This window comes from Halomonas sp. WWR20 (genome assembly GCF_054602495.1).
The window spans coordinates 1-57671 of sequence record NZ_JBTRHR010000006.1 but is presented as its reverse complement, the minus strand read 5'-3'; the positions used below and the strand labels follow the sequence as shown (position 1 = coordinate 57671).

Below are 57671 nucleotides of genomic sequence, written 5' to 3'. Positions count from 1 at the left end.
GCTTTCGACGGGGTCATAGGTGACCACCTTGTCGCGTAGGGCGTCACGCTCGCGCATCAGCAGGTCAAGCAGGACCTGATGACTGTCGATGGGGCCGTAACGCTCGAGCAACTCGCGCCGGTAGACGATCACGATGGGTTCGAAGGTGAAACCGAACAGCTCGTGACGCCAGCGTGCCCAGGCGGGCCACGCTCGGGCCGTTTCCGAGGCTAGTGCCGCCGCATGGCCCTGATTGGCGAGCTGATACTGCCAAGGCATGGCCGACGAGAGAATCACGTCGGCCTCCGGTGTGGTGGGCGACGCCAGAAAGGCCTGGTAGATCTCCAGGGTCGTCAGGTTGCGGTAGGTCAGTTCGATCGCGGGATAGCGTGCCTGAAAGCCCTCCAGCAGAGGGGCCGCCAGGGCCGGGTCCAGCGCACCGTGTATTACCAGCGGAGAGGCTTGCGACTCGACATCGGGCGTGACGGCGGGATAGTGCACGAGCGTGTCGGCACGCGCCGACAGCGGTACGCCGAGCAGGGCAAACGCAAGCAGCGCCAGGCCAAGCCGGAATAGGGCCGGACAGGACAGGACGGGGCGTCGCGTGTCGCGTGCTGCGATCATGCGGTGCTCTGCGCTGAAGCTGGCGGAAACTGCAGACTGACACGCAGGCCGCGCTCCCTAGGCCCTGCCGTGAGACTCAAGCGGGCCTGGTGAGTCCGGGCGATACCGTCGACGATTGCCAAGCCCAGCCCCGATCCCTGGCTGCCCTCGACACCTCGGTGGAAGGGGCGCAGCATCAGCAGGCGTTGTGGGGCGGGAATGCCCGGGCCGTCATCCTCGACCTCGAGGCGCGCCGGAGACGCGGTGACGCGCACCGTAATCTGTTGCGCACCATAGCGGCGGGCATTGTCGATGAGGTTGACCAGAGCCTCCTCAAGTTGCCAGTCGATGCCGTCGATCGGGACGGCGATGTCAGGAAGTTCCAGCCCCAAGTCGAGGCCGTCGCGATGACAGGCCCCCAGGGCGTTGCGGACTGCGTCACGAGCGGTGACGCAAAGATCCAGGGGCCGCTTGTCGGGTGTCGCCTCGGGATTGTTGAGGCGAGTCAGCGAGAGCAGCTGAACCGCCAGGCGTGCCGTACGTGCCGAGGTTTGCTGCATGACGACCAGTGCATCATGCCAGGCGGCAGGTTCCTGTTGACGCAATGCCAGCTCGGCCCGTGCGGAGAGCCCGGCCAACGGGGTACGCAACTGGTGCGAGGCATCGCCGATGAAGCGATCCTGATTGGCGCGGACCCGGCGCATACGTGCCAGCAGTTCATTCAGCGTCTCGCGCAGCTCGGCCAGTTCGCGCGGCAGAGGAATGTCCAGCGGAGCCAGGGTGCGTGGGTCGCGTTCGCGAATGGCACGTCGTAGCCGGGTCAGCGGCGAGAGCGCGATGCGCAAGAATATCAGCACCATGCCGACGGCCAGCAGAGCCATCAGCACAAGACGGATCACGCTGCCGCGAAACAGTGCGGCAGTCAGTTGCTCGCGCCCTTCGCGGGTGTGCGCGACGCGGACTTCAAAACGGTCGCGCTGGCTCCAGCCATCCAGATGCGCCTGGCGAACCCCCAGGCGCAAGGTATTGCCGCGCCACTCGGTATCGCGAAAGCCTATCTCGTCGTTGGGCGCCATCGCCACCTCCGGTAGGGGAGTATTGCCGGAAATGAAGGTACCTTCGGCATCGTAGAGGGCATAGAAGATACGTTCCTGGGCATCGGTGGAGAGCATCTCCAGCGCTGCGGGCGGCAAGTCCATCCATAAACGGTTCTCCTGCCACTTGACCTGTTCGGCGATGGACAGCGAGGCGGCTTCGAGCAATCGATCGAAGGCCCGGTCGGCGGCATCGCGTGCCGAGAGAAAGGCCTGGACCAGTATCACGGTGCCCAGCGCCAGCAGCGGCGCCAGCAGCCAGACCATAAGCCGCCGATAAAGGCTCTGGTGGGCAGTGGATATCGTATCCGTACCGCTCACGTCGTCTCCAGCAGGTAACCCAACCCGCGCACGGTGCGCAGTACCAACCCGGAATCGGTCAGGCGCCGGCGCAGACGATGAACGTAGACTTCGATAGCGTTGTCGCCCAGCGCTTCGCCGCCAAAGGCTTCCTCGGCCAGGCGGCTCTTGTCGACCGGGTCGCCAGCGTGGCGCATCAAGCACGCCAGCAGACGCTGCTCGCGGGGCGGCAGGGTCATGGCCGTGCCGCTCAGATAAAAGCGCTGCACCACGCTGTCGAAGCTGAGCGCGCCGACCTGCAGCCGGTCGCCGCGTGTCTGCTGATGACGGCGCAGCAGGGCCCGGACCCGCGCTTCGAACTCATCGAGGGCGAAGGGTTTGGCCAGATAATCGTCGGCGCCCAGATCCAGACCGCGTACGCGATCTTCGATGGTGCCGCGTGCGGTCAGGATCAGTACCGGCGTGCCGCGATCGACGCCGCGCAGGGCCTCGAGAATTTCCAGCCCGCCACGCCCCGGCAGGTTGAGGTCGAGCAACACCAGGTCGGCGCCATGGCCGGCATGGGCGAGCCGTGCGTAAGCAGCATCGCCGTCCTGGATGACGTCGACGTGATGTCCGTCAAGGCGCAGCGTGTCACGCAGGGTGTCGGCAAGCAGGGCGTCGTCTTCTACCAGCAGTAACCGCATGGTCATGTCCTGTCAGCAAGCGCAGCGGCAGGCAGTGGGCTGTTGCTGTCATGGTGGCCGCCTTGCAGGGTGGTAAGGGCATCGCGCAGCGCCTGGTGGGCGACTTGAGGGTCGAGCCGACCGGCGGGTCCCGATAGCGCCAACCACAAATGCCGTTCGCGGTGCGTCAAGGGCTGGCAGAGCATGTAACCGCCGGGTAGCGAGAGGGCGGGGGGAGTGTCGGAATCGCGTACTGGCCAGTGGGCGCCGGGAAGCAATTCATGGCGTAGGGTATTTACCGGATGCGCGGCCAGACGGCATTCCACCTGATGGCCGGTGACCGCCAGCAACGAGGCGGTTTCTCCGGTGGTCATGGCCAGATTGTCCAGCACCGGCTGGATCCAGGCCTCGAGCTGGCGTGAAGGGGAGTGCCTGCGTGCCAGGCGGGCTGGCGTCGAGCCTAAATTGTAACGGCCCTGGGCCGTACGCTGGACATAGCCAAAGCGCTCCAGCGAGCCGATCAGCCGCAGCAGGGTGCTTTTGTAGAAATGCGTGGCTTCGGCCAGTTCGGCCAACGACAGGCTCTCTCGCTCGGTGTCGAAGGCTTCCAGGATGGTCAGGGCACGTTCAACGGCTTCAACACGGTCTTGGGCCATGGGCTGCTCTCATCAGGGCGTGCGAAATATTGGTGTTCGACTTTAGTGGTAATGCGGTGATTTTACATTGACGCAACCACTGCGCCCCCATACTTTCTGCCTAAAGGAATGTCGTTCTGCCTTACAGAATAGTAAGGTAGCGTCAGCTTCCTGACAACCCTTTGTTTCGTACGCTTGGAGATAACGACAATGTTATTGAGAACGCCACTCAAGCTTCTCGCCGCCGCAACCCTGACCCTGAGCGCGAGCCTGGCCATGGCTTATCAGCCGACGGGGAAGGTGGAGTGTATCGCGCCTTCGGACCCGGGCGGCGGTTGGGATTTCACGTGCCGTAGCGTGGGCAATGTCTTGCAGGAACTGGAGCTGGTGCCGGGTAACGTGCAGACCCTCAATATGGCCGGTGCCGGCGGCGGTGTGGCTTTCGCCCATACCGTCAGCAAGCGTGCCGGTGACGAAAAACTGCTGGTGGCGGCGTCTACCGCGACCACTACGCGCCTGGCGCAGGGGCAGTTTCCCGGCATGAACGCCGACATGGTCAACTGGATCGGTGCGGTGGGCGCAGATTATGGCGTAATCGCGGTCTCCGCCGATTCCGAATACCAGACGCTCACTGATCTGATGGACGCGCTGAAGAAAGATCCGCGCTCGGTCAAGTTTGCCGGTGGCAGCGCCAATGGCGGCTGGGACCATCTCAAGGTGCTGATCACCGCCGATGCGGCCGGTGTCGAGAACCTGCCGCGTATTCCTTACCTGTCCTACAACAACGGCGGCGAAGCCATGACTCAAGTGGTCGGCGGCCACGTCGACGCCTTTACCGGTGATATCTCCGAAGTCCAGGGGTTCCTGGAATCCGGCGATCTACGTGTGCTGGCGGTATTGGCCGAGGAGCGCCTGGAAGGCAAGTTCGCCGACATTCCCACCGCCCAGGAGCAGGGCATCGATTCCGTGGGCCCCAATTGGCGCGGGTTCTACATGCCGGCGGATATTTCCGATGAAGCCAAGCAGTACTGGGTCGATGCCATCGATGAACTCTATGCCAGCGAAGAATGGAAGTCGGTCATGCAGAAGAATGGCCTGATGCCTTTCCATCCGGGGGCGGGCAAGTTCGAAAGCTTCGTCAAAGGTCAGATTGATGACATCGAATCGCTCTCCAAGGAAATCGGATTGATCAAATGAGACTTAACGACCGCATCTTCGGTCTGTTGATGTTCGTCCTGGCCGTCGCGTACGGCTGGGGCGCCACTCAGTTTCCGGAGCCCTTCGGTGGCACCGAGGCCGTCGGCCCCGATACGTTCCCCAAGCTGCTCGCGGTCGTGCTGGCCCTGTCGAGTGTCTATCTGATCGTACGCCCCGACCCCAGCAATGCTTGGCCGGCGGGACGCACCGCGCTGGAGATGGTGATTGCCATCGCCGTGCTGATCGCCTACACCCTGCTGCTCGAGCCATTGGGGTTCATCGTCGCGACTACGTTGGCTGTCGGGACACTGTGCTGGCGTATGGGAGCGCGACCGATGCCGGCCTATCTGACCGGCTTGATCGGCGGCATCGTGGTGTTTCTGTTGTTCAATTTCGCGCTTGAGCTGCCTCTGCCGCTGGGCCTGCTGGACTTCTTGGAGGCGAGCTGATGGAAACACTTAATTATCTGATCGACGGGTTCGGCGTCGCGCTGGCCCCTCACAACCTGATGTTTGCCCTGATGGGGGCCTTTCTCGGCACCCTGATCGGTGCATTGCCCGGACTGGGTCCAGCCAACGGCGTTGCGATACTGATTCCGCTGGCCTTCACCCTGGGCTTGCAGCCCGAGACGGCGCTGATCATGCTGACCTCCGTCTATGCCGGGGCCATGTATGGCGGACGTATTTCGTCGATTCTGCTCAATATCCCAGGTGACGAACCGGCGATGATGACCTGCCTCGACGGCTATCCCATGGCGCAGCAGGGCAAGGCCGCCGAAGCACTGGCGATCTCCGCCGTGGCTTCCTTTATTGGCAGCTTGATCGCCACTGTCGGTCTGATCCTGCTGGCCCCCGTGCTGGCACGTTTTGCACTGACCTTCGGGCCGGCGGAATATTTCGCGCTGTTCATCCTGGCATTCGCGACTCTGGGGGGAATCACCGGCAAGAACCCGATCAAGACGATTCTTGCCGCAGCGATCGGTTTGATGATCGCCACCATGGGCATCGACCTCTCCACCGGCACCCAGCGTTATACGTTTAACGTGCTGGAACTCTACGAAGGCGTAGATTTCATCATCGCCATCGTGGGTCTGTTCGCCATCTCCGAGCTGCTGTTCTTCATTGAGGAGCGCGCCGGAGCCGGTCGTGAAATGATCAAGGTCAACAAGCTAAAGCTGTCATGGAGGGATATTCTCCATGTGCTGCCTACCACGCTGCGGGGTGGCGTGCTGGGCTTCATCTCCGGTGTGCTGCCAGGGGCGGGTGCCTCGCTGGGCAGTTTCATCAGCTATACGCTGGAAAAGAAGATTCTGGGCAAGAAGGGGCGTTTCGGCGAAGGTGATCCGCGGGGAGTCGCGGCGCCTGAGGCCGGCAACAACGGTGCCGCTTCCGGGGCCCTGGTGCCGATGCTGACGCTGGGCGTGCCGGGCAGTGGCACCACGGCCGTGCTGTTGGCGATGCTGATCTCGTTGAACATCACGCCGGGACCGTTGATGTTCACCCAGAATGCCGACATCGTATGGGGCGTGATCGCCGCGCTGCTGATCGGTAACTTCCTGCTGCTGCTGCTCAATATTCCGTTGGTCGGGGTATTCGTCAAGCTGCTGTCGGTACCGCCGATGTATCTGCTGCCGGTGGTGACGATGGTCGCATTCGTGGGTATCTACTCGATTAGTCACTCCACCTTCGATCTCTACTTCATGGTCGCCTTCGGGGTCGGCGGCTACGTCCTGCGTAAGTTGGAGATTCCACTGGTGCCGGTGATCCTGGGGCTGCTGCTGGGCCCCGAGATGGAGAAGAACCTGCGCCATGCGATGCAAATCTCCGATGGCGACTGGTCGGTTCTGTGGAGCAGTGGTTTGGCAATCGGCTTGTGGGCCGTGGCGATACTCGGTCTGGTACTGCCGATCATCGTCGGACCGATTCTGCGCCGGCGCATGCAGGCCGCTGCTGGGGAACAGACTGACTGAGCCCCACGCGTTGGCGACGCAAAGAAATGGCTCCGGGAGACAGCTCTGAACTGACCCAATAGTGGAACGGTTCATTCAGCCGGCGCTCAAGGCCTGAGTCCTGTACCGCACGGGGCTCAGGCCTTTTGGTTTCATCCTGATGCGTTCGGGGTTGCAGTAATGAATGTACTGTGGCGAGCCGCAGCGTATCGCGCTCGACCAGTCGCTGCGGGGGATGCTGGTGACCTGACACTGCCGCCATGGTTCTGGTTGCTTGAGGACGCTGAGCGGGTTGCCGCCCTGTGGTCCCGGCGAGCGGCTTATGGTTGTTGCTGGTCCTGCCAGTGGCGGAGACTACTGGGACGTTGGCTGGTAGCCGCGAGACGGCCGGAGGCGACGCCGACCGTTAGCGAACGTTTTCGATATGGGAATCCGACAGGCCCTAGTAGCCTGGGTCGGCTTGCAACGCCGTTTGCAGCCTGTCCGCCCCCCAGCTGTGCTGAATCATGTCCATCACCGTCTGTATCTCTTCCCTTGAGACATCAGCCGGCTCGCCGGGCTCCAGCGGGTCGTAGTGGAAAATATACAATCGCGACACGAACTGTTCGAAGGGCAGGGAGGCTTCGCCGAAGCGTTCGCCATTGCCTGCGGTGCCCACCACGACACCGTTACCCCAGTCCTGGCCGCTGTCGTTGTTGGGGTTGTAGAAATACATACGCATGACCTGGTGGGGATCGAGAGACACGCGTAGCAAGGTAATCGCATGCCAGCCGACGAAGCGGGCCGCGCTATCGGTTACCGCAATCCCTGCTGGCTGAGGGTGTATGACCGGCTGGTTGCCGTTGTAATAGGGATGGTAGCTGGCATAGAAGTAGCGCAGGAAGTCTTCCGTCTGAGTCAGCAAACCGGTAGCGACGTCGACGACGATGCGAAATCCGCGGCCTGCCCACCAGCCATGGAACTCGGGGTTGACCCAGCGGTGCGGGTCTTCGCCACGATCGGCGCAGCGACGGCCCATTTCGGCATAGATGCGATCCAGATGGGGTACCACCAGCAACGATACCGGATCGAGATCCAGGCTGGTTTCGGTAACCAGCCCTGCCGCCGCCTCTTGCGAAGAGATCGGTTGTCCCTCGAAGTGAATCACGACTTCATCATCGCGAGCCGCCCAGGCGACGATCTGCAGTAGATAATCGGGGTCATTGTAGGCCCACATCGACAGGGCGCGGGCAGACTGGCAGGTAGGGTTGTTGCCTTGGCCCACGCCCAGCGGCAGCCCCAGCATGCATAGGACTCCTTCGAGCAGGCGTGCCTTGGGCGGAGGACTGTCACCGTATCCCAGGCGCAGTCGAGCATCCGCCTGGGAAGACAAAACCAACGATAACTGACGCCACAACGCCGGAGCGACAGGGGGCTGATAGAGGATGCCCCGCTCCAGCATCAGTGACAATCCGAAGACCGCTTGAGCAGTTTCGGAATAGACCGCTTCCTGAATCAGGGTGCGGACCAGTTGCTGATAGCACAGCAGGCAGTCCCGTCCGGTGTTGCTCAGCCCGAGCGCCTCGCCTAGCAGGTGCTCGCCGTGATCCAGCAGATGACGCAGTAGAATCGGATGATAGGGGGAAACGAGCCCCGTATCGTGCATGGCGCGAGCGAAACCTTTCGCTTCATGCTGCAGCGCGGCGCTATCCATCATGCCGATCCGCTCCCAATACACGTCGATTCCGGGGTCTTCGCGGCTGGCGTGGGTCGGGCCGTACAGGCTGCTGATCAGGCGGTCCGCACCCTGGCCGCTAGTGCCCAACTCGACATCCGGCCTGGCCCGGCAGATGGCGATCTGGGTAATCATCTGCTTGATCGAGGCGACCTGGATGGGGCGTTGTTCGAGAATGCGCCAGACTTCATCGATCAACCGATCGATGATCTTGTCGAAGCCGATACCCTCGGCCAGATATTGATACAACGCACGAATCAGTAAAGCCAGGTTGCCCTGCTGGACACGTTCGGCCTCACTGGGCGGGGTAAACAGCAATTCAAGATTGAGCGCCAGCACCTGGGTCAGGAAATGCTGCGCCTGTTCCTGAGGAATGCTGGGGTGTTGATAGGCGCCGCGCGCAATGGCCAGCATGCGCAGCTCACTGAGACACTCGAGAAGAATTGTGTTGGGTTCGCCGCTGCGCAGCGTGCCAGGCACCATCGCGGGCAACAGGATCTCGGGATGGGCCCAGTCCGAGCCGTTGAACACGCCAGCCGCTTCCAGCGCGGAGACCCGCTGCTCTATGGCAGCGAAGCCTCCTTCTATCATCAGGGCGCGGCGCGTCATGTCCAATACCGCTCCGAGGCGCAGATGCTTGGCGAAGTCTCGCGTCTGCGCCATGTCGGCAGTGGCCTGGTCGAGTTTTGCCAGCAGCTTATCCAGTTGGTCTGGGGGGCTGGCGCTAGGGGCATCGTAACTAGTCAAGCAGGCTCCTTCACCCTTGGGGCAGGCGATCAGACATAGAAGTCTAATTCTTCCTGATGTTTCAGTAGGTCCCGCATGCGATGCGGATCATCACCAAAGAAATACACCAGCCCCCAGTGGGTGCCAAAGGCCGTGCGCTTGGTGACGGTCTCCTCAAGCGGTGATGTCAACTCGTGACTTTCGAAGTACTCGTGCTGTTCGGTTTCCGGCGGAATCTCCAAACGGCTGACGACGCGACGTCGCGGATAGACGCCAAAGCAACCTGCGTAGCCCTTGGCATCCACCACTTCACGCGGGAAGAAAGCTTGGATCTCTTCCTCGGTGGTCTTGGGGTCGAACGCCAGGACCAGGCCCTGATAGGCATTGAAACCGTAGGCGCGCTCGAGCAGTTCGAACACCTTGAATCCCGGCGGGCGATAGGCGACCTCACCAAAGTACATTTCGCCGTCGCTGGTGACGAAGTATTCGGGATGAATGAAGCCGAACTGAATGTCGAACGTCTTGATCAGTTTCTCGATCTGGCGCGTAATGGATTCGCGATAGCTTTCCAGTTCCGGAGTGGCCGGGACGAATACCGAATAGCCCAGGGTGACGTATTCCGAGATGTTGAGAAAACGTATCTTGCCGTCATGGACCCAGGCTTCGACGGCAAATTCCCAGCCGTCCAGGTGGCTCTCCATCAGGACGGGAAATTCCTCTTCGGGAATCGTGTCGATCTCGTCAGGTGTACGAATGACCCGGTGACCCAGGCAGCCGGCCTTGTCGAAGGCCTTGAGGTGGATGGGGTCGTTGGGGTCACCGTCGAGCTTGAGCAAGGTCTGGTTGACGCGCTTGAGAAAGCGCACCACATCGCCCTTGTCATGGGCTTCCTCGAAAATACCCACACGAATGCCACCCAACTGGGCGCGACGTTTCATCAGCGCCTTGTCACGAAACAGGATCGACTGGCCATACAGGCGAGGATTGTCCATTAACACCGAATTGATCGCGCCCGCCCACTCTACGGTTTCCTCGAACAGGGGGATGGCGACGTCGACACCTTCGTTTTTCAGTGTCTCGGCAATTTCCATCGAACGGTCGTTCAAGCGCTCGAAGTTCCAGGGGATATAGGGGATGCCGTGTTCCTTGCAGTACTCTTCTGCCCATTCAGGCGCAACGACCACATATCGCCGATCAAAGCGGTCAATCGCCTCGATGGCGCTCAGGCTCCAGCCGAGAATGGCGACGTAGCCTTTACTATTGTCCTTGGTCATGGTGCATCTCCGTGTTAATTCTGGCCACTTCCGGCGCGGGAGCGGCCAGCAGTGTGGCGAAGCAGTAGTGAACACTGACGCCTTGAAGTTATTATCGTTTGATTTCCAGTCTAGCAGCCTTAGCCGCGCTTAAGGCAAATCCTCGCGGCATTGCTTCGTTAACATCAAGATACAAAAAGGTTTTTGGTATGATCACGTCAGCTCATGCCTGAAAAATGCCTTGGTTGAGCAGAGACTACAGCAATCTTCAGCGAGACTGGGTCTGCAGTGGCGGGTAAGGCCCTTGCCGTCATCCGCATGCACTGATATATTGCGCCCTCGCTCGATAAGCCTTGTCGCTTAGGAGCCGATTTGCTGTCTCGAACAGCAATGCTGTGGTGGCCCTGTCGGTCCTCCCGCAACGCTAAACCGCGAACCCCGCCAGGCCCGGAAGGGAGCAACGGTAGTGGTGGCTGCGTGTGCCGGGATGTGGCTGGCGGGGCCGCCTCCATTTCAGCACGTCTGCTTCATGCTATTCCCCCGTGAACCTGCATGAATCCTCTCGAAGCTTGTGTCATTGAAAGCGTTACAGCGGTCACGTCCTGCTTCGCCTGAGTCGCTCTTCTAGCGCACTTGATGCCTTCATCTCCGCAAGCTGTAAACGACTTCGAACTAGCTTGGAATAAACGCTTCCAGGCTGGCCGGAATCCTCCCGTTCGGCGAGCACGAACACGAAGCCCAGCCTGAGCGGCAGTTCTTCTATTGCATGTCTTTATTGCCGAGCCTAGCCGACATGGCCGGCGATACTGGCCCTGGCCGTCGTGGCGGCAGGCGTATCCGACCTCTATGTGCCGGCCCCGTGGCGTGTAAAGAAGCCCAAGTGGCGCACCTGCATGGGCGGGCCGGTCGATTGCCGTGCTGAAGGCAGCCCGTGCGTGATGTGTTGTTAGGACAGGCTCTGTATCGGTCGTGGCTAAGGTTGCGTTTCTCGAAACACGCTGTAGCGAGAAACTCAACGGATAGTGTGAAAGAATTTAAATAATAAGGTTTCTCATTTGAGCCTGGGCGGTGAAAAAAGCGCACCTACCTTCGATCAGCGTGATCAATCGGGAAAAGCTAGACGGGGGCACTCGATGTGCTTGGCCAGAACCCCTGGCTACAGAGCGCCAGCGGGGCTGGCCGGCTTTTCCGTATCTGTTGGGTTTTTTCTATACTTAGGAGTTTTGCCATGCCAAATGCTTTGGCTTCTGGCCGCCCCGCGCTGGGAATACTGGCCGGGTTGGGGCTGAGTGTCCTGATGATAGGGCAGGCCAATGCCCGTACCCTGAGTACCGCCTACGGGGAGGTTGAGGTTACCGATCGGCCCGAGCGGGTCGTGACGCTTTATGAGGGTGCGCTAGACACCGCACTCGCGGCGGGCGTAATGCCATTGGCGGCAGTAACGACCCGAGGCGGGGAGGGAGTGGCGAGTTACCTGCAAGACTGGGTCGACGGTATCGCTATCGTGGGAACTTCTCGTGAGACCAATATCGAAGCGGTGGTGGCCCAGCGACCGGATGTCATTCTGGCTTCATCCCTTTTGCCCGAAGAACAGTACCAGTTGCTGTCACGCATCGCGCCGACCCTGGTGCCCGATAGTGAGGCTTATCAGCCCGACACGTGGAAAGAGGAAGCTCGTTTTTTCGGCCAGGCTTTGGGGCGCGAGGCGCAGGTTGAAGAGGTGATCGGCCAGGTTGAGCAGCGCGCCTTGGCATTGAGTGAGCGTCATCCACAACAGAGCGCCAGCCTGGTGCGCTGGATGCCGCAAGGGGCACTGGTGATGTCGCCGATGGTCTTTGCCAACACTCTGCTGACCGCCAGCGGCTTCACGGTCAACGATGGCGGTATCGTCAAGAAGGGCCGTCCGCACAGCGATCCGCTGAGTCTGGAGAACCTGTCGCGCATCGATAGCGATTGGCTGTTCCTGGCGACACTCAACGAAGAAGGCCGCGATGCCTTGGAAGACGCTAAAAGTTCGCCTGCCTTCGCCCGCCTCGAGGTCGTCGAGCAGGAGCGGGTCGTACCGGTAAACGGCCAACTCTGGACCAGTGCCAGCGGACCGCTGGCTGCCCAGGCGATTCTCGACGATGTCGAAGCGGCCATCGAGCGTTGACGCGACGAGTTGGGCAACCGGCACAAGCGGAGTAGAAGGTGATGAGCATTTCAGGCCGGTTCCCGATATTGCGGGGTCAAGCGCAGGGAGGGGGCGGCCGGAGAGCCATGCTCTGGCTGCTGCTGTTCATATGCCTGGTGTTGATGTGCGTGCTCAGTCTGCTGTTCGGCGCCGGTGAAGTCGGTCCGCTCCAGTCGTTTCGTGCTCTACTTGGGCTGCTCGCGGGGGAGCCCGGCAACGATGAGGCGCGCTTCGTGATCGAATCGCTGCGCGGGCCACGTACCTTGATAGGAGTGATGGTGGGCCTGGCGCTGGGAGTTTCTGGCGCTCTGCTACAGTCAGTTGCTCGCAACCCGCTGGCCGAGCCCGGCTTGCTTGGGGTCAGTGCCGGTAGTGCCTTCGCGGTGGCCGTAGCGCTGGTGCTGGGAGCGAGCACGGCGACACTGCGGGTACCGGTGGCCCAGGTGGGTGCCTTGGGTGGCTGCTTGGTTGTGTTATGGGCGTCTCGTTTGGGCGGGGTCGGCAACGACCCGGTGCGTCTGGTCCTGGCCGGTGCGGTGCTTTCGGGTCTGCTTGCGGCGTTGAGTTCGTTGTTGCTGCTGTTCGACCAACGAGCTGCCGACGAGATCCGCTTCTGGATCATTGGGAGTCTGGCCGGGAGGCGCCTCGAGGATCTGTGGGCGGTTCTGCCCAGTCTGGCCCTGGCGGCGATCATTACCCTCCTGATCGGCCGCCCGCTGGCCGCCCTTGCCCTGGGCGAGCGCGTTGCCGTGGGGTTGGGGCACCACCCGCGGCTAGTCCGGCTGTTGACTATTGCCATAGTGGCACTGCTGGTAGGGGCTGCCACGGCAATTGCTGGGCCTATCGCCTTCGTGGGGTTGGTGGTCCCTTTTGCTGCACGCGCGCTGGCGGGGCCCGACATCCGCCGTACCCTGTGGTTCTGCCTGCCACTCGGGCCACTGGTTGTGATCGCCGCTGACATCGTGTCGCGCCTGGTAGCGCAGCCTTCCGAGCTGCCGTTGGGCGTGTTGACGGCGCTGATCGGTGCTCCCGTGTTGATTGCGGTCGTGCGCAGTCAACGCCTGCCGACATTATGATGTGACCTGCCATGAAATCGTCTTCCCGAACCTGTGCATTGGACCCAGCCGGCTCCGGACGTGCACCTTGCCTGGCCAAGGCCGCGTATGTTCCGCCTCCGGTGGGTACTTGGCGACTGGCACTGATCGTCTTCGGCAGGGATAGGGCCGTGCTGGTGGATCGCCGCGCACTGGTCGCCAATGGGCTGTTGTCTGGCATGCTGAGCCTGGCCCTGCTGGCCACCCTGTGTCTGGGCAGTGTGCCGATATCCCCTCTCGAGGCCATACGGGCACTGATGGGGCAGGGGGATGTCATGGCAGCCTTCGTCGTCCGGGAGTTGCGTCTGCCACGTGCACTGGCGGGGGTGTTGACGGGGGCCGCGTTCGCTCTAGCCGGGTGCTTGATGCAGACCCTGGCGCGTAATCGGCTGGCGACACCGGGCATCATCGGCATCGATAACGGAGCCACGGCCTTTGCGGTCGCCTCGGTTGTGGGTGTCGGGGTGATCGTTGCGCCGCCGGCGATGGCTTTGGCAGGGGCCGCGACAGCCGCCGCCATCACCTTCGGCCTGGCCGGCGGGGCCGGCACGCGGGGGTATCGCTTCATCGTCGCCGGGATTGGCGTCGGGGCCGTGTTCGGGGCGCTGACCCAGTTGATGCTCTCCCGCGTCGCCATCGATACCGCCAACGCGGCATACCCTTGGACGGTCGGCAGTCTCAATGCACGCCCCGGCGGGGCCGTGCTGGTGCTGGCCATCGGCCTGATTTTGGGTATGATGGCGGCGCAAATGCTGGCGCGGTCGCTGGCGGTGCTGCGGTTCTCCGATTCAGTCGCGCAGGGGCTGGGTATCCGGGTGCGCGCCGGCCGCCATCTGGCCTTGGCCCTGTCGGTGGTACTGACGGCACTGGCGGTGGCAGTCGCAGGCCCGGTCGGACTGGTGGCGCTGATCGGCCCCGAGATCGCCCGTCATCTGTCATCGAAGCGTGGCGTTCCGCTGTTCGGATCGGCGCTGGCCGGGGCGCTGGTCATGGTGCTCGCGGATCTGGGGGGACGTTTGATCCTGGCGCCGGTCGAAGTGCCGGTGGGTATCATTACCGCCGTGGTCGGCAGTCCATTCTTGTTGTGGATACTGCTTCGCCAGGCGAAGCGTCTGCCGTGAGTCGAGGCGCGAGGGGAGGGAGCATTCGATGCACCACGAATCATTAAGTGCGCAGGGACTGGGTCTGTCCTACGGGCGTACGCCCGTGATCGAAGCGCTCGATATTAGGCTACCGGTAGGACAGGTAACGGCTATCGTGGGGCCGAACGGTTGCGGCAAGTCGACGCTATTGGCCGGTCTCGCACGGTTGCATACCCCCAATGCCGGTGCGGTACTGCTGGGCGGGAGCGACATTCAGCGCTTGCCGTCGCGTGAATTGGCGCGTCGTCTGGCCTTGCTGCCTCAGGAGACGCATGCGCCCGAGGGGCTGACCGTGGCTGAATTGATTCGCTTCGGGCGTCAGCCTCATCAGGGGTGGTTGCGACAGTGGTCTGCGGAGGACCGGCGCGTAGTGGATGAAGCCATCGCCGCGGCCGACCTCGAGGGGTTCGCGGAGCGTCCGCTGGAGGCCATGTCGGGGGGACAGCGCCAGCGCGCCTGGATCGCCATGGCGATTGCCCAGCAGACGCCGCTGCTGCTGCTCGACGAGCCCACTTCCTCTCTCGATCTCGGTCACCAGATTGAGGTCTTCGAATTGATCCGCACGTTGGCTGACACCGGCAAGACCATCGTCATGGTGGTCCACGATCTGGTCAGCGCCTGTCGTTATGCTGACCATCTGGTGGCCATGCATGCTGGCAAAATCGTTGCTGAGGGCGCCCCCCGTCAAGTCGTGACGGCCGAGCTGGTTCGTCGGCTCTATGGTGTCAACTGCACGCTGCTGGCCGACCCTGCGACCGGCAGCCCGATCCTGGCCAACATGCGGCGCACCGCAGATCCCTTGTCTGGCAGCGCGACCTAGCATGTCAGATGTAAGTGTGCCGGGCCGGTTGCGCTGAGGCTCGGCACACGCATTCAGCTTGTCGAGGCAGAGGGTGTCAGTGTCGTCTGCGGTAGCCTTAGGCTAACCGCTTGCGCCTTGTCGCCAGTCTTTCCTTTGCGGCGTGAAGACGAACCGCTAGAATGAGACCACTCCCTTTTATTGCACTGTTGCTGTCGAAGAACGCCGCGCGTGTCTCTGTGTGGCATGTCTGGCAGCTGTCCAGCCGTGAGGAATCCTGCATCGCATGAGCTATCAGGTACTGGCCCGTAAATGGCGTCCGCGCACCTTCCATGAGCTCGTGGGTCAGGAGCATGTCAGCCGCGCATTGATCAACGCGCTCGATCAGGAACGTCTCCACCACGCCTATCTGTTTACCGGCACCCGCGGGGTCGGCAAGACCACGCTGGCGCGAATCTTGGCCAAGTGCCTGAACTGCGAAACCGGTGTGACCTCGACGCCTTGTGGCGTGTGCGAGACTTGTCGTGAAATCGATGAGGGGCGCTTCGTCGATCTCATCGAAGTCGACGCGGCGTCACGTACCAAGGTCGAGGATACGCGTGAGCTGCTTGACAACGTGCAGTACGCGCCGACCCAGGGTCGCTATAAGGTGTACCTCATCGATGAGGTGCATATGTTGTCCACGCACAGTTTCAATGCGTTGCTCAAGACTCTCGAGGAGCCGCCTCCCCACGTCAAGTTCCTGCTGGCGACCACCGATCCTCAGAAACTCCCGGTCACGGTGTTGTCGCGCTGTCTGCAGTTCACGCTCAAGAACATGCCACCCGAACGAGTGGTGGAGCATCTGACCCGGGTGCTCGAGGCGGAAGGCGTCGCCTTCGATGACGCAGCGCTGTGGCTGCTGGGCAAGGCGGCGGACGGTTCGATGCGCGATGCCTTGAGCTTGACCGATCAGGCCATTGCCTTCGGCCAGGGGAGCGTACAGCGTGGCGATGTTGCCGCCATGCTGGGGACCCTCGATCAGCGTCATCTGTTGGCGTTAGCCGAAGCGCTGGCCGAGGTCGATGCCGCTCGGGTGCTGGCGGAAACTGCCAGCCTGGCCGAGCAGGGCCCTGACTTCGGGGGCGTGCTCGATGACTTGGCGGGAGTCTTCCACCGCCTGGCCATCGCCCAGATGGTGCCGCAGGCACTGGACAACGGGCATGGGGATCGAGACGCGCTGGTGGCGCTGGCCTCGCGTTTCACCGCCGAGGATGTGCAGCTCTATTATCAGATCGCTCTGCAGGGGCGGGCGGATATGGAAAGCGCGCCGGATATGCGGACTGCGCTGGAAATGACACTATTGCGCATGCTGGCCTTCCGGCCCCAGGGGGTGCCAAGGCCGCCGCAGACGCCGTTGCCGATGCGCGGTAGCGGTCAGCCCGAGACGCGGCAAGAGGCTTTTGTATCGAGCGTGGCGTCGCCACCTGCGCCGGACGAGCCTCGCGTATCCGCCTCCGCACCAGACGTGGCCCCTTCTTCAAGCGGCGATGACATGGCGTCTCGCGACGATTCGCCACAACAGACTGCCGCCGAGGGCATCGCTTCGGAAGGTGATGTGGGGCGCTCCAGCGACGATCACGAGGCCGCCATCGGCGTAGTCCAAGCCGAGCAGAATGCTGCCGAAGCCTATATGGCCTGGGCGGAGCCCGAAGGGAGCGCGCCCCCGCCTTGGGCCACCGATGATGCATCCGCTGCTGCGCCACGCGTAAATGACGAGAAGACGCCTCGCCAGGCGCCATCGGTGACGGAGCCGGCCACAGTGGCGGCGAGTGGCGCGGTTGTGGAGAGTAATGTTGTGCCTGCAGGCGCCGGCGCTGCGGATAGCTCCGGCGCTGCAGACAACCCCGATGTGGCGGAGGCTGCCACCGTCGCTTCGGTGACGGCAAACGAAGACGCCTCATCCGCCGATAGCGCAACCTCCGAGGGCGCGTTTGAACACGCAAGCTGGCTGGCATTGTTTCCGCGTCTGGCCTTGGGCGGGCTGACCCGCAACCTCGCCGCTCACTGTGTCGTCGAGCGCGACGATGGCGACACGCTGACGCTGCTTCTGGACCCGAGCCAGGCAGCAATGAATGCCGAAGTGCATGTTGAACGTGTGCGCAAGGCGCTGCAGGAGGCGGGGATTACCCGGCGGCTGCTGATCGAGCCCGGCGAGCTGCCGGCCGGGGTGGAGACGCCCAAGTCGAAAAGTGACCGCGAATCGCACGAACGTCATCTCCAGGCGGTTGAAGCGCTGCGCAGTGACCCTCATATTCAGGAACTTGAAGTACAGTTCGGGGCGCGCCTGCTGGAGCAGAGCGTGACGTCCCCGAAGACGGAATCCGCTTCCTGAGACGCCAAGCCGTCTCGCCAAGACGATAAAGACGATAGAGGTGACATCATGTTCAAGGGTGGAATGGGTAACCTGATGAAGCAGGCTCAGGAAATGCAGGAAAAGATGCAGCGCATACAGGAAGAAGTGGCGCGTCAGGAAGTGACTGGCGAGGCTGGCGCCGGCATGATCAAGGTCACCATGAATGGCCGCCATGATGTCAGCCGTGTCGAAGTCGATCCCTCGGTCATGGAAGAGGACAAGGAGCTGCTCGAGGACCTGCTGGCGGCAGCCGTCAATGATGCGGTGCGCAAGGTGGAAGTCACCTCCAAGGCCAAGATGGAAGAAGCGACGGCCGGCCTTAATCTGCCGCCTGGTTTCAAGATGCCGTTCTGATGAGCTTTTCACCCCTTGTCGATCAACTGATGGATGCGTTGCGTGTGTTGCCGGGCGTGGGGCCGAAGACGGCGCAGCGTATGGCGTTCCATCTGCTCGAGCGTGACCGCAACGGGGGCCGACAACTGGTGGGTACCCTGGGGCAGGCGCTCGAAGAAGTCGGTTATTGTCGTAGTTGCCGTACCCTGACCGAGGAGCCGATCTGCACATTGTGCGCCGACGCCCGGCGGGATGAGCGGCAGCTATGCGTGGTGGAATCGCCCGCCGACATGCTGGCTATCGAGCAGGCCGGGGGCTACCGCGGACAGTACTTTGTACTGCATGGTCATTTGTCGCCACTGGACGGTATCGGGCCCGACGATATCGGGCTCGAAGAACTCGATGCCCGGCTGCAGCAGAGCGTGATCGAAGAAGTCATTCTGGCCACCAACCCCACCGTCGAAGGCGAGGCGACGGCACATTACATCGCCGAGCAGCTGCGTGATTCCGAGATTCGCCTGTCGCGTTTGGCGTATGGCGTTCCCATGGGCGGAGAGCTTGAATACGTCGATGGCGGTACGCTGAGCCGCGCATTCAACGGACGTCTTCCTTTCCAGCGTGATGCGCTCGGCTGATCGCTGACGATACCGACTTTTACCTCATCTTGGCGAGACCGGCCTGGCGATATCCGCTGGCCGTAGTCGTCTCGCTTGGCTGAAGGTGTTCGATAATCAAGAATACAAGGAGAGTTCGTCCGTGCGAGTTGTCCTGTCTCTGACGTACCACAAGGAAATTCGATGTCACTGAATTGCGAGATCCACTGGGTGGACACGGTCGAGGCGCTGGATGCGGCCTGTCAGGTGCTGGAATCGGCCGAATGCCTGGCGCTGGATACCGAATTCATCCGTGAGTCCACCTTCTTTCCGATTCCGGCGCTGATCCAGTTGAGTGCCGGGGACGAGGTCTATCTGGTCGACCCTCAGGCATTGTCCGCGTCTCCGGCACTGCGACATCTGCTGGGCCCCGAAGGGCCGACGAAGTTGTTGCATGCCTGCAGTGAGGATCTCGAAGTTCTGGCTAACTGGGCGGGGATCACGGTGCAGCCATTGATCGATACCCAGGTCGCCCAGGCGCTGCTCGGCGAGGATGCCTCCATGGGCTATCAGCGCCTGGTCGAGACCTGGACCGGCGATCAGTTGCCCAAGGACGAGACGCGATCCGACTGGTTGATACGTCCGCTGAGCGAGGCACAGATGCGTTATGCGGCATTGGATGTCGCCTATTTGCCGCGCATTTGGGGGGCGCAGCGCGAGGCGCTTGAAGCCCAGCAGCGGTTGGGCTGGCTGGAAACGGAGTGCGCCGCACTGATCGAAGGCGCGCGCCGCGACGATAGCGCCGACAGCGAATGGTATCGACGCCATCGCCAGTTGTGGCGTTTGACGCCGCGTCAGGTGGCGGCCTATCAGCGGCTGACCGTGTGGCGGGAAGGTGAGGTGCGCCGGCGCAACCTGCCGCGTGGTTGGCTGGTCAGTGACAATCTGCTCTTCGCCATTGCCACGGCATTGCCCAAGAACCGCTATGAACTGGCGGCGGTGGAGGGCATCAAACCGCCGCTGGTCAAGCGTGAGGGCGATAATCTGCTGGAGCAGGTCAAGAGCGCGCTGCATCTTGACGAGGCGGCACTGCCCGAACCTTTACCTTCGCCCATGGCGGCACCTTTCAAGCGCCGTTTCAAGGCCCTGAAGCAGGTGGTCAATGGCGAGGCGAAGCGCCTGGGGTTGGTGCCTGAAATGCTGGCGAAGCGTCGCGATCTGGAAGCATTGGTGATCGCGGACATGAATGATATGCCTTTGCCGCTGCCTGCCGGCTGGCGTGGAAAACTATTGGCCGAACGCTTCGAACATGCGCTGGCTGAGGTGGAATGAACGATGCGTAAATTATTGTGTGAAATTTTCAAGAGTTCGCTCAAGGACGAGATGTACCTGTACGTCGATAAGACGCGGGGAATGGGCGACGTACCACCGGCGCTGCTGGAGCGTTTCGGCAAGCCGATCATGGTGACCACCATGATCCTGACCGAGAACAAGTCCCTGGCGCGTGCCGAGGCCGCCAAGGTCATCGCCCAGATCGACGAGAAGGGCTATTACCTGCAGATGCCGCCGGCCAAGGAGGAGTATCTGCTGGACCTTTATCGGACCCCGACCCAGGCCCGCTACTAGAAGTTTGGCTGAAACGCGTCTGCGTTTGCCGAGACAGGAGAGAAGCCGTGCGCGAGCGATTCTGGGAGCGTTACTCGCTCGAGGAACTGACCCAGCAGGAGTGGGAGGCGTTATGCGACGGCTGCGGACGCTGCTGTCTGCTCAAGATCGAGGATGAGCAGAGCGGCGATATCGCCACCCTCGATGTCGCCTGCCAACTGCTGAATATCGGTAGCTGCCAATGCAGCGATTATCCACACCGCTTCAAGCAAGTGCCGGAATGCACCAAGTTGAGCCTGGACAATATCGACATGTTTCGCTGGCTGCCGCAAACCTGCGCTTACCGGCGCCTGGCGGAAGGCCGCACATTGGCGAACTGGCACCCTCTGCGCAGTGGCAGCGCCGAACGCATGCATCGCAAGGGCATCAGTGTGCGCTCCTTTGCCGTCTCCGAGCGCCATGTGCCCGAGGCGGACTACGAAGACCACATTATCGCCATCCTGCCGATCGACCCCTGATGCCGGGCCTCACATCTCGCACATGTACTGGCTGCGTAGCCACCGCACGGCTATAGACCTGGCAGGCCCGGCCGAAGCTTTCGACTGAGCGTGCGCGAGGTTGGCGGAGCGCTATCCGCGTCACCGCACGGCGCTATCGTTTAGTCCGCTTGTGTTTCCACCCGTCCCAGCGCCCAGAGAATGAAGGCATCCTGTCGGGCATTGTCATGCCAGGCCTTGAAGCGCCCCGAAGCACCGCCATGGCCGGCTTCCATGTCCGTACGCAGCAGTACCGGCCCCCGCGCGCAGCCCAGTTCGGTGAGCTTGGCGTAGAGTTTGGCCGGCTCCCAGTAAGGCACGCGTGAGTCATGCCAACTGCCCTGCAGAAAGACGCTGGGGTAGGGCTGCGCCGAGAGGTTATCCAGCGGGGAGTAGGCGCGAATCCGGCGGCGTGCATCCGGTTCGTTGGGGTTGCCCCATTCGGTGTATTCGGCGGTGGTCAGCGGCAGGTCGGGGTTTTCCATGGTGCGCAATACATCGACGAAGGGCACGTCGAGTACCGCGGCACAGAAGGCCTCGGGGTTGAGATTGAGACTGGCGCCGACCAGCAGGCCGCCCGCACTGGCGCCGTAGGCGGCGATACGTTCGCCATCGGCGATCCCTGCGTCGACGAGGGCATCCCGAGCGGCCAGAAAATCGCGGAAGCTATTCTCCTTGTGCTCGAGTTTGCCGGCCAGGTACCACGGCTCGCCGCGGTCGCCGCCGCCCCGTACGTGGGCCACGGCAAAGGCCACGCCGCGCTCGAGTAACTCGAGCCGGGCGACGGAAAACCATGGGTCGAGCACTTCGCCATAGGCACCGTAGCCGTAGAGCAGGGTCGGGAGCGGCCCCTTGTCCAGCGTGGCCGCCAGGGCAACCACCGAGACGGGAATCCTCTCTCCGTCATGTGCGCGTGCCCAAAGTCGGCGGCAGACAAGATGCTCTGGCTGCAGGTCGCCGTGAATCGGTTGCTCCTTGAGCAGTCGGCGTGTGTCGCTGTCCAGGTCATGTTCGAGCCAGCGTACGGGCAGCGTAAACGACTCTTCGCGTAGACGCAGGCGCCGGGCCGAGAAGTCGGGCGTATCGCCGAGCATCAAGCTGCAGGGCGATTCGGGCAGCGGTAGCCGGCGGACCTGGCGGATGCGGGTGCCGTCAGCGTCGAGCTCGATCACTCGCAGATGCACTTGGGCCTCGTCATGATCGCGCTCGGTCAGGATCAACCCCCAGGCGAAGGCATCGACGCCTTCGAGGGTCAGCGTCGCATGATGTTCAAGCAGCGGCGACCATTGCTCCGGGGAGTCTTCGGGCGCAGTATCGAGGCGAAAGTGGGGGGCATCTTCGTTGTGCAGCACATAGAACGTCCCTGGGCGGTGATCGAGGCCATACTCGATCCCGGGGACCCGTGGGCGCACGCAACGCGGTGGCGTTGCGGGAGCGTGGGCCGGAATCAGATAGCATTCGGAGGTGTCCTTGGAGGCGGTTTCCAGGATCAGCCAAGCCTTCGAGCGCGTCTTGCCGAGGCCAATCCAGAATTCCGCGTCGGGCTCTTCGAGAATTTGAACCGGCTCGCCACCCGCATGGTCTATTCGCCAGACACTTGCGGGACGCTGGGTGGCGTCGTAGCGGGTAAACAGCAGCGTGCGGTTATCCTCGGCCCAGGTCAGCTCGGGGCCGATGCCTTCCAGAAGCCGATGGGGCTCGCCTTGGGGCAGACGGCGCACAAACAGGTCGAAATATTCGTCGCCCTGCGTATCCTCGGTCCAGGCGAGCCACTGCTCATCCGGCGAAACCGCTAGGTCACCCAGTTCCATGTAGTTATGCTGCGTGGCTCGGGTTTCGACATTCAGCAGACACTGCGGCTGGTCAGGGGCATTATTGGCATGGCGCCACCAAACGGGATATTCGGCGTCGGCGGCGGTTTCGCTCCAATAAGTATAATGCTCAAGCGACGTCTTGAGGCCTTTCACCGCCAGTTCGCGGCGTGCAAGGTGCCCTTGGTAGAGCGCTTCGACCAGAGGCTCCAGTGGGGCGAACCATTGACTGGACTGCTGGTTGGCCGTGGCGAGAAAGTCCTTGACGGCGGCATCGTCGCGATTTTCCAGCCAGTGCCACTGGGGATCGTCCTGACGACGGAATTGCGCAACGGGTGTAAACCTGGCGGACTTCCCATGGGAGGGGGTATACGGCTGTGCTTTCATCGAGTGACGTGTACCATATTGTAAATGAATCGCTGAGAGAGAGACTCAATGCTGATTTCCGATTCGCTGCCACTGCTGTGGCTGAGCTATGTCGTATTGTCGCTGGTCGTGCTGGTGACTGGCTATCTCGGGATTCGTTTTTTGCCCCGACTGCCACGTCTGGTGGTGACGGGCCTGGTAGCCGGCATGTTGTGGATGCCAGCGCCGTTCAGCCTTCCCGTGATGGATACCGAGCAGGCGTATTCCGGCCTGGCACCGGCGGTAGTGGTCACGGCGGTAGGCGTATTACAGCATGATAACGGCCAGATCGCCTCCGCCTTGCCATTGCTGCTGGTGGGACTGGGACTGGGGGGCGGTGTTGGCGTGCTGTTGTGGGTCTGGCGCCGTCGGCGTGACGACGGTTCCTCCTCTGCTCCACGCCAGGGGCCTTCAGGTGAAGCGCCCCCCAACAGCACGGGGCAGGATGCCCCACGGCGTCGTGAGCCGGTGATCGGCTGAGCCGGTAGACGTCATCGCGAATACATTGGCGGAATAAGGAAATGGCCATGCGAGCCCTTGTGGCGCTGTTGTTGTTGATAAGTTGCATGCCGTTGTCCTGGGCACAGGACGTAAAGGCTCCCGACGTACGAATGGTGATTGACGTCTCGGGCAGCATGAAGGTCAACGATCCGGCCAACCTGCGGGCAGGGGCTCTGGAATTGGCCGTTTCGTTGCTACCGCCCGAAGCGCGGGGTGGGCTATGGCTTTTCGGCACTCAGGTGCGCAATCCGCTGCCCAGTCGCCAGGTCAATGATGACTGGCGTGAGCGATTACTGTCCCTGACGTCCCAACTGTCCGATTACCAACAGTTCACCGATATCGAGGCCGCGATACGTCAAGCTGCCGCAGCGCCTCCTACCGATGAGGAGCGCCACCTTATCGTGCTCTCCGATGGAATGGTGGACCTGCCGGCACGCGGAGGTAACAAGGCAGCGCGTGACGAAGCCTCGCGCAACGCCCTGCTCGAGGAACTCGCGCCGCGTTTGGCCGAGCAGGACGTAGTGATCCACCCCATTGCGCTGTCGAACAAGGCGGATCTGGCCCTGTTCGAGCGGCTGGCCCAGGAAACCGGGGGCTTGGCTGCCCTGGCCGAAACCCCCGAAGCCCTGCTGCGCGCCTTTCTGGACGTGCTCGACCGTATCCTGCCGGCGGATCAGGTACCCCTCGAAAACCAGCGCTTTACCATCGATGATGAAATCGATGCCTTCACCGCGCTGCTCTTTCACGATCCGCAAGCGCCGCCGCTGGTGCTGATCGCCCCCGACGGTCAGCGATATTCGGCGGCGGATCATCCCGATACGATCCGCTGGCAGCGCGATTCCCGCTATGACCTGATCAAGGTGCCCGATCCTCAGGAAGGGCAATGGCGGATCGAAGGCGAGTTGGGAGACGATAGCCGCATTGCCGTCACGTCGTCGCTGGTTTTGCGTAGTAGCGAGCTGCCGGCCACCCTTTATCAGGGATTTGAAGTGCCGCTGGATATCTGGCTGGAAAACGAAGGCCGAACGTTGACGGCCAGTGAACTGCCCGCGGATATCTCCTTGCGTGTCGAACTGCGCAGCCTTGAGGGCCAAGTGTACGATGCGGTCAGCCTGACTCAGGAGGGCGAGCATTTTCGCGGCCAACTGCCGGGAGCCGAACAGTTGGGCAACGCGCGCTTGGCGCTGATTGCCGAAAGCGAGGCGTTTTCACGCCAGCGGGTACAGGGCGTCAACGTAATCCCGGCGATTACGGCTACGCTGTCTAACGACGAGGGGCACGTCGTGCTGCAGGCTCAGTATCCCGAGCTGAATGCATCGAATACCCAAATCCATGCCCAGCTGCTGGGCGATACGCTTGAAGCCCAGCAAACCGGGGCGCGGGAATGGCAGATCGATCTCCCTTCGCTCGACCCGAGTCGCTCAGTACCGCTTGAGCTCGAGGCGACGATTACGCTTGACGGCAATACGCGCACCCTTCGCTTGCCCGATGTGCGCCTGAACCCCGACGCGCGCATCGGTGTGTCAGGGGCGAGTGAGCGTCAGGCACTTGAGGCCGAGAGCTTAGCCGACGACAGGGAGGAAACGGGCCCGCCGGCAGATCAGGCGTCTCCGAGCTTGGCCGAAGTGGCCGATGCCGTGTTCGCGAGAGCGCGTAGCGAGTTGCAGAAAGTCCCGTCTTACCTCCAGCAGCATATGCGTTCACCGCTGGGCTGGGTACTGCTGGCCTTGGTATTGATAATGATAGTGTTCGTCATGCGCCGCAGGAGGAGGGCAAAGCGCAGAAAGGCACGTCGCCAGCGCCAACGCCAGCCGCAGTGGGAGGAACCGCATCTCTGAGTGGCGTTACCGTGGCACGCTGAAGCTCCCTCGGATATCCGCTTGGCAAAACCGCCTCCATGGGAGGCGGTTTTGCGTTGGCACGTGGTGTTCAGTCGCTTTGAGTTTTTTCAAGACGCGGTGTGTCTCGCCCGCACGGCCACTCAGGTCCCCCTGGTATCAGGGTTGAAGCTCCTTGTCGGTGAATAGCTCCTTGAACAGGGGACCGCTCAGGTAGCGTTCGCCGCTGTCGGGCAGAATAACCGCGATAGCCTTGTCGGCGAAGGCCGGGTCTTCGGCCAGGCGCAGGGCCGCGACCAGGGCTGCGCCTGACGAAATGCCGCAGAGAATGCCTTCCTCGCGCATCAAGCGGTGAGTCATGGCCATGGCCTCTTCGCTGGAAACCGCCTCGGCCCGGTCGATGAGCGACAGATCCAGGTTGCCTGGGATAAAGTTGGCGCCGATGCCCTGAATCTTATGCGGGGCCGGTGTAATCGCTTCACCGCGTAACGCCTGGGCGATAATCGGCGATTCGGACGGTTCCACGGCGACCGAGGTGATCGCCCGGCGACGCAATTGCTTGAAGTAGCGCGACACACCGCTGATGGTGCCGCCAGTACCGACACCCGCCACGAGCACATCGAGTTCGCCGTCGGTGGCCTCCCACAATTCAGGCCCGGTGGTTTCCTCATGAATGCGCGGATTGGCCGGATTGTCGAACTGCTGAGGCAGAAAATAGCGAGCGGGATCGGCCTGCTGCATCTCATACGCCTTGTCGACCGCGCCCTGCATGCCCAGGGATGGCTCGGTGAGTACCAGTTCCGCGCCCAGCGCCTTGAGGACCTTGCGACGCTCGAGGCTCATCGAGGCCGGCATGGTCAGGGAAACCTTGTAGCCGCGGGCCGCAGCGACGAATGCCAGCGCAATTCCGGTGTTGCCTGAGGTCGGCTCGAGGATCTCCTTGCCGGGAGTCAGCTCGCCGCGCTGCTCGGCATCCCAGATCATGCTGGCGCCGATACGGCATTTGACCGAGAAGGAAGGGTTGCGTGCTTCGATCTTGGCGTACAGTCGCGGATGTTGCGTCAAGTGGCGGATCCTGACCATTGGCGTCTGGCCGATGGTCTGCGAGTTGTCTTCGAAAATCTTGCCCATTTCGTCTCCTGCGCGTAGATCGGGAATGCAACTTCAGAATCTACTCCTTGTCATGGGGCGGGTCGAGCCACACGATGGGGGCAAGCGCACCTGCCGGTGATATCGGGAGAGGGCGTGTCGAGATGAGACGATATTGAACGTTAGTTTCAAGCGGCTGTTTTAAGTCGCTCAGGCTTGATATAAAGGGGCTTCGTTGAATTGACGAATCACCTCGTTTAGCCGGTCGTCACCAGCTGGATAACAAGAACGGTCGGCAGCGGTTGTCGATGCATCATGTGGAGGAAAAGCCTATGAGTCAGCAAGCCGCGGCTCCCATCATCTCCGGATCGGCGCTTGAGGGGTTGGAGGAGTACGCCTCCGTCGTCGATGTTTTCAACCGATCCTGTGAGCGTTTCGCGGAGAACCCTGCCTTCACCTGTATGGGGCAAACGCTGACTTATGCCGACCTGGACCGTCTGTCACGCAATTTTGCGGCATGGCTGCAGCATGAAACGACCCTGGAGCCCGGTGATCGCGTCGCTATCCAGCTGCCTAACCTGCTGCAGTTTCCCGTGGCCGTCTTCGGTGCACTGCGGGCGGGAATGGTCGTGGTCAACACCAACCCGCTCTATACCGAGCGGGAAATGCAGCACCAGTTCAAGGACTCGGGAGCCAAGGCGATCCTGATTCTGGCCAACATGGCCTCCAAGCTGGAGAAAATTCTTGAGAACACCGATATCCAGCATGTCGTGATCACCGAGATCGGCGACCTGCACGGTTTTCCCAAGCGACAACTGATCAATACTGCGGTCAAGCACGTCAAGAAGATGGTGCCGAAGTATTCGCTGCCCAAAGCCACCGGACTGCGCGAGGCGCTCACCCGGGGGGGGCGTCTCGAATACCGGCCGGTATCGCGCAGCGCGGAAGATATCGCTGCCTTGCAGTACACCGGAGGGACGACGGGGGTGGCCAAGGGCTGCATGCTGACCCATCGCAACCTGGTCGCCAATGCGTTGCAGACGCGGATTTCCAACCTTTCCCATACCCAGGAAGGCGAGGAAACCATGATCGCGCCGTTGCCGGTCTATCATATCTATACGTTCACCGTGAATTGCCTGTTCAACGTGCTGATGGGCAACCATTCGGTGTTCATTCCCAACCCGCGCGATATCGATGATTTCATCAAGACGTTGAAGAATACCCGCTATACCGGCTTCGTCGGGCTCAATACTCTATTCAATGCCCTGTGCAATCGTGACGACTTCCGGGCGCTGGATTTCTCCGCGCTGAAGATGACCATCTCCGGAGGCATGGCGCTGACCAAGGCGACCGCCAAGCGCTGGGAAGAGGTCACCGGCTGCCCGATCATGGAAGGTTACGGTTTGACCGAAACGGCGCCCATCGTCTCCGCTAACCCGCCGGACGCCATTCAGCTCGGCACCATTGGCAAGCCTTTCGCGGGGACTTCGGTCAAGGTGGTCGACGACGACGGCAACACGCTGCCTTTCGGTGAGGCGGGCGAGCTGTACGTGAAAGGCCCCCAGGTGATGAAGGGCTACTGGAACCGGCCCGACGAGACGCAGAAGGTGCTCGACGACGAAGGCTGGCTGCGTACCGGCGACATGGCGGTCCTGCAGGAAGACAGTTACATCCGCATCGTCGATCGCAAGAAGGATCTGATCATCGTCTCGGGATTCAATGTCTACCCCAACGAAGTGGAGGATGTCGTCGCCGCTCATCCGGATGTCGTGGAGGTTGCTGCAGTGGGTATTCCCGACGAGAACAGCGGCGAGGCGATCAAGCTGTTCGTGGTCTCGAAAAACGAAAACCTCGATGCCGAGACGCTGCGCGCCTGGTGCAAGAAGGAGTTGACCGGTTACAAGGTTCCGCGCTATGTCGAGTTCCGCGACGAGCTGCCCAAGACCAACGTGGGCAAGGTGTTGCGTCGCGAGTTGCGTGACGGCGCCAGGCCGCCTGCCTAGACACGCCATCGGCTGAGATCCTCTCAACAGGGTTCGGCATAGGCGTGTCCCGCGCCTAGCGGTACAATAACCTGCCCGTCATGCTGACGGGCAGGTTTTTTGCGACCGGATGAGGACCTCTTGAGCGTACATTCCCGCGATCCCCTTGTACGAATGAAATCCCTCCAGGCGGCTCTGGACGACTGTCTGCTGCACGACGCACGCGACCAAGGGCGGCGCCTGTCACGCCTGCAGGCGCGGTTCAAGGCCGGCAAGCCCGTCGATCGTGCCCTGGCCGACATGGAGCGGCGCGTGGGTGCCTCCCGCGAGGCATTGGCGCTGCGTCGTGCCTTGTCGGTACAGCTGGACTACCCCGAGACGCTGCCCGTCGCCGAGAAGCGCGAAGATATCCTGGAGGCGTTGCGCGATCACCAGGTCGTGGTGGTGGCGGGCGAGACCGGTTCGGGCAAGACCACGCAGTTGCCCAAGATGTGTCTCGAGCTGGGCTTGGGCCGGCGCGGATTGATTGGCCACACTCAGCCACGCCGTCTGGCGGCGCGTTCCGTGGCCACGCGCCTGGCCGAGGAGCTGGCGGTTCCGCTGGGCGACCAGGTCGGCTACCAGGTGCGCTTCACCGATACCACTAACGAGCGCACCCTGATCAAACTGATGACCGACGGCATCCTGCTGGCCGAGACTCAGCACGATCCCGATCTGTCGCGCTACGAAGCCATCATCATCGACGAGGCGCATGAGCGCAGCCTCAATATCGATTTCCTGCTCGGGTACCTCAAGCGGCTGACGCAGCGGCGTCCAGACCTCAAGATCATCATTACGTCGGCGACCATCGACGTGGAGCGCTTTGCCGCACACTTTTCCGAGGAAAACCGTAAGGCACCGGTAGTACAGGTCTCGGGGCGCACGTTTCCGGTCGAAGTGCGCTATCGACCGCTGGTGCGCGAGGCGGACGACGAGGAAGACCGTACGCTGCAGGAAGGCATCCTGCATGCCGTCGAGGAGATCGAGGCGATCGAGCGTGAGAAACGCTGGTTCTCGGGACCTCGCGATGTACTGATCTTCCTGCCCGGCGAGCGCGACATTCGCGAGACGGCGGATACCCTGCGCCATGCCAACCTCAAGAGCACCGAAATCCTGCCGCTGTATGCGCGGTTATCGAATGCCGAGCAGAACCGGATTTTTCAGCCTCACGTCGGACGCCGCATCGTGTTGTCCACCAACGTGGCCGAAACCTCGCTGACGGTGCCGGGCATTCGCTACGTGATCGATCCCGGGCTGGTGCGCATGAGCCGCTACAGCTATCGCGCCAAGGTCCAGCGCCTGCCCATCGAGCCGGTCAGTCAGGCCAGTGCCGACCAGCGTAAGGGACGCTGCGGACGAGTGGCGGAGGGCGTCTGCCTGCGCCTTTACAGTGAAGACGACTTTCTGGCGCGGCCGGCCTACACCGAGCCGGAAATCCAGCGCACCAACCTGGCCTCGGTGATTCTCTCGATGCTGGCATTGAAGCTCGGCGATATCGAGGCGTTTCCTTTCGTCGACGCCCCGGATTCGCGCTTTATCAGGGACGGCTTCCGGCTGCTGTTCGAGCTCGGTGCGGTGGATGAAAATCAGCGCCTGACCGAGACCGGACGACGCCTGTCGCGCCTGCCCATCGATCCGCGCCTGGCCCGCATGGTGCTGGCCGGCGCCGAGTTCAAGAGCTTGCGCGAAACGCTGGTCGTCGTCAGTGCCTTGGCGGTGCAGGATCCGCGTGAGCGGCCCGCCGAAAAGCGTCAGGCCGCCGATCAGAAGCATAAGCAATGGGAAGATCCCGAGTCCGACTTCGCGGCGTTGCTGAATGTATGGCACGGCTTCGAAGCGGCACGCGAGACGCTGTCCGGCAGTCAGCTGCGGCGCTGGTGTCGCGAGCAGTATCTGAACTATCTGCGTCTGCGCGAGTGGCACGATACCTATCGTCAGCTGCGTCAGGTGGCGCGTGATCTGGAGCTGGGCGACACTTCCGCCATGCAGCCGGCCGAGCCGGTGAGCAATACCGCCGAGAATGGCGCGCGCCGCCACCCGACGGTGGACTATGAACGCCTGCACCGGGCCTTGCTGTCAGGGTTGCTGTCGAACCTGGGGCAGTTGCTCGAGAATCGTGAATATCTCGGCGCACGCAATCGCAAGTTCATGATTCATCCCGGCTCGGGGCTGGCCAAGAAAACCCCCAAGTGGATCATGGCCGGCGAACTGGTGGAAACCTCGCGGCTGTTCGCTCGCAGCGTGGCGCGCATTCGTCCGGAATGGGTTGAGCCCCAGGCCATGCATCTGGTCAAGCGCAATTACAGCGACGCGCACTGGGAAATGAAGCGTGCCCAGGTGGTGGCTCACGAGCAGGTCACGCTGTTCGGGCTGCCGATCGTCGCCGGGCGCAAGGTCAACTACGGCCCCATCGCACCCCGCGAAGCGCGCGAGATTTTCATTCGCCGGGCGCTGGTGGAAGGTGAATACCGTACCAAGGCAGAGTTCTTCGCCTACAATCGGGCATTGATCGACGAGATCGAGGAGCTCGAAGACCGCGCCCGTCGGCGCGATATCCTGGTCGATGAGGATACGCTGTTCGAATTCTATGATCAGCGCATTCCGGCCGACATCCATAACGGACGCAGCTTCGAGCGCTGGCGGGAAAAAGCCGAACGCGACGATCCCGCCATTCTCAAGCTCGACAAGGCCGACCTGATGGCCCGCGAGGCCGAGGATGTCACCGTCGAGCAGTATCCCGACGAGTTGGTCTGGAATGGAGTACGTTATCCGCTGAGCTACCATTTCGCCCCGGGCGTGAGTGACGATGGCGTGACCCTGACCCTGCCGGCGGCGATGCTGTCGCAACTGCCTGCTGCGCGCCTGGAGTGGTTGGTGCCGGGACTGTTGCGCGAGAAATGTATCGCATTGCTCAAGTCGCTGCCCAAGTCGGTGCGCAAGCAAGTGGTGCCGATTCCCGACTGGGTGGAGGCGGCGCTCGAGGCATTGACGCCCGATGACGTGCCGCTGACCGAGGCGCTGGGCGAGTTCCTGCGTCGCAAGACCGGGCTGCGCCTGCCGCCGGAGGCGTGGCGTACCGACCAGCTCGAACCGCACCTGATCATGAACCTGCGGGTACTCGATCACGAGGGCAAGGTGCTCGGAGAGGGGCGCGATCTCGCGGCGCTGCAACAGCGCTTTGCCGCGGCGGCGACCCAGGGCGCCCGGGCGTTGAACGCCGAGGTGCTCGAGGCACCGGCACTGGATGAGTTGCCCGAGGCGCCGCTGCCCGAGTCGCGCACCACGATGCAGGCGGGGATTCGCGTCGAGGCCTACCCGGCACTGGTCGAGCAGGGCGATCGTCTGGCGGTGGAGCTGTTCGACCACCCCGACAAGGCGCGAGAGGCTCACCGGCAAGGTATCAAGCGACTGGCGATGCGGCGCCTGCCCGATCAGGTCCGCTATCTCAAGCGTGACCTCAAGGGGCTGGATCGCTGCGCGTTATTATTTGCCAAGGTGGGCAGCAAGGCGCAACTCGTCGATGATGTCGCGGATGCGGTATTCCTGCAGGTCATGGCCGTCGATCCGCTGCCGCGCTCGCGCCAGGCACTCGATGCACGCATTGAAGAGCGGCGTGCCGAACTTGTGCCGCATGCCGAGCGGTTGGTGGATTGGCTCCACAAGGCGCTCGAAGGTCACTTGGCAGTGACCAAGCACCTCAAGGGCAATCTCAGTCTGGCGCTGGCCCTGGTATATGGCGATCTCAAGGCCCAGATGCAGCGTCTGGTGTACCCCGGCTTCGTGACGCAGGCAGGGCCGTGGCTCCAGCACTACTCCCGTTACATGCAGGCGGCGTTGGTGCGCCTGGAAAAGGCGCCGCGCGAGCGTATGCGCGACCAGATGGCCATGCAAGAGGTGCAGAACTTCGAGTCGCGGCTGGAAGCGAGGCGTGCGGCTACGCGCCGTGATGGCATCGAGGACCCGCAGCTTGTGGAGTTCGGCTGGTGGCTCGAGGAGTTGCGCGTCTCGCTGTTCGCTCAGCAGCTCGGCACTTTGGAGCCGGTATCCGCCAAGCGTCTCGAACGGCGTTGGGCGGAAATCACCGGAAGGTGAATTTAATTCATATCCTCTTGCGGTCTGATGATGCCAGCGTCAGGGTTTTCATTGAGAACGTTTTCAAAAATTAGAACAGGGGGTATCTCGCGATACCCTATGGGAGACGACCATGACACAGGCCGTGATTACCGGCACGGGGCTCTATACGCCAGAGCATGCCATCAGTAACGATGAGCTGGTAGCGTCTTTCAATACCTGGGTCGACCGGGAAAATGCCCGGCATGCCACGGCGATCGAGGCGGGTGAGCGCGAGCCGTTGAGTTACTCGAGCAGCGAATTCATCCTCAAGGCATCCGGTATCAAGAGCCGCTATGTTCTCGAGGCCGAGGGCATTCTCGACCCCGAGCGCATGCGCCCGCGATTGCCTGAGCGTTCCAACGAGGAGTTGTCGGTGCAGGCCGAGATGGCCGTGGCGGCGGCCCGACAGGCGCTTGACGCCGCGCAGGTGACGGCCGGCGAGATCGATATGGTGATTGTCGCCTGCTCCAATCTTCAGCGTCCCTATCCGGCCGTGGCCGTCGAAGTGCAGATGGCCCTTGGTGTATCGGGCTACGCGTTCGACATGAACGTGGCGTGTTCGAGCGCGACGTTTGGTATCGAGATGGCGACCAATGCCATTCGTGTGGGCAATGCCCGACGCGTGCTGATGGTCAATCCCGAGATCTGTTCCGCTCATCTCAATTTCCGCGATCGGGACAGCCATTTCATCTTCGGCGATGCCTGTACGGCGGTGATTCTCGAGGCGGCGGATACCGCGCGCAGCCCGAGTCGCTTCGAGGTATTGGGGACACGGCTCTCCACACGGTTTTCGAATGCCATCCGTAACAACTACGGTTTTCTCAACAATATGGCCGATAGCGGGGTCGGCGAGGCGGACAAGTTGTTCGTCCAGGAGGGGCGCCGGGTATTCCGCGAAGTCTGTCCCTTGGTGGCGCAACTGATCGTCGAACATCTTGAGCAGCTATCGCTGTCGAGCGCCGATCTCAAGCGTCTATGGTTGCACCAGGCCAACCGCCATATGAATGATCTGATCGCGCGTCGCGTACTCGGTCATGAGCCTACACTCGAACAGGCCCCGATCATTCTGGACCGCTATGCCAATACCAGCTCGGCAGGCTCGATTATCGCTTTTCATCTGCATCGCGAAGGACTTGAGGATGGCGATATTGGGGTGGTGTGTTCCTTCGGGGCGGGCTACAGTGCGGGCAGTGTATTGTTACGCAAGGTGAACAAGGGATGAGGATGATCAAGGGAATGATGGCGCTGGGCATGGCCGCAGCGCTAGCGGGATGTGCGTCCCAGGGGACGGTGGCGGCGAATCCCGACGATCCGTGGGAAGGATTTAACCGTAGCGTCTTTGCTTTCAACGATACATTGGATCGTTATGTACTCAAGCCAACCGCGCAGGGCTACGATTACATCACGCCGGAGCCGGTGCAGACCGGCGTCAGCAACTTCTTCGGCAATCTGGGCGAGCTGGGGACCGCTTTCAATAGCGTCCTGCAGTGGAAATGGACGAATGCCGGTGTGGCCTCGGGCCGTTTCATGATCAATTCCGTGCTCGGCGTGGGCGGCGTACTCGACCCGGCGTCACGCATGGGGCTGCGCGGTCGTGAGGAAGATTTCGGCCAGACGCTGGCCGTGTGGGGCGTGGACGAGGGACCCTTCGTCGTGCTGCCGCTGCTCGGTGGGCGAACGCTGCGCCATGCTTCAGGCTTGCCGGTCGACTGGTACACCGATCCCGTCACCTATGTCGATGACGATGCGACCCGCTACGGCCTGCGTTTCGTGGATCTGATCAACTACCGTGCCAGCGTGCTCGATCAGGAAAAGTTGATCCGTGGCGACCGTTACAGCTTTCTACGTGATGCTTACTTGCAACAGCGTCGCTTCGAGGTCAGTGATGGACAGTTGGGAGAAGATCCCTTTGCAAGCGAGGGTTTCGATGATTTCGATTTCAGCGACGATGACTTCGCCGATTAATCCGACGCCCTTATGGTCAACCCGCACACGCTGATCGGTCTGATCGATCAGCCCGGACGTGAACGCGAGGCGCTTGCCCAGGCGATTGCCAAGGGGGGGTTCGCCGTGGCCACGGCCGATTCGCTGGCGGCGCTTCCTGCGGAGGCGTCGTTCATCGTCGCGCATGTGCGCGCCGTGGATCGGCATGACTGGCCGCGCCTATCAGAGCGCCTGCCGACTATCGTGGTGAGCGAGACGCGCGCCGACGACGATCTGATCAAGGCGGTTGATGCCGGCTTGGTCGATTATCTCGTCGAGCCGCTCGAACATAGCGATGTGCTACGCCGGCTCATCGTGCGCACCGTCGAGCATCATCGGCTGGCCATGGAGCATGCCGAGGACCGGGCGCGTCTGGCTGAACTCAACGAAAAGCTGGAAACTCATCTGGCGATGTTGCGCCTTGATCAGCAGGCCGGCAGTCATATCCAGCGCAAACTGTTGCCGCCTCGTCCGGTGACCCACAATGGGGTGACTGCCGATTACTGGCTGGAACCCTCGCTCTACCTGTCGGGGGATTTTCTCGACTTTCAGCCCTGTGACAGTCGTTACAGTTTCTTCTACTTCGCCGATGTTTCCGGGCACGGCGCTTCCTCAGCCTTTGTCACCGTGCTGCTCAGGTATCTCTGCAATCGCTGGCTGTCGCGTTGGGACGGTCTGGCACCGGAAACCTTTCCGGCCCGCTGGTTGGCGGAGCTCAATCAAGAGCTAATCGATACCGGTATCGGGAAGCATGCCACGGTCTTCGCCGGAGTGCTTGACCGGGAGCTTCGCTACCTCCACTATGCGCTCGGCGCCCAGCTGCCCATGCCCATGCTCCAGGCCGGCGAGCAGGTGACGGTCCTGGAAGGAACGGGATCGCCCGTAGGGTTGTTTCCCGATGTTGAATTTCCCTCCTTCGGATGTGAACTGCCGCAGAACTTCTGCCTTTGGCTGTGTTCGGATGGGGTGCTGGAGTGCCTGCCCGGCGAGACACTCGATGCGCGACTTCAAGAACTGGAGCGGCGTGTCACGTCCTGCCCCGATATCCAGACGCTGCGCGACAGCCTGACGTTGGGGGAGGAATTGCCGGATGATCTCACCATGATGACACTGAGCGGTTTCAACGATGCATGAAGGGCGTATCAAGGCAGCTTTCGAGGCCGGGGTGTTCGTGCTCAAGCTATGCGGCGATGTCCGTCTCACGCTTTGCGCTACCCTGGACGTCGAAGCCCAGCGCCTGGGCGAAATGCCGGGTCTACGTGCAGTAATGATCGACCTGCGCGAGGCAACTAATGTTGACTCCACTGCGCTGGGCTTTCTGGCCAAGGTCGCCATGGCCGTGCAGGGGCACGTCGAGCAGCGCCCGACCATTGTGGCCGACCATCCCGATGTGCGGCGCATGCTGGACGTGATGGGCTTCGCACGTTATTTCACGGTGGTGAAGTCGCCTCTGACCGAGCCTGCCGAACTGGACGATCTACCGCATGTCGAGGCCGACGAGCAGAACATGCAGGGGCGCATTCTCGAGGCTCATCGCATCCTGATGCACATGAGCGAACACAACCGCCATGAATTCCAGCCTCTGATCGAACTGCTGGAAGCCCAGCAGTTCGATTCTCATCACAGCTGACGCCTACCTGCCGTAAGTCATACGCGCAGCTCACTCAGCAATGATTCAAGCTTACGCTGATCGGCCATGAACTTGCGGATGCCTTCGGCGAGTTTTTCGGTGGCCATGGCATCCTCGTTCATGTCCCAGCGGAATTCGCTCTCATCCAGCGGCTCCGGAGCCGACGTCTCGGCGCCGCCTGGCTGTAGCTGCCGGGTCAAGGGACCCTCGTCTTCCGCCAGCTCTGCGAGCAGGGTAGGGGAGATGGTCAGCCGGTCACAGCCGGCCAAGGCTTCGATTTCGCCGCTATTGCGGAAGCTGGCGCCCATGACGATGGTCCGGTAGCCGTGTCCCTTGTAGTGTTCGTAAATGTGCCGGACCGAGCGTACGCCGGGGTCGCGTTCCCCGCTGAAGTCCGCCTCGGGATCGTGCGCCTTGTGCCAGTCGAGGATGCGGCCGACAAAGGGGGAAATCAGTGTCACGCCGGCATCGGCGCAGGCGCGGGCCTGGGTAAAGCTGAATAGTAGGGTCAGGTTGGTGCGAATGCCTTCCCTTTCGAGACGCTCCGCAGCACGAATCCCTTCCCAGGTTGAGGCGATCTTGATCAGAATACGCTCCCGAGGTACCCCGCGGCGCTCGTAGCGCTCGATCAATGAGTAAGCCCGATTGAGCGTGGCCTGGGTGTCGAACGACAGGCGGGCGCTGACTTCGGTAGAGACATAGCCGGGAACCAGTTCGCTGATCTCGCTTCCCACATCCACGGCGACGGCATCCAGGGCATCGTCGATATCGGTACTCTGACGGGCGAGTTCGGCGAGCCGCACGCGACGGCTTTCGTGCTGAGCGGCCTGCAGGATGAGGGAGGGATTGGTCGTCGCATCGGTGGGAGTGAAGCGCCGAATGGCCTCGAGATCGCCGGTATCCGCGACGACGGTGGTCATTGTCTTGAGCTGCGTCAGTTTGTCCTGAGCCATGTCGTGAGTCCTTGATTCGAGTCAGAGCCTCACTTTACCAACTGCCTGATAGCACGCCTAGCGTTCAAGTGTAGTCCGAACCGTAACTGTCGGCAGTCGGCACTGTCATACGCGAGGCGTCGTGAGAGCAGAGAGACGGTTAAAGATAAGAGCTGTAGGGCGCGCGCTTGCCTTGGCGGTACCGAAGAAATACGCCTTTGGGTGGCATTGTTGTTAACATTAGCCTCCTTATGGTGTTTCCCATGTCGTTTTTCTTCGTGCAAGGAGGCTTATGAAGCTCGATTCCCGGCGCGTAGCGTGGCTCGTCGCGGCCAATACTGCCCTGGCGCCGTTCGCCATCGATGCCTATCTTCCGGCGATTCCCTCGTTGGCCAAGTCGGTGGGGGCCAGCGTCCATCACACCGAGCTTTCGGTCAGCGTCTTCCTGTTCGGCTTTGCCCTAGGACAGCTGATCTGCGGCCCCCTGTCGGACCGGCTGGGGCGCAAGCCGGTACTCCTCTCGGGGCTGGCGGTGTTCCTGCTTTCCAGCCTGGCCATTACCCAGGTCAGTTCCATCGAGCAGTTATGGCTGCTGCGCTTCGTTCAGGCGTTGGGCGGCGGGGCGTGTGTGGTCAATTCGGCGGCCATCGTGCGCGACTGCTTCAGCGGCCGCGAGGCGGCGAAGGTCATGTCGACCATGGTCATGATTCTGATGCTGGCGCCGCTGGTCGCGCCGATGGTAGGCAGTGGCCTGCTATATCTGGCCGACTGGTGGGCTATCTTCGTCTTCCTGGCGATATATGCGGCGTTTCTGCTGTGGCTACTGAGTACACAGTTGCCGGAAACGCATGGCCGCGATCCGCATGCTGCGCCATGGCGTCAGATACTCAGCAATTACATGAGTGTGCTGCGCCATCGCGAGGCGATGGGGTATATCTGTGCGGTATCGATGTCCTTTGCCGGCATGTTCGCCTTCATCACCGGGTCACCTTACCTCTACATGGAACACTACGGACTGTCTCCGGCAGTTTATCCGTTCGTGTTCGGGGCCAATATCGTGGTCATGGCGGGCTCCAACCGGCTCAATATCCGCCTGCTCAGGTCGCGTTCGCCACAGCAGAATCTGCTGCTCGGGCTGGGCGTGCAGCTGGCGGCGGGCCTGGCGCTGGTCGGTATCTTCACGCTGGGGATCGACTCGCTATATAGCGTGGCGCCATTGATGGTGCTGTTCGTGGGCATGCAGGGCCTGATCAGCCCCAATGCCATGTCCGCCATGCTCGATCATTTTCCGCGCATGAGCGCTACCGCGACGGCATTGCTGGGCAGCGTGCAGTTTACCAGCGGTGCCCTGGCCGGCGTGCTGGTCGGGGCCTTCGAGGTCGCCAATGCCTGGCCGACGGTGCTGACTATGCTCGGGGCGACGATAATCGGCAACCTGGGAGTTCGAATGCTGGCCCGGAAGGCTTTGCATGTTTGAGTGGCTGGGGGTGACCCCGGAAGTCTGGCTGGGATGCGCCGCATCGCTGTTTCTGGGGGCCTTCGTGCAGCGTGCCACCGGGTTCGGGCTGGCCGTTGTCGGTGCGCCATTGCTGTTGATGCTGGAGCCGCGGCTGGTGCCGGTGGTGCTGGTGATGTTCGGCCTGATGGTCTCGTCGATGATGGTCCGGCGCTATCGTCACGAGGTCCGCCTCGACGTGATCGGCATGGCGCTGATCGGCCGGCTGCCTGGCAATGCACTGGGGGCCTGGCTGCTGATAGCCGCACCCTTGGCGGTGCTCGAAAAGCTAATTGCCGCTATCGTGCTGATGGCGGTGGCGGTCAGCCTGTTGCGCTTTAGCCTGCCGGTCAATCGGGTCAGCCTGTTCTGTGCCGGGGTCATCTCCGGGGTGTTCGGCACCGTATCCGCAATTGGCGGTCCGCCCATTGCGCTGTTGATGCATCGTCTGCCGCCGGATAGCGTACGCGGCAATCTAGCGGCCTTCTTCGTTGTCGGTTCGCTTTTGACGCTGACGGTCTTGGCCGTGGCGGGGCGCATTCAGGCGTGGCATTTATGGATGGCGATCAGCTTCGTACCGGTGATTGTGGCGGGAAGTGGAGCGGCGGCACAGGTTGCGCATCGTCTGGACCGGCGCTTATTGCAGTACGCCTCGTTGTCGCTGTGTACGCTGGCCGCGCTGGGGTTGTTGATCGACTGATCTGCAACATGCCGGTAACGTTGGGTTGCTTCTGTCATGAAGCTGTCATCTTTGTGGGGCATCTTGGGTGTCGCGAAGGTTGAACACTCTCATCGACAGGAGTTACCCGCATGAATCGCATCCTAAAGTCCGGCGTCGTCGCCGCTGCCGTACTGGGTGTCATCGGTGTTGCCGAGGCCCGCGAGCAAGTTCGTATCGTCGGCTCCAGCACGGTCTACCCGTTTGCCAGCTACGTCGCCGAGGAATTCGGTGCGACGACCAATAATCCGACGCCCGTCATCGAGTCGACCGGCTCCGGCGGTGGTCTGCGCCTGTTCTGCAACGGTGTGGGAGAAGGAACACCGGACATCACCAACGCCTCTCGCCGCATGAAGACCTCGGAATTCGAGCGTTGCCAGGAGAATGGGGTCACCGATATTACCGAAGCGACCATCGGCTATGATGGCATTGCCTTTGCTCAGTCGAGCAGCAATGATCCGATCGATCTGACCCGCGAGCAGATTTTCCTGGCGCTGGCGGCTCAGGTTCCGCAGGACGGCCAGTTGGTCGATAATCCCTACAAGAACTGGAGCGACATCGACGCCTCGCTGCCTGACCGTCCCATCGCCGTGTATGGTCCGCCAACCACCTCCGGGACCCGCGATGCCTTCGAGGAGTTGGTGATGGAAGCCGCCTCGGAAGACATGCAAGCCTACGGCGGCGAAACGTATACCGACATTCGTTCCGATGGCGCCTACGTCGATGCGGGTGAGAACGATAACCTGATCGTGCAGCGCTTGAGCGAAAATACCGATGCCTTCGGTATCTTCGGTTACTCCTTTCTCGAAGAGAACGCCGACTCGCTGAATGGGGCGTCCATCGATGGCGTCGCGCCGGAACCCGAAGCCATCAGCTCTGGCGAGTACCCGGTTTCTCGTTCACTGTTCTTCTACATCAAGAACCAGCATGCCGACGACGTTCCGCCCATGTACGACTATGCCAATCTGTTCATGAGCGAGCAAATGATTGGCCCCATGGGTTATCTCCAGGATATCGGGTTGATTCCGCTTCCTGAAGAGCAGCGTAACGAAGCGCGTCAGGCAGTTGAAGATCATAAGAAGCTTGAGCTTTCCGAACTGCAGTAAGCCGGGTATCTAAGCCCGAGAGTCGGCCGGTAGCTTACGCTGCCGGCCTGTTTGCATAACGTGCCTGAGTAGGCCGAGGTTATCCGAGAGACCGCCATGCAGACCAATCCTGTCCTTTTGCTGTCCTGTGCTGCGCTGCTGCTGATGGGCTTGGCCGCCTACTTCATGGGACGTGCCAAGGCCAGTCGAGTACGTGCCGGCGGAGCGGCAATGTATGCTCAGCCGGATCAGTATGCCTGGTTTGCTGCCCTATCCACGGCAGGCCCCGCCGTGGTGGTCAGCGCACTGGGCGCTTTCATCATGCTGTTGCTGGGAGCCGAAATTCCCACCCTTTACTTGCTATCGGTCAGCCTGATCGTGGCGGTCGTGGGCCTAATGGTGGGACTCAAGCTGGTTCGTCCGGATTTTCACGCGCGTCGGGCGATCGAGAAAGTCATCGTCTGGATCCTGGCCGCGTCGGCACTGGTCTCCATCCTGGCGACCCTGGGTATTCTGCTGTCGATCGTTTTCGAGGCGTTGCGCTTTTTCCAATTACAGAATTTCTGGGACTTCGTGACCGGAACCACCTGGGCGCCGGGCAACAGCTTCCTGGCGGCTGCAGGGCGGGCCGAAGAGGGGGGCAGTGCGGCACAATTCGGCTCGGTGCCGCTATTCGCCGGCACTTTCCTGATCACGCTGATCGCCATGCTGGTAGCGATTCCGGTGGGCCTGCTGGCGGCTGTCTACATGGCCGAATTCGCCCCCGCCAAGGTGCGTACCCTGGCCAAGCCGGTGCTCGAAGTCCTGGCCGGCATTCCGACCGTCGTGTACGGCTTCTTCGCCGCAATTACCGTGGCGCCGGTGATCGTCGATATTGCTGGATTGTTCGGCCTTGAGGCGTCCTTTAACAATGCGCTGGCTCCGGGCTTGGTGATGGGCATCATGATTATCCCCTTCATCTCCTCGTTGTCCGATGATGTTATCAATGCCGTACCGGATAGCGTACGCCAAGGCTCGCTGGCCCTGGGCATGACCAAGGGCGAGACCATCAAGCATGTCGTGCTGCCCGCCGCCATGCCCGGCATCATTTCCGCCTCCTTGTTGGCGGTTTCACGCGCGTTGGGGGAAACCATGATCGTGGTCATGGCGGCCGGGATGCGTCCCAACCTGACTGCCAATCCGCTGGAAGACATGACCACGGTCACGGTGCGTATCGTGGCGGCGCTTACCGGCGATCAGGAATTCGAAAGCGCCGAAACCTTATCGGCTTTTGCACTTGGGCTGGTGCTGTTCGTGGTGACATTGGCGCTGAACATGGTGTCGGTGTTCATGATTCGTCGCTTCCGCGAAAAGTACCGTACCAACAATTTGTAAGCGACAAAGGTCCTTCCGGTCATGAGTCAATCCTTCGATGCGATCAGCGAGCAGCTCAAACGACGCCATCGCCGCTCCAGGCGACTGAAATGGATCTCGCTGGGAGCGTTGATCCTGGCGGCGACGTTTCTGGTCGTCTTTATTTCCGACATGTTGGTCAAGGGGCTTCCTGCGTTTCAGCAAGCGCAAATACAGGTCGAGGTCAGCTATAACGAACGCTCACAACAAATGCCACCGGCGGCAGTCGATGATGATGTGCGCCGTCTGATCAGTCGCGGTTATCTGCGCCTGATTCCGGGTCGAATGCAGGAAAATCCCGACCTCATGGGCACTACCCGTATGGAGTGGGTTCTTGCCGACTCTGAGGTGGACCAGTATCTCAAGGGGCACTACAGCAAGCTCAATGAGGCACAGCGTGCCGCCGTCGATCGCCTGGTGGAGCAGGGCCGCGCGGAGCTGCACTTCAATACGCGGTTTTTCACGAGTGGTGATTCCAAGATGCCCGAACTGGCGGGTATTGCCTCGGCGGCAGTAGGCACCGTGATGACACTACTGGTCACCATGGCGGTGTGTTTCCCTATCGGCGTGATGACGGCGGTGTACCTGGAGGAGTTTGCCTCCGATAACCGACTGACCCAGATTATCGAAATCAACATCAACAACTTGGCCGCGGTACCCTCGATCCTGTTCGGGCTACTGGGGCTGGCGATCTATATCAATTTCTTCGGCGTGCCGCGCTCCACGCCGTTGGTGGGCGGGCTGACCCTGGCGTTGATGACCTTGCCAGTCATCATTATCACTACCCGCAGCGCCCTGCGCTCGGTGCCTGACGACATCCGGTATGCCGCCTTCGGGGTCGGTTGCTCGCGCTGGCAAGTGGTCCGCGATCACGTCTTGCCGCTGGCGCTGCCGGGCATTTTGACCGGCTCGATTATTGGCTTGGCTCAAGCCATGGGCGAGACGGCGCCACTGATCATTATCGGCATGGTGGCCTTCATTCCCGACGTTTCCGCTTCCTTCACGGATGCGGCTACGGTCATGCCGGCTCAGATATTCACCTGGGCGGGTGAGCCGGAACGGGCCTTCACGGAGAAGACCGCCGGGGGCATCCTGGTGCTGTTGGCAGTGTTGATCACACTCAATGCCACAGCCGTCTGGCTGCGTAAGAAATATGAACGTCGCTGGTAGGCCCGGCGACCCTCACAGGACAACGACGATGAACCAGCATATCGAAAGCCCCCAAGCCGCCGCGACTCCCGCCAAGACGCATAGCCAGGGGGCGCCGGTGACCCGCAATGCGCAGGCCGGGCATGAATTGAGCATTCGTGTCCGTGATCTCAATCTATGGTATGGCCAGAATCAAGCGTTGAAGCATATCAATGTAGACATCTACCGCAACAATGTGACGGCGCTGATTGGGCCTTCAGGTTGTGGTAAGTCCACGTTCCTGCGCTGCCTGAATCGCATGAACGATCTGATCCGCAGCGTGCGTATCGAAGGGCTCGTGGAAATGGACGAGCGCGATGTCAACGAGCCCAAGATGGATGAGGTTGCTTTGCGCAGGCGCGTGGGCATGGTGTTCCAAAAGCCCAACCCATTTCCCAAATCCATCTACGAGAACATTGCCTATGCGCCGCGCATGCACGACCTGGTCAGCCGCAAGGCCGAGCAGGATGAGTTGGTGGAGCAGGCGCTGCGCGACGCCGGGCTGTGGAATGAGGTCAAGGACAAGTTGCATGAGCCGGGCACCTCATTGTCGGGAGGCCAGCAGCAGCGCTTGTGCATCGCCCGGGCGATTGCGGTAAAGCCCGACGTCATCCTGATGGATGAGCCGACGTCGGCGCTGGATCCTATCTCGACCGCGACCATCGAAGACTTGATGGACAAGCTCAAAAAGCAGTTCACCATCGTTACGGTGACGCACAATATGCAGCAAGCGGCGCGGGTGGCCGATTACACGGCATTCTTTCACCTGGGTGAAATGGTCGAATACAACGATACCAAGTGCATGTTCTCGAACCCGCATACCAAGAAAGCTGAGGATTATATTACCGGCCGCTATGGTTAAGGGGAGTCGGCCAGACGCGTGCAGCGGACCAGCAGACGATGATGTGGAACAAGTTCTGATTCGATCTATTTCAGCGACGCGATACGCTTGGCGTTGATGTGGCCCCTGTAATACCTCTGACTCCGTAGCGGCAAGCTGATAGCCTTGCCGCCATATCCGTGTCCGGAGTTTGCCCATGTCTGCCGTTTTGATCTATCTCGCTGCCGCGCTGGCCGAGATCGCCGGCTGTTTCGCGTTCTGGTCCTGGTGGCGGCTGGATAGATCCATCGGCTGGTTGGTCCCGGGCCTGGCGAGCCTGGCGCTGTTCGCCTGGCTGCTTTCCCGGGTCGATACGGACTATGCGGGGCGCGCCTATGCCGCTTACGGGGGTGTCTATATCGTGACGTCACTGCTTTGGCTATGGTTGGTCGAGCATCGTCAACCTGATCGCTGGGACCTGTTGGGTGGCGGCATCTGCTTGGTCGGGGCCGGAGTCATCCTTTTGGGGCCGCGTAGCAACTGAGGGAACCCGATTAGGGGAAAGGCGATGTGACAGCCGCTCGATGCGATGACTCGCGTGCATCTCGAAAACCCTGCTCGACAATTTGTATCGCTTCATCCTGGAGACGTTGAACTGGACCGTGCGCTGGTACGATCCTCAATGCCCGCGCTCGCCTCAGTTTTCTGGCCTCCGACACGATGGCCATATCCATGTCACCCGGCGCAGGTGTGTTGGCATTCCCGAAATGATCATCCGGGACTGCTCGCGTAAGAGAGTTTCAAACGAACAAGGTTTAAAACGAGCGCTTGACTCGCACTCCTGTCTGGCATAATTTCAAACGCATGTTTGAGGCTGCGCTCGGCGCAGGTTCTAGTTCGTGATTCAGGAGTCATCCCATGCCAGATTATCAGGCGCCCCTGCGCGACATGCGTTTCGTGATGGACGAATTGCTCGACTATCCCACTCATTATGCCCAGTTGCCGAATGCCGACGACGTTTCTCCGGACGTGGTTGCCGCCATCCTGGAAGAAGGCGCGCGCTTCACGCGTGAAGTGCTGCTGCCGATCAACCAGTCGGGCGATCGGGAGGGTTGTCGGCTCGAAGGCAACGAAGTCAAGGCGCCTCAGGGGTTCAAGGCGGCATATGCGCAGTATGTCGAAGGGGGCTGGCCGAGTCTCTCCGGTGACCCCGCCTACGGTGGGCAGGGCCTGCCGCCGTCACTCGGTATGCTGCTTTCCGAGATGATTTGCGCCACCAACCTGGCCTGGGGAATGTATCCCGGGCTGTCGCATGGCGCCGCCGATGCCCTGCGTCACCATGGCACCGAAGAGCAGAAGTCCGCGTACCTTACCAAGCTGATCGAAGGGGTGTGGACCGGCACGATGTGTCTGACCGAACCTCACTGCGGCACCGATCTCGGCTTGATCAAGACGCGGGCCGTGCCGCAGGACGACGGCAGCTACCAGATCTCGGGGACCAAGATATTCATTTCGGCGGGCGACCACGATCTGGCCGAGAATATCGTTCACCTGGTGCTCGCTAAACTGCCGGATGCTCCGGAAGGCTCCAAGGGTATTTCTCTGTTCGTGGTGCCCAAGTATCTGCCCGACACCGAGGGCAATCCGGGCGAGCGCAATACATTGGGATGCGGCTCGCTGGAGCACAAGATGGGCATCCACGGCAACGCCACCTGCGTCATGAATTTTGACGGGGCGCGCGGTTTTATGGTCGGTGCACCCAACAAGGGATTGGCCTGCATGTTCACCATGATGAACGTGGCGCGTATCGGGGTGGGCATTCAGGGGCTGGGATTGATGGAAGTCAGTTTCCAGAACGCCCTGGCTTATGCTCGCGAGCGACTGCAGATGCGTTCGCTGTCGGGGCCCAAGGCGACTGACAAGCCGGCGGACCCGATCATCGTGCATCCTGACGTACGGCGCATGCTGCTGACCCAGAAGGCCTTCGCCGAAGGTGGACGCATGCTGGTTCTCTACACCGCCCAGTTGGCGGATGTGGCCGAGTGCTCTCAGGATGCCGCCGAACGTGAACAAGCCGAAGTGCTGCTCAGCCTGTTGACGCCCATCGTCAAGGCTTTCCTGACCGAGGCCGGCTTCGAGGCTACCAACGAAGGCGTGCAAGTCTTCGGCGGGCACGGCTTTATTCAGGAGTGGGGGATGGAGCAGTACGTGCGCGACTCGCGCATCACGCGGCTTTACGAAGGCACCACGGGCATTCAGGCCCTCGACCTGCTGGGGCGCAAGGTACTGATGAACCAGGGCGAAAGCCTCAAGGTCTTTACCAAGCAGATTCATAAGTTCTGCAAGGCTCAGGAAGGCGACGCGGTGCTGGAAGACTTCACGCAGCCGCTGGCCAAGCTCAATGCCGAGTGGAGCGAGCTGACCATGACGGTGGGCATGAAGGCCATGCAGGATCGCGAGGAAGTGGGCGCTGCAAGTGTCGACTATCTCATGTACTCCGGATACGTGACGCTGGCCTTCTTCTGGGCACGGGCGGCACGCGCGGCCCAGGATGCGTTGGATCGCGATACCAGCGAACCGGCGTTTTACCAGGCCAAGCTGAACACGGCGCGCTTCTACTACCAGCGGCTGCTGCCACGCACCCGGGCCCATGCCGAGATGATCCGGGCCGGCAGTTCTTCACTGATGGCGATCTCTGCCGAGGACTTCGGGCTGGGCTTCGATATTTAAAGTCTCTCCGGTCAGGCGCTCTGACCAGTACTTGATGGCGGACTTCGGTCCGCCTTTTTGTTTTTTGACGATAGCGTGTGGCGGCGCCTACATAGAGCATTGTGCTGATCGACGCGCATGGGCATGATGAGAATCTCCACCCCATCAAGGAAGATTCCATGCCTCAGGGTCAAGAACCCATGCCGCCCCACGTTCCCCTGAATCTGACGCTGGCTCTGGCATCGATTGTCGTCATCGTGGGAGGAATGCGTCTGGGGGCCGATCTGCTGGTACCGATCATCCTTTCGCTGTTCATTGCCGTCATCTGTACGGCTCCGGTTCACTGGCTGCACGAACACGGTCTGGGCGTGCGGACGTCGGTACTCGCGACGTTATTTATTCTGGGGGGATTGTTCACGCTATTGGGAGTCCTGCTGGCCAATAGCTTCGCGACCTTTGTCGAGGCGCTCCCCGCCTTGGAGAATCAATTACATAACCATTATCTGCAACTTCTGCAGTGGCTGGCGGGACTGGGGTTCTCCATTCATCCCCAGCAGTTCTCGGAGATGCTCGATCCGGCGCAGGCGACGGGATGGGTACCGCTGTTCCTGGGCGGTATAGGGAGCCTGCTCTCGCAGAGTATCGTGATCATGCTATTGGTGATCTTCATGCTGTTCGAGACGCTGGATTTTCGCAACAAGGTGGCGCGGGCGCTGAACAATCCCGCTCCCAGCCTCGAACGCTTCACCGAATTCAGCCGTAATCTCAAACGCTATCTGGCCGTCAAGACCGTCATCAGCCTGATTACCGGCGTGCTGGTATGGATTGCCTGCTGGCTGATCGGTGTCGACTTTCCGCTGCTCTGGGCGACGCTGGCCTTCTGCCTGAACTACATACCCAACATCGGCTCGGCTCTGGCGGCGATTCCTGCGGTGTTACTGACACTCGCCATGCCCGAAGGGGGACTGTTCAAGGCGATGCTGCTCTCGGGGGCATATCTGGGCATCAATTTCTTCATGGGTAATCTGATCGAGCCGAGAGTGATGGGACGAACCTTGGGCTTGTCGACATTAGTGGCCTTCCTGTCACTCGTGGTCTGGGGGTGGATCCTCGGCCCGGTGGGAATGCTGCTCTCGGTTCCGTTGACCATGACACTCAAGATAGCCCTGGAAAGCCATTCCGAGACGCACTGGCTGGCGAGATTGCTGGGGCCGGCGGAACGTTCGCGTAAGCGAACCCTGCGCATACAGCGCAGAAACGACAGAGAAATGGAAAAGTGACGGCGAGGGGAGGGGCGCTGTTACGCTACTTGACACATCGCCCGACTGGGCGATGTGTGGTGAGGGATCTGTCAGACGTTTTGATCGACGAACTGGGACAGTTGCGTCTTGGACTGCGCGCCGACCAGAGAGGCTACCTTGGCGCCCGACTTGAACAGCATGACAGTAGGAACGCCACGTACACCATGCTCGGCGGCAATTTCGGGGGCATCGTCGACGTTGACGCTGACCACCTTGAGATTCTCGGCTTTCTCGTCGGCGACTTCATCGACGACCGGCGCCATCATTTTGCAAGGACCACACCATGGAGCCCAGAACTTCAGTAGGACCGGCTTATCCGACTTGATAACTTCCTGCTCGAAGTTGGCAGTGGTGACATCGACATTATTAGCCATGGGACTCTCCAATTTCATTGCGCTTCATCGAGCGTAGTGTAGCGATGTTAGCCGGTGGCGGAAGACGAGGCAAATCTCCAGCGGCGATAACATCGTTAGCTAATGTTTAACACGGTTACGGTTCGGCGACTGGCGGCTCCAGAGACGCTTGTCAGTGAATCCGTAAACTTCTATTCTAATATCTTATATCTTAAAGAAATTTCAATCCGCTATTTTATGCATTTTAGGTTGGTTGGTGTCAGGAGGCGACGCTTACAATGAAGCTCCAGCAGTTGCGTTATATCTGGGAAGTGACCCGCCACAACCTCAATGTCTCTGCCACGGCACAAAGCCTCTTTACCTCGCAGCCGGGCATTTCCAAACAGATCCGTCTGCTTGAAGATGAGCTGGGCGTCGAGATATTCGCCCGCAGTGGCAAGCATTTGACCCGCGTAACGCCGGCGGGGGAGGCCATCATCGAACTGGCCGGCAAAGTACTCAGTACCGTGGATAATATCAAGCATGTGGCCCAAGAGCACAGTGATGAGCGCCGCGGCAGCCTGTCAATTGCCACTACCCATACGCAGGCACGTTATGCTTTGCCCCCGGTGATTCGCGAATTCCGCCAGAAATATCCCGATGTGGCGCTGCACATGCAGCAGGGAACGCCCAAGCAGATCGCGCAAATGGTTAGTGAAGGCCAAGCCGATTTCGCCATCTGCACCGAATCGCTGGAACTGTTCACCGACTTGATCCTGCTGCCGTGCTATCGTTGGAACCGTTGCGTGCTGGTACCCAAGGACCACCCTCTGGCCCAGTGCGGCGAGCTGACCCTCGAGCAACTCGCGGAGTATCCGCTGGTCACCTATCTGTTCGGGTTTACGGGACGCTCGCAGCTTGATGAGGCGTTCAAGGCTCAGGAGTTGACCCCCAACGTCGTGCTGACTGCCGCCGATGCCGATGTGATCAAGACTTATGTACGGCTGGGGCTAGGAGTGGGCATCGTGGCGCATATGGCCGTAGATCCCGAGGTCGACACCGATCTGGTCGTACTCGAAGCCGGCCACCTCTTCGCCAGTTCGACGACCAAAATCGGTATCCGGCGCGGTACCTTCATGCGCGGATACATGTTCGACTTCGTACAGGAATTCGCGCATCACCTGGACCGCGATACCGTCGAGGCGGCTCTGGCCGCCGGACCACGTCACGAGCAGGTGCTGTTCGAAGGCGTGGAGTTGCCGGTACGCTGAAATAGGGCGATGCGACAACGCCAACCCCTGCCGGCCAATGATGGCGGGGGGTGGCGCGTTTGGACATATCGTGGAAAATTCGCTTCTATAGAAAGCCGCTTCTCCTGTCTCAGTACTGCAGGTGCAGGCCGCATTCGCGTTTTTCCTCGACCTTGGTCGGGTCGAAGTAATCGAAGTTATTGGGCAGATCGTGTTGCTGCAGATAGGCGTACATGTCCTTGGCTGTCCAGTGCAGTACTGGCGCGACCTTGATCAGGCCATTGGCATTGACCGAAACCGGCTGCATCTGGGCACGTTGTGCGGTGTCCTCGGCGCGCACGGCGGTAAACCAGACGTCGGGCGCCATCTCTCTGAGGGCACGTTCGAAGGGTTCCAGTTTCACTTCCTGCGTGAAGGCCTCATGGCGGGGATCATCGATCAACGGTGTCGCGCCTTCGACGGCTTCACGGTGCGCCCGCGAGCGCCGCGGATGATAGATGGTCAGGTTGAGATCGAGTCGCTGGGTGACGTCGTCGGCGAAGCGATAGGTGGCTTCGGTGGCATAGCCGGAGTCCATCCACACGATGGGGATGTCGGGACGCACTTGAGTCACCATGTGCAAAATGACCGCTTCGAAAGGCCGAAAGTTGGTCGTGCAGATGGCATGCTTGCCTAGGCCGAGCGCCCAGCGGGTCAACGCTTGCGGATCGTGTCCATGGTCGCGGTTGATGGCATCGATATCTAACGTCATGTCAGTCTCCTGAAAGTGATGAAAAGCCTCGCCTGAGCGGCTTTGGATCGCCTAACCCTAGCAAAACGTCAGGCCACCGCCCCAATATCCTTTGGTTCGGTTCTTATATGCCAAAAATGTTGCTTAAGTGAGAGTGCTTAGAACTCTGGGTTCTTCTCTTTCCATACGGCACGTGGCGATCACGGCATGACGCGCGGCGCCCTGAAGCTCTGGATGTGCCCGGCGGCGTGGCTCCAGGGCTTAAATATTCAATGGCGACGATGAAAAACATGTCGCGCTCAAGGATACGCTAGACATTAACGTCGAGTGTTCAAGGATCCGAGAGAGCGTCCATCAGTCGACGAACCTTGTCGAAGGTCTCTTCGTACTCCGCTTGCTCCTGCGAATCGGCCACCACACCGCCGCCACCCCAGACATGCAGGGTGCCGGCATCGGCGACAACCGTACGGATGGCGATCGAGGTATCCATGCGGCCGCGGATATCGATATAGCCGAGGCTGCCGCAATATACGCCACGCCGGCTGGGCTCCAGCGCATCGATGATTTGCATGGCGCGTACCTTGGGGGCGCCGGTGATCGAGCCGCCCGGAAAGGCCGCTGCCAGCAGGTCCAGCGCCGTATAGCCGGTGGCCAGTTCGCCGGTGACCACGCTGACCAGATGATGGACGTTGGCATAGCTTTCCAGGCCGCATAACTGGGGAACCCGGATGCTGCCGGGGCGACACACTCGGCCCAGGTCGTTGCGCAGCAGATCGACGATCATGACATTCTCGGCGCGGTCCTTGGGGCTGGAGAGCAGTGCCTCGGCATGGCGCCGATCGAGACCGCTGTCTTCGCTGCGGGGACGGGTGCCCTTGATCGGACGAGTCTCGGCATGACCATCATGTACCTCGATAAAGCGTTCGGGGGAGAGCGAGAGAATGGCTTGGTTCCGCCAGGCCAGATAGCCGGCGAAGGGAGTCGGGGTGGCGTGGCGTAGACGCTGATAGGCTTGCCAGGGATCGCCGATATAGTCGGCATGCAAGCGCTGAGCAAGGTTGATCTGATAGCAGTCGCCGGCCTGGATGAACGCCTGAACCTTACGAAAACGCTCGCCATACTCGGCGCGGCTCAGCTCGTTCTGGAAGGGCGTCAGGGTACGGAAAGCCGGGGTGGGCACCGGTATTGTCGCCAGCCACTGCTCGACTTGCAAGCGGCGCTCGGAACTCGCGACCAGCCAGGCTTCGCAGCGCTCGTGATCGTGGATCAGCGCCCAGTCGTACAGTCCGACACGGCTCCAGGGCAGAGCGACCACTTCCCGCGCCTGACCGCTGTATGGTTCGAGACAACGCCCCAGGTCGTAGCTCCAGTAACCGATCAGTCCGCCGAGAAATGGCAAATGCGTCTCGGGCCCGTCGAGCGACAGGCGCTCGAGCAGTGCCTGTTGGGCCGCAAAGGGGGCGTCCGGCAAGTCGTCTGGAAGACGCTCGCCACTGATCCGGCCTTGGTTATCCACCTCCAGCGTCATCAGCGGGTCGCTGGACAGAATGTCGAAGCGCCCGCCAGGCGCCAAGGGGCGGCCACTGTCGAGCAGAACGGCACCGGGACGCTGGCGCAGCGCCGCAAAGCGTGCCAGAGGCGTGGTGTGGTAGGGCAGGGGCGTTAGTTCGAGTCGTCGTGTCATGCAGCATGCTTCCGTATATCGAGGTGCCATTCTAGCAGCCCGATGGGCCTGACTGAGCGTGGGCTCTGGGTTTGTCCGCCTGGGCGAAGCTCGGGATAATGGCGGCAATCGATGCGTTATTCACCAAGGAGCGGCACATGAGTGCGGATTTCCAGATTCAGCAGGGTGTGCTGGAGCGCCCCGATCAGCATTGTCATTGGCGGCGTCTGGAATTGCCGGAGAGTCACGGTCACGGCACGTTATTGTTGCTGCATGGCGCCGGAGTGGCCGGCGAATTGACCTGGTTGCCCATGGTTGGACATTTGACGGCTTGGCGCACGCTATTGGTACCCGACTTACGAGGCATGGGAGAAACGCGCGCGCCCGACGGCCATGAACGACCGTTTACGTTGGACGAGGTGGTCGCGGACGTGGCAGCCCTGCTGGAGAATCACGAGGTCGAACAGTGCGATGTGGCGGGATATTCCTTTGGCGGACTGGTGGCGATGCGCCTCAAGCAACATCTTGGCTCTCGTATCGGCCGTACCCGGCTACTCGAGCCGGCGCTGCTCGAACGGGAGGATCGCGACATCATGATCGAGGTGCGCGAAGGCTATGCCGAAGCCGCCGAGCGCATCCGTTTAGCCGGCAGTGCCGAGGCGGGTATCATTGCCTTCCTCGACCTCATCGCCCCGCACCGCTCGAAGAACCCACGTGTCGAGCGCTTGATGGTGCGTCGTCTGGCGCATCGCCCGCTAGGCTTTGCCCATGCGCTGGACTGCGTGACCGAGGCGGTGCGTCATGTGGATCGCGAGGCGCTGCTTGCGGCGCAGCGCGATGTCATCAGTATCGTGGGTGGCAAGAGCCTGGCCGTCATGAAGGCATATCATGCGGCACTTGAGCGCGACAGAGATGATTGGCGCTATGTCGAACTGCCAGGCACGGATCATTCTTTGCCGTTTCAAAAACCCCGCCGTATTGCCGCTATCCTGCAGTCGTGAGGAAGTCTGGGGCGGGATTGTCGACATCCTCCCGGGGAAGCAATGCCCACTGCTCCGAAAGGAGGATAAAATAACCCAAACTGCCGGGTTGACCCTTTGCTTCGGGCTGGCTAGAGTGTTTGCACTCATTAATTGTCAACAATCGCCATGAACTCAAAGCTTCAGGATGCTGCGTTACCCGAGGTTCGTACCTTGGCCGAGCGCGTTTTCAATCAGTTGCAGAGCGCCATCGTGCGAGGCGAGCTGGCCCCCGGCAGCAAGATCACCGAGCCCGGCCTTTCCAGAGCCTATGGTATCTCGCGGGGGCCGCTGCGCGAGGCGATGCGACGCCTGGAAGCGCACCGCCTGATCGAGCGGGTTCCTCATGTCGGCGCACGCGTGGTCAAGCTCTCGATGAAGGAATTGCTCGAGCTGTTCGATGTGCGCGAAGCCATGGAGAGCATGGCGGCGCGGCTGGCGGCAAAGCATATGACCGCCGAGGAAATTGCCGGTTTGCGTGGTGTACTGGCCATGCATGAGCGCCAGGCCGACCTCAAGCGTGGCGAGGCGTATTATCAGCGTGAAGGGGACCTCGATTTTCACTATCGCATCGTTCAGGGCAGCCATAACCGCATGCTGATGACGATCCTCTGCGACGACCTCTACTATTTGGTACGCCTGTATCGGACCCAGTTCAGCGCCAGCGGCACGCGCCCTCAGCGCGCCTTTGTCGAGCATCACCGCATCGTCGATGCCATCGAAGCGGGCGATGAAGAGCTGGCCGAATTGCTCATGCGCCGCCACGTCAGTGCATCGCGCGCCAATGTCGCCGAGCGTTACGCCGCCGTGTTAATGGAGGAGGCGGAAAAATCTGCCAGGACAGGAGAGACTCATGAGTGACCGGACTCCCGGGGGGCGCTTTCGTGCCGCCCTTGAAGCGCATCACCCGCTGCCCATCGTTGGTACCATCAATGCCTATACCGCACTGATGGCCGAGAAAGTCGGCCACCACGCGGTATATCTTTCCGGAGGTGGCGTGGCTAACGCCTCCTTCGGTCTGCCGGACCTGGGCATGACCTCGATGAACGATGTGGTCGAGGACGCCCGGCGTATCACCGGCGCCACCGAATTGCCGCTACTGGTGGACATCGATACCGGCTGGGGCGGAGCTTTCAATATTGCCCGCACCATCAAAGAGATGGGGCGGGCCGGCGTGGCGGCCGTGCATATCGAGGATCAGGTCGCCCAGAAACGATGCGGCCATCGCCCCAACAAGGCGATCGTCACCCAGGCGGAGATGGTCGACCGCATCAAGGCCGCGGCGGATGCCAAGCTCGATCCCGACTTCTACCTCATCGCACGTACCGATGCCTTCCAGAAGGAGGGGCTGGCCGCCGCAGTGGAGCGCGCCAATGCCTGTGTCGAGGCCGGCGCCGACGCCATCTTTGCCGAAGCCGTACATACCCTCGATGACTACCGGGCCTTCTGTGAAGGAGTGGACGCACCGATTCTCGCCAACATCACCGAATTTGGTGCCACGCCGTTGTTCAACCAGCGTGAACTGGGAGATGTCGGCTGTCGCATGGTGCTCTACCCTCTGTCGGCCTTCCGCGCCATGAATGCAGCAGCGCTCAAGGTCTATCGCAACATTCTCGACAAGGGCGATCAGCAGGATGTGGTCGAACTGATGCAGACACGCGATGAACTCTACGATTTTCTCGACTATCACGCCTTTGAAGCCAAGCTCGATGCACTATTCGTCGATAAGCCTCAGGGGTGAGGTACGCCGGGACTGCCTGCCGGACTGATAACAAATCGATCAAGGAGACACGCCATGACGGATACACCTAAAAGCACCGGCCTCAGGGGTCAAAGTGCCGGCAGCACGGCGCTATGTACCGTGGGCAAGAGCGGCTCTGGCCTGACCTACCGTGGTTACGATATTGCCGACCTGGCCGATCATGCCCGCTTCGAGGAAGTCGCCTACCTCTTGCTCAAGGGAAAGCTGCCCAACCAAGCCGAGCTGGAGGCTTATGTCGCCAAGCTCAAGTCGCTCCGCGGTCTTCCCGATGCGCTCAAGGCGGTGCTCGAGCAGATACCCAGGCATGCCCACCCGATGGATGTCATGCGTACCGGCGCCTCCATGCTCGGTAACCTGGAAACCGAGGAGAGCTTCACGGAGCAGCAGGATCAGGCCGATCGCATGCTGGCGGCTTTTCCTTCAATTCTCAATTACTGGTATCGCTACAGCCATGACGGCGTGCGTATCGAGACCGAGACGGACGATGATTCCATCGGTGGGCATTTCCTGCATTTGCTGCACGGCAAGCCGGCTTCGGACCTGCATGCTCGGGTCATGAATGTCTCGCTGATCCTGTACGCCGAGCATGAATTCAATGCCTCGACATTTACCGCGCGGGTCTGCGCCTCGACGCTCTCCGATATCCACTCTTGTGTAACCGCCGCCATCGGCTCGCTGCGGGGACCGCTGCATGGCGGGGCCAACGAGGCGGCCATGGATATGATCGAAGACTGGCAGTCGCCGGATGAGGCCGAGCGTGGCATTCTCGGCATGCTCGAGCGCAAGGAGAAGATCATGGGTTTCGGACACGCCATCTACCGCGAGTCCGATCCGCGCAATGCGATTATCAAGCAGTGGGCGAAGACGCTCTCCGAGGATGTCGGCGATGATCGGCTGTATCCGGTGTCCGAGCGTGTCGAAGCGGTCATGTGGCGTGAGAAGAAACTGTTTTGCAACGCCGACTTCTTTCATGCCAGCGCCTACCATTTCATGGGCATACCCACCAAGCTGTTCACGCCGATCTTCGTCTGCTCGCGTCTGACCGGCTGGTGCGCGCATGTTTTCGAGCAGCGTGAGAACAACCGCATCATTCGTCCCAGCGCGGATTACGTCGGACCCGAGAAGCAATCATGGGTACCGATCGAGCAGCGCCCGTAAGCAAGTTGCCTGTTTTCACTGTTCTGATCTGCGCGGCCGGTTAGGCCGCGCCCCTGGAGGATGGTTTTTCGATGAGCGCCAACGTCGATCTCAACAATCGCCCGGATTATGACGCCGAGCTGCAAAAAATTGCCGACTATGTTCTCAGTTACAAGATTGACAGCCAGGAAGCCCTGGACACAGCACGCAACTGCCTGATGGATACGCTGGGATGCGGCCTGTTGGCGCTACGGTTCCCCGAATGTACCAAGCATCTCGGCCCGCTGGTCGAAGGTACTATCGTGCCGCATGGCGCGCGCGTGCCCGGCACCTCATTTCGTCTCGACCCCGTCAAGGCGGCCTGGGACATCGGCTGTATCATCCGCTGGCTGGATTACAATGATACTTGGCTGGCGGCCGAATGGGGGCATCCCTCCGACAATCTGGGCGGCATCCTCGCCGTGGCGGATTATCTTTCCCAGAAGCGTGTTGCCGAGGGAGGAGAGCCACTGACCATGCGCGCCGTGCTCGAAGCCATGATCATGGCCCACGAGATTCAAGGTGTGCTGGCACTCGAGAACTCCTTCAACCGCGTGGGGCTCGACCACGTCCTGTTGGTTAAGGTGGCGTCTACAGCGGTGACCGCCAAGCTGATGGGAGCCGATCGCGAGCAACTCCTCTCCGCCCTCTCTCACGCGTTCGTCGATGGGCAAAGCTTGCGCACCTATCGCCACGCGCCCAATGCCGGCTCGCGCAAGAGCTGGGCGGCGGGGGATGCCACCTCGCGTGCCGTGCGTCTGGCCGATATCGCCATGCGCGGAGAAATGGGCATTCCCGGAGTGCTCACGGCGCCGCAGTGGGGGTTCTACGACGTAGCGTTTTCCAAGACCAATAAGGATCAGCAGATCAAGCCGGAAGAAGAGCGTAAGTTCCGAATCAGCCAGGATTACGGCTCCTACGTCATGGAGAACGTTCTCTTCAAGATCTCTTTCCCGGCGGAATTCCACGCCCAGACGGCAGCCGAAGCGGCAGTCATCCTGCATGCCCAGGTCAAGAATCGCCTCGATGAGATCGAGCGAATCGAGGTGACTACGCATGAATCGGCGATCCGCATCATTTCCAAGGTCGGAGAGCTGGCCAACCCCGCTGACCGTGATCATTGCCTGCAATACATGATTGCCGTGCCGCTGGCCTTTGGTGATCTAGTCGCCGAGCATTACGAAGACAGTTTCCACAAATCTCACCCAGTCATCGATGCGCTACGCAACAAGATGGAAATTCGCGAGGAGCCGACCTACACTCGCGATTATCTTGAGGCGGAAAAGCGCTCTATTGCCAACGCCATCCAGATATTCTTCAAGGATGGCAGCAAGACCGAACGGGTAGCGGTGGAATATCCTATCGGCCACCGTCGCCGCCGTGAGGAAGGCATTCCGCTTTTGGAGCGGAAGTTTCAGAACAACCTGGCAACACGTTTCCCCGCGCGCCGCTGTGAAGAGATCTTTTCACTATGCAAGGACCAGGCGACGCTGGAATCCACGCCGGTCAACCGGTTCGTCGATCTGTTCGTTATCTAGTTCCCGCCTGGAATAACCGGGGCTTACGTGCCCCGGTTTTCATGTGTTGGCCGTGACATCTCTCCTCTCAGTAAAAGATCTGGCGCCTTTATGGGGGCGGGGCTAGAATATTTTTAACCGAAGGTCTTGTCAGGCGTCATGGATATCCGTAAAGTACGCATCCGCTGCCAGCGACGAGCATACGTTGCAGGCGGTGGAGAGTGAGGCAAGTCATTGTTGCCGTTGGGGTTTTGGGTTTCTCGCCGAGCGTTGGCGAGGCGACGAAAGCCTTGACAGGCCCGCCGGAAACGGTAGAATGCGCCCCACTCGACACGGCCGTCAGCCCGGGCCGCAAACGATTCGAACGCGAATCGCAGCGCGCACAAGGGATTGACAAACACGGCCGC

The 57671-nt window shown here is 61.1% G+C and carries 49 protein-coding genes, 1 other RNA gene and 1 pseudogene (1 of these 51 running past the window's edge); 37 read left to right on the top strand and 14 right to left on the bottom strand.

Going from position 1 to position 57671, the window contains the following annotated elements:
• The 4 genes in view from ACW4DH_RS12470 to ACW4DH_RS12455 are tightly spaced (at most 2 nt apart) and all read right to left on the bottom strand, a layout consistent with a single transcriptional unit that may run on beyond the window.
• A protein-coding gene (locus tag ACW4DH_RS12470; protein ID WP_459636723.1) for an ABC transporter substrate-binding protein crosses the window boundary here: on the bottom strand, positions 1-603 show its start. Its footprint begins 615 nt before the window's first position; the window shows 603 of its 1218 coding nt (coding positions 1-603); the start codon lies at positions 601-603; the stop codon falls past the left edge of the window.
• Complete coding sequence (locus ACW4DH_RS12465; RefSeq protein WP_459636722.1) at positions 600-1997, bottom strand: sensor histidine kinase; 1398 nt, start codon at positions 1995-1997, stop codon at positions 600-602. The genes ACW4DH_RS12470 and ACW4DH_RS12465 overlap by 4 nt, the downstream gene beginning before the upstream one ends.
• Complete coding sequence (locus ACW4DH_RS12460) at positions 1994-2662, bottom strand: response regulator transcription factor (protein WP_459636721.1); 669 nt, start codon at positions 2660-2662, stop codon at positions 1994-1996. The genes ACW4DH_RS12465 and ACW4DH_RS12460 overlap by 4 nt, the downstream gene beginning before the upstream one ends.
• 2 nt (positions 2663-2664) lie before the next feature.
• Complete coding sequence (locus ACW4DH_RS12455; RefSeq protein WP_459636720.1) at positions 2665-3297, bottom strand: helix-turn-helix domain-containing protein; 633 nt, start codon at positions 3295-3297, stop codon at positions 2665-2667.
• Between the two features lie 189 nt (positions 3298-3486).
• Between ACW4DH_RS12455 and ACW4DH_RS12450 the strand changes: the two genes are divergently transcribed.
• From ACW4DH_RS12450 to ACW4DH_RS12440, 3 genes are read left to right on the top strand one after another with little or no spacing between them, the layout of a single operon-like run.
• Entirely contained in the window at positions 3487-4473 is a 987-nt protein-coding gene (locus tag ACW4DH_RS12450) for a Bug family tripartite tricarboxylate transporter substrate binding protein (RefSeq protein ID WP_459636719.1), read from the top strand.
• The gene (locus tag ACW4DH_RS12445) at positions 4470-4922 is read left to right on the top strand and encodes a tripartite tricarboxylate transporter TctB family protein (protein WP_459636718.1); all 453 of its coding nucleotides are present in this window, start codon (positions 4470-4472) and stop codon (positions 4920-4922) included. Before ACW4DH_RS12450 ends, ACW4DH_RS12445 begins: the two co-directional genes overlap by 4 nt.
• The gene (locus ACW4DH_RS12440; RefSeq protein ID WP_459636717.1) at positions 4922-6442 is read left to right on the top strand and encodes a tripartite tricarboxylate transporter permease; all 1521 of its coding nucleotides are present in this window, start codon (positions 4922-4924) and stop codon (positions 6440-6442) included. The genes ACW4DH_RS12445 and ACW4DH_RS12440 overlap by 1 nt, the downstream gene beginning before the upstream one ends.
• Before the next feature lie 75 nt (positions 6443-6517).
• Here the strand turns inward: ACW4DH_RS12440 and ACW4DH_RS12435 are convergent.
• The 3 genes and pseudogenes from ACW4DH_RS12435 to ACW4DH_RS12425 all read right to left on the bottom strand — a co-directional run.
• Positions 6518-6613, bottom strand: a pseudogene (locus ACW4DH_RS12435) (IS3 family transposase); the annotation flags it as partial.
• 250 nt (positions 6614-6863) lie between these two features.
• Entirely contained in the window at positions 6864-8882 is a 2019-nt protein-coding gene (locus ACW4DH_RS12430; protein WP_459636716.1) for a hypothetical protein, read from the bottom strand.
• Positions 8883-8911: 29 nt separating this feature from the next.
• Positions 8912-10135, bottom strand: a complete 1224-nt coding sequence (locus ACW4DH_RS12425; RefSeq protein ID WP_459636715.1) for an ATP-grasp domain-containing protein — start codon at positions 10133-10135, stop codon at positions 8912-8914.
• Positions 10136-10519: 384 nt separating this feature from the next.
• On the opposite strand from ACW4DH_RS12425, the gene ffs reads away from it, so the two are divergent.
• The 11 genes from ffs (at position 10520) to ACW4DH_RS12370 (ending at position 20766) form a co-directional block, all read left to right on the top strand.
• An RNA gene (gene ffs, locus ACW4DH_RS12420) (signal recognition particle sRNA small type) lies at positions 10520-10616 on the top strand.
• A gap of 726 nt (positions 10617-11342) precedes the next feature.
• On the top strand, positions 11343-12266 hold the full coding sequence (locus tag ACW4DH_RS12415) for an ABC transporter substrate-binding protein (protein WP_459636714.1): 924 nt from the start codon (positions 11343-11345) through the stop codon (positions 12264-12266).
• A gap of 107 nt (positions 12267-12373) precedes the next feature.
• Positions 12374-13363 (top strand): FecCD family ABC transporter permease, encoded by a 990-nt coding sequence (locus ACW4DH_RS12410; protein ID WP_459636713.1) that lies wholly within the window; start codon positions 12374-12376, stop codon positions 13361-13363.
• An 11-nt stretch (positions 13364-13374) separates the two neighbouring features.
• Positions 13375-14502, top strand: coding sequence for a FecCD family ABC transporter permease (locus tag ACW4DH_RS12405; RefSeq protein ID WP_459636712.1), 1128 nt, complete (start codon positions 13375-13377; stop codon positions 14500-14502).
• Positions 14503-14530: 28 nt separating this feature from the next.
• Positions 14531-15343 carry an ABC transporter ATP-binding protein gene (locus ACW4DH_RS12400; RefSeq protein ID WP_459636711.1) on the top strand — a complete coding sequence of 271 codons (813 nt, stop codon included), beginning with the start codon at positions 14531-14533 and terminating at the stop codon, positions 15341-15343.
• 265 nt (positions 15344-15608) lie between these two features.
• The gene (dnaX, locus tag ACW4DH_RS12395) at positions 15609-17696 is read left to right on the top strand and encodes a DNA polymerase III subunit gamma/tau (RefSeq protein WP_459636710.1); all 2088 of its coding nucleotides are present in this window, start codon (positions 15609-15611) and stop codon (positions 17694-17696) included.
• A gap of 48 nt (positions 17697-17744) precedes the next feature.
• Positions 17745-18071 (top strand): YbaB/EbfC family nucleoid-associated protein, encoded by a 327-nt coding sequence (locus ACW4DH_RS12390; RefSeq protein ID WP_459636709.1) that lies wholly within the window; start codon positions 17745-17747, stop codon positions 18069-18071.
• Entirely contained in the window at positions 18071-18685 is a 615-nt protein-coding gene (gene recR / locus ACW4DH_RS12385; RefSeq protein WP_459636708.1) for a recombination mediator RecR, read from the top strand. The genes ACW4DH_RS12390 and recR overlap by 1 nt, the downstream gene beginning before the upstream one ends.
• Before the next feature lie 162 nt (positions 18686-18847).
• Entirely contained in the window at positions 18848-19975 is a 1128-nt protein-coding gene (rnd, locus tag ACW4DH_RS12380; protein WP_459636707.1) for a ribonuclease D, read from the top strand.
• A 3-nt stretch (positions 19976-19978) separates the two neighbouring features.
• Positions 19979-20269, top strand: coding sequence for a YcgL domain-containing protein (locus ACW4DH_RS12375; RefSeq protein WP_459636706.1), 291 nt, complete (start codon positions 19979-19981; stop codon positions 20267-20269).
• A 47-nt stretch (positions 20270-20316) separates the two neighbouring features.
• Entirely contained in the window at positions 20317-20766 is a 450-nt protein-coding gene (locus ACW4DH_RS12370; protein WP_459636705.1) for a YcgN family cysteine cluster protein, read from the top strand.
• Between the two features lie 140 nt (positions 20767-20906).
• Here ACW4DH_RS12370 and ACW4DH_RS12365 read toward each other — a convergent pair whose 3' ends face one another.
• The gene (locus tag ACW4DH_RS12365) at positions 20907-22982 is read right to left on the bottom strand and encodes a S9 family peptidase (RefSeq protein ID WP_459636704.1); all 2076 of its coding nucleotides are present in this window, start codon (positions 22980-22982) and stop codon (positions 20907-20909) included.
• A 48-nt stretch (positions 22983-23030) separates the two neighbouring features.
• Here ACW4DH_RS12365 and ACW4DH_RS12360 point away from each other — a divergent pair, with 48 nt between their 5' ends.
• The gene (locus tag ACW4DH_RS12360; protein ID WP_459636703.1) at positions 23031-23480 is read left to right on the top strand and encodes a hypothetical protein; all 450 of its coding nucleotides are present in this window, start codon (positions 23031-23033) and stop codon (positions 23478-23480) included.
• A 47-nt stretch (positions 23481-23527) separates the two neighbouring features.
• Positions 23528-25339 carry a VWA domain-containing protein gene (locus ACW4DH_RS12355; protein WP_459636702.1) on the top strand — a complete coding sequence of 604 codons (1812 nt, stop codon included), beginning with the start codon at positions 23528-23530 and terminating at the stop codon, positions 25337-25339.
• 159 nt (positions 25340-25498) lie between these two features.
• Here the strand turns inward: ACW4DH_RS12355 and cysK are convergent, their stop codons facing one another.
• Positions 25499-26470: a cysteine synthase A gene (gene cysK / locus ACW4DH_RS12350; RefSeq protein ID WP_459636701.1), complete on the bottom strand. Its 972-nt coding sequence runs from the start codon at positions 26468-26470 to the stop codon at positions 25499-25501.
• Between the two features lie 290 nt (positions 26471-26760).
• On the opposite strand from cysK, the gene ACW4DH_RS12345 reads away from it, so the two are divergent.
• From ACW4DH_RS12345 to ACW4DH_RS12320, 6 genes are all read left to right on the top strand, one after another.
• Positions 26761-28431: an AMP-binding protein gene (locus tag ACW4DH_RS12345; RefSeq protein ID WP_459636700.1), complete on the top strand. Its 1671-nt coding sequence runs from the start codon at positions 26761-26763 to the stop codon at positions 28429-28431.
• A 153-nt stretch (positions 28432-28584) separates the two neighbouring features.
• Positions 28585-32541, top strand: a complete 3957-nt coding sequence (hrpA, locus tag ACW4DH_RS12340; protein WP_459636925.1) for an ATP-dependent RNA helicase HrpA — start codon at positions 28585-28587, stop codon at positions 32539-32541.
• 112 nt (positions 32542-32653) lie between these two features.
• Positions 32654-33784: a beta-ketoacyl-ACP synthase III gene (locus ACW4DH_RS12335; protein ID WP_459636699.1), complete on the top strand. Its 1131-nt coding sequence runs from the start codon at positions 32654-32656 to the stop codon at positions 33782-33784.
• Positions 33781-34527, top strand: a complete 747-nt coding sequence (locus tag ACW4DH_RS12330; RefSeq protein WP_459636698.1) for an MlaA family lipoprotein — start codon at positions 33781-33783, stop codon at positions 34525-34527. Before ACW4DH_RS12335 ends, ACW4DH_RS12330 begins: the two co-directional genes overlap by 4 nt.
• A gap of 12 nt (positions 34528-34539) precedes the next feature.
• Positions 34540-35679 (top strand): PP2C family protein-serine/threonine phosphatase, encoded by a 1140-nt coding sequence (locus ACW4DH_RS12325; protein WP_459636697.1) that lies wholly within the window; start codon positions 34540-34542, stop codon positions 35677-35679.
• Positions 35672-36175, top strand: a complete 504-nt coding sequence (locus ACW4DH_RS12320; protein ID WP_459636696.1) for an STAS domain-containing protein — start codon at positions 35672-35674, stop codon at positions 36173-36175. Before ACW4DH_RS12325 ends, ACW4DH_RS12320 begins: the two co-directional genes overlap by 8 nt.
• Before the next feature lie 17 nt (positions 36176-36192).
• Here ACW4DH_RS12320 and tal read toward each other — a convergent pair whose 3' ends face one another.
• Positions 36193-37128, bottom strand: coding sequence for a transaldolase (gene tal, locus ACW4DH_RS12315; RefSeq protein WP_459636695.1), 936 nt, complete (start codon positions 37126-37128; stop codon positions 36193-36195).
• 271 nt (positions 37129-37399) lie between these two features.
• On the opposite strand from tal, the gene ACW4DH_RS12310 reads away from it, so the two are divergent.
• The 9 genes from ACW4DH_RS12310 (at position 37400) to ACW4DH_RS12270 (ending at position 47794) form a co-directional block, all read left to right on the top strand.
• Positions 37400-38584 (top strand): Bcr/CflA family multidrug efflux MFS transporter, encoded by a 1185-nt coding sequence (locus ACW4DH_RS12310; protein ID WP_459636694.1) that lies wholly within the window; start codon positions 37400-37402, stop codon positions 38582-38584.
• Positions 38577-39302 carry a sulfite exporter TauE/SafE family protein gene (locus tag ACW4DH_RS12305; RefSeq protein ID WP_459636693.1) on the top strand — a complete coding sequence of 242 codons (726 nt, stop codon included), beginning with the start codon at positions 38577-38579 and terminating at the stop codon, positions 39300-39302. The genes ACW4DH_RS12310 and ACW4DH_RS12305 overlap by 8 nt, the downstream gene beginning before the upstream one ends.
• Before the next feature lie 110 nt (positions 39303-39412).
• Entirely contained in the window at positions 39413-40426 is a 1014-nt protein-coding gene (locus tag ACW4DH_RS12300; protein ID WP_459636692.1) for a PstS family phosphate ABC transporter substrate-binding protein, read from the top strand.
• 96 nt (positions 40427-40522) lie between these two features.
• The gene (pstC, locus tag ACW4DH_RS12295; RefSeq protein ID WP_459636691.1) at positions 40523-41779 is read left to right on the top strand and encodes a phosphate ABC transporter permease subunit PstC; all 1257 of its coding nucleotides are present in this window, start codon (positions 40523-40525) and stop codon (positions 41777-41779) included.
• A 21-nt stretch (positions 41780-41800) separates the two neighbouring features.
• Positions 41801-42967, top strand: a complete 1167-nt coding sequence (gene pstA / locus ACW4DH_RS12290) for a phosphate ABC transporter permease PstA (RefSeq protein ID WP_459636690.1) — start codon at positions 41801-41803, stop codon at positions 42965-42967.
• Between the two features lie 28 nt (positions 42968-42995).
• Positions 42996-43847, top strand: a complete 852-nt coding sequence (pstB, locus tag ACW4DH_RS12285) for a phosphate ABC transporter ATP-binding protein PstB (protein WP_459636689.1) — start codon at positions 42996-42998, stop codon at positions 43845-43847.
• 175 nt (positions 43848-44022) lie between these two features.
• Positions 44023-44349: a YnfA family protein gene (locus ACW4DH_RS12280; protein ID WP_459636688.1), complete on the top strand. Its 327-nt coding sequence runs from the start codon at positions 44023-44025 to the stop codon at positions 44347-44349.
• A gap of 374 nt (positions 44350-44723) precedes the next feature.
• Positions 44724-46535, top strand: coding sequence for an acyl-CoA dehydrogenase C-terminal domain-containing protein (locus ACW4DH_RS12275; protein WP_459636687.1), 1812 nt, complete (start codon positions 44724-44726; stop codon positions 46533-46535).
• A 158-nt stretch (positions 46536-46693) separates the two neighbouring features.
• On the top strand, positions 46694-47794 hold the full coding sequence (locus tag ACW4DH_RS12270) for an AI-2E family transporter (protein ID WP_459636686.1): 1101 nt from the start codon (positions 46694-46696) through the stop codon (positions 47792-47794).
• 71 nt (positions 47795-47865) lie between these two features.
• On the opposite strand, the gene trxA is transcribed toward ACW4DH_RS12270, so the two are convergent.
• Complete coding sequence (trxA, locus tag ACW4DH_RS12265) at positions 47866-48189, bottom strand: thioredoxin (RefSeq protein WP_459636685.1); 324 nt, start codon at positions 48187-48189, stop codon at positions 47866-47868.
• A 257-nt stretch (positions 48190-48446) separates the two neighbouring features.
• Here trxA and cysB point away from each other — a divergent pair, with 257 nt between their 5' ends.
• Positions 48447-49418 carry an HTH-type transcriptional regulator CysB gene (gene cysB, locus ACW4DH_RS12260; protein WP_459636684.1) on the top strand — a complete coding sequence of 324 codons (972 nt, stop codon included), beginning with the start codon at positions 48447-48449 and terminating at the stop codon, positions 49416-49418.
• Between the two features lie 109 nt (positions 49419-49527).
• Here the strand turns inward: cysB and ACW4DH_RS12255 are convergent, their stop codons facing one another.
• Together ACW4DH_RS12255 and pabB are read right to left on the bottom strand one after the other, a co-directional pair.
• Positions 49528-50148 carry a phosphoadenosine phosphosulfate reductase domain-containing protein gene (locus tag ACW4DH_RS12255; protein WP_459636683.1) on the bottom strand — a complete coding sequence of 207 codons (621 nt, stop codon included), beginning with the start codon at positions 50146-50148 and terminating at the stop codon, positions 49528-49530.
• Positions 50149-50458: 310 nt separating this feature from the next.
• A complete protein-coding gene (pabB, locus tag ACW4DH_RS12250) occupies positions 50459-51811 on the bottom strand; it encodes an aminodeoxychorismate synthase component I (RefSeq protein WP_459636682.1) in 1353 nt (450 codons plus the stop codon).
• 137 nt (positions 51812-51948) lie between these two features.
• On the opposite strand from pabB, the gene ACW4DH_RS12245 reads away from it, so the two are divergent.
• The 5 genes from ACW4DH_RS12245 (at position 51949) to prpD (ending at position 57285) form a co-directional block, all read left to right on the top strand.
• On the top strand, positions 51949-52791 hold the full coding sequence (locus ACW4DH_RS12245) for an alpha/beta fold hydrolase (protein ID WP_459636681.1): 843 nt from the start codon (positions 51949-51951) through the stop codon (positions 52789-52791).
• A 147-nt stretch (positions 52792-52938) separates the two neighbouring features.
• On the top strand, positions 52939-53670 hold the full coding sequence (locus ACW4DH_RS12240; RefSeq protein WP_459636680.1) for a GntR family transcriptional regulator: 732 nt from the start codon (positions 52939-52941) through the stop codon (positions 53668-53670).
• The gene (prpB, locus tag ACW4DH_RS12235; RefSeq protein WP_459636679.1) at positions 53663-54550 is read left to right on the top strand and encodes a methylisocitrate lyase; all 888 of its coding nucleotides are present in this window, start codon (positions 53663-53665) and stop codon (positions 54548-54550) included. The genes ACW4DH_RS12240 and prpB overlap by 8 nt, the downstream gene beginning before the upstream one ends.
• 54 nt (positions 54551-54604) lie before the next feature.
• Positions 54605-55729 carry a bifunctional 2-methylcitrate synthase/citrate synthase gene (prpC, locus tag ACW4DH_RS12230; protein WP_459636678.1) on the top strand — a complete coding sequence of 375 codons (1125 nt, stop codon included), beginning with the start codon at positions 54605-54607 and terminating at the stop codon, positions 55727-55729.
• A 71-nt stretch (positions 55730-55800) separates the two neighbouring features.
• Positions 55801-57285, top strand: coding sequence for a 2-methylcitrate dehydratase (gene prpD, locus ACW4DH_RS12225; protein WP_459636677.1), 1485 nt, complete (start codon positions 55801-55803; stop codon positions 57283-57285).
• A gap of 113 nt (positions 57286-57398) precedes the next feature.
• On the opposite strand, the gene ACW4DH_RS12220 is transcribed toward prpD, so the two are convergent.
• On the bottom strand, positions 57399-57671 hold a 273-nt coding region (locus ACW4DH_RS12220), incomplete at its 5' end, for a hypothetical protein (protein WP_459636676.1).

What these genes read in the sequence shown, in the direction of transcription:
- ACW4DH_RS12460 (WP_459636721.1), bottom strand. Translation starts at nt 2,662, where the DNA reads ATGCGGTTACTGCTGGTAGAAGACGACGCCCTGCTTGCCGACACCCTG.
- ACW4DH_RS12455 (WP_459636720.1), bottom strand. Translation starts at nt 3,297, where the DNA reads ATGGCCCAAGACCGTGTTGAAGCCGTTGAACGTGCCCTGACCATCCTG.
- ACW4DH_RS12450 (WP_459636719.1), top strand. Translation starts at nt 3,487, where the DNA reads ATGTTATTGAGAACGCCACTCAAGCTTCTCGCCGCCGCAACCCTGACC.
- ACW4DH_RS12445 (WP_459636718.1), top strand. Translation starts at nt 4,470, where the DNA reads ATGAGACTTAACGACCGCATCTTCGGTCTGTTGATGTTCGTCCTGGCC.
- ACW4DH_RS12440 (WP_459636717.1), top strand. Translation starts at nt 4,922, where the DNA reads ATGGAAACACTTAATTATCTGATCGACGGGTTCGGCGTCGCGCTGGCC.
- ACW4DH_RS12425 (WP_459636715.1), bottom strand. Translation starts at nt 10,135, where the DNA reads ATGACCAAGGACAATAGTAAAGGCTACGTCGCCATTCTCGGCTGGAGC.
- ACW4DH_RS12415 (WP_459636714.1), top strand. Translation starts at nt 11,343, where the DNA reads ATGCCAAATGCTTTGGCTTCTGGCCGCCCCGCGCTGGGAATACTGGCC.
- ACW4DH_RS12410 (WP_459636713.1), top strand. Translation starts at nt 12,374, where the DNA reads ATGCTCTGGCTGCTGCTGTTCATATGCCTGGTGTTGATGTGCGTGCTC.
- ACW4DH_RS12405 (WP_459636712.1), top strand. Translation starts at nt 13,375, where the DNA reads ATGAAATCGTCTTCCCGAACCTGTGCATTGGACCCAGCCGGCTCCGGA.
- ACW4DH_RS12400 (WP_459636711.1), top strand. Translation starts at nt 14,531, where the DNA reads ATGCACCACGAATCATTAAGTGCGCAGGGACTGGGTCTGTCCTACGGG.
- dnaX (WP_459636710.1), top strand. Translation starts at nt 15,609, where the DNA reads ATGAGCTATCAGGTACTGGCCCGTAAATGGCGTCCGCGCACCTTCCAT.
- ACW4DH_RS12390 (WP_459636709.1), top strand. Translation starts at nt 17,745, where the DNA reads ATGTTCAAGGGTGGAATGGGTAACCTGATGAAGCAGGCTCAGGAAATG.
- recR (WP_459636708.1), top strand. Translation starts at nt 18,071, where the DNA reads ATGAGCTTTTCACCCCTTGTCGATCAACTGATGGATGCGTTGCGTGTG.
- rnd (WP_459636707.1), top strand. Translation starts at nt 18,848, where the DNA reads ATGTCACTGAATTGCGAGATCCACTGGGTGGACACGGTCGAGGCGCTG.
- ACW4DH_RS12375 (WP_459636706.1), top strand. Translation starts at nt 19,979, where the DNA reads ATGCGTAAATTATTGTGTGAAATTTTCAAGAGTTCGCTCAAGGACGAG.
- ACW4DH_RS12365 (WP_459636704.1), bottom strand. Translation starts at nt 22,982, where the DNA reads ATGAAAGCACAGCCGTATACCCCCTCCCATGGGAAGTCCGCCAGGTTT.
- ACW4DH_RS12360 (WP_459636703.1), top strand. Translation starts at nt 23,031, where the DNA reads ATGCTGATTTCCGATTCGCTGCCACTGCTGTGGCTGAGCTATGTCGTA.
- ACW4DH_RS12355 (WP_459636702.1), top strand. Translation starts at nt 23,528, where the DNA reads ATGCGAGCCCTTGTGGCGCTGTTGTTGTTGATAAGTTGCATGCCGTTG.
- cysK (WP_459636701.1), bottom strand. Translation starts at nt 26,470, where the DNA reads ATGGGCAAGATTTTCGAAGACAACTCGCAGACCATCGGCCAGACGCCA.
- ACW4DH_RS12345 (WP_459636700.1), top strand. Translation starts at nt 26,761, where the DNA reads ATGAGTCAGCAAGCCGCGGCTCCCATCATCTCCGGATCGGCGCTTGAG.
- hrpA (WP_459636925.1), top strand. Translation starts at nt 28,585, where the DNA reads ATGAAATCCCTCCAGGCGGCTCTGGACGACTGTCTGCTGCACGACGCA.
- ACW4DH_RS12335 (WP_459636699.1), top strand. Translation starts at nt 32,654, where the DNA reads ATGACACAGGCCGTGATTACCGGCACGGGGCTCTATACGCCAGAGCAT.
- ACW4DH_RS12330 (WP_459636698.1), top strand. Translation starts at nt 33,781, where the DNA reads ATGAGGATGATCAAGGGAATGATGGCGCTGGGCATGGCCGCAGCGCTA.
- ACW4DH_RS12325 (WP_459636697.1), top strand. Translation starts at nt 34,540, where the DNA reads ATGGTCAACCCGCACACGCTGATCGGTCTGATCGATCAGCCCGGACGT.
- ACW4DH_RS12320 (WP_459636696.1), top strand. Translation starts at nt 35,672, where the DNA reads ATGCATGAAGGGCGTATCAAGGCAGCTTTCGAGGCCGGGGTGTTCGTG.
- tal (WP_459636695.1), bottom strand. Translation starts at nt 37,128, where the DNA reads ATGGCTCAGGACAAACTGACGCAGCTCAAGACAATGACCACCGTCGTC.
- ACW4DH_RS12310 (WP_459636694.1), top strand. Translation starts at nt 37,400, where the DNA reads ATGAAGCTCGATTCCCGGCGCGTAGCGTGGCTCGTCGCGGCCAATACT.
- ACW4DH_RS12305 (WP_459636693.1), top strand. Translation starts at nt 38,577, where the DNA reads ATGTTTGAGTGGCTGGGGGTGACCCCGGAAGTCTGGCTGGGATGCGCC.
- ACW4DH_RS12300 (WP_459636692.1), top strand. Translation starts at nt 39,413, where the DNA reads ATGAATCGCATCCTAAAGTCCGGCGTCGTCGCCGCTGCCGTACTGGGT.
- pstC (WP_459636691.1), top strand. Translation starts at nt 40,523, where the DNA reads ATGCAGACCAATCCTGTCCTTTTGCTGTCCTGTGCTGCGCTGCTGCTG.
- pstA (WP_459636690.1), top strand. Translation starts at nt 41,801, where the DNA reads ATGAGTCAATCCTTCGATGCGATCAGCGAGCAGCTCAAACGACGCCAT.
- pstB (WP_459636689.1), top strand. Translation starts at nt 42,996, where the DNA reads ATGAACCAGCATATCGAAAGCCCCCAAGCCGCCGCGACTCCCGCCAAG.
- ACW4DH_RS12280 (WP_459636688.1), top strand. Translation starts at nt 44,023, where the DNA reads ATGTCTGCCGTTTTGATCTATCTCGCTGCCGCGCTGGCCGAGATCGCC.
- ACW4DH_RS12275 (WP_459636687.1), top strand. Translation starts at nt 44,724, where the DNA reads ATGCCAGATTATCAGGCGCCCCTGCGCGACATGCGTTTCGTGATGGAC.
- ACW4DH_RS12270 (WP_459636686.1), top strand. Translation starts at nt 46,694, where the DNA reads ATGCCTCAGGGTCAAGAACCCATGCCGCCCCACGTTCCCCTGAATCTG.
- trxA (WP_459636685.1), bottom strand. Translation starts at nt 48,189, where the DNA reads ATGGCTAATAATGTCGATGTCACCACTGCCAACTTCGAGCAGGAAGTT.
- cysB (WP_459636684.1), top strand. Translation starts at nt 48,447, where the DNA reads ATGAAGCTCCAGCAGTTGCGTTATATCTGGGAAGTGACCCGCCACAAC.
- ACW4DH_RS12255 (WP_459636683.1), bottom strand. Translation starts at nt 50,148, where the DNA reads ATGACGTTAGATATCGATGCCATCAACCGCGACCATGGACACGATCCG.
- pabB (WP_459636682.1), bottom strand. Translation starts at nt 51,811, where the DNA reads ATGACACGACGACTCGAACTAACGCCCCTGCCCTACCACACCACGCCT.
- ACW4DH_RS12245 (WP_459636681.1), top strand. Translation starts at nt 51,949, where the DNA reads ATGAGTGCGGATTTCCAGATTCAGCAGGGTGTGCTGGAGCGCCCCGAT.
- ACW4DH_RS12240 (WP_459636680.1), top strand. Translation starts at nt 52,939, where the DNA reads ATGAACTCAAAGCTTCAGGATGCTGCGTTACCCGAGGTTCGTACCTTG.
- prpB (WP_459636679.1), top strand. Translation starts at nt 53,663, where the DNA reads ATGAGTGACCGGACTCCCGGGGGGCGCTTTCGTGCCGCCCTTGAAGCG.
- prpC (WP_459636678.1), top strand. Translation starts at nt 54,605, where the DNA reads ATGACGGATACACCTAAAAGCACCGGCCTCAGGGGTCAAAGTGCCGGC.
- prpD (WP_459636677.1), top strand. Translation starts at nt 55,801, where the DNA reads ATGAGCGCCAACGTCGATCTCAACAATCGCCCGGATTATGACGCCGAG.